Genomic DNA, 57,106 nt, shown 5'->3' on the forward strand with positions numbered 1-57,106 from the left:
CCCGCACCAGGAACGGCGTCCAGCCGCGGGCGCGCAGGGTGGACAGGGAACAGTAGGTGATCGGATTCCGTTCCTCGGGCATGGCCATCGTCGCCTCCTGACGGGAGACGGAAACGCGTCGCCGAATGGCTTCCCGCGCCGGGTGCACCCCATTCGCGCCCCGGCGGAATCCCCGGCACCCGCCCAGGGTCCCCCCGGGCGCGTCCTCAGAAGAGCGGGCTCGGCAGCACGCCTTCCAGGGCCAGCAGCTCCCGCTTGGTCTCCAGACCGCCCCCGAAGCCGCCTATGCCCCCATCGGCCGCCACCACCCGGTGGCAGGGCACCACCACCGGCAGCGGATTCGCCCCCATCGCCGCGCCCACCGCGCGGGCCGCGTCCGGATCGCCGACGCGCTCGGCCAGCTCCCCGTACCCCACCACGCTCCCGTAGGGCACCGACGCCGCCAGCTCCCGCAGCACCTGCTCGGTGAAGCCCGACGCCAGCGACCAGTCCAGCGGCGTCCGGAACGCCCTCAGCTCCCCGGCGAAGTAGGCGTCCAGCTCGGCCGACGCCCGGACCAGCACCGGATCCCCCTCCGCACGCACCGGAGCCGTGACCAGGGCCGCCGCCAGCCCGGCCACGGCCCGCCGTATCGTCCGCTCGTCCGCGTGGAACACGACATTGACCAGGCCCGCGTCCGTGGCGGCGAGCAGCAGCGGGCCGACCGGCGAGCGCCGGACGGCCCACGCGCACCGCGTGTCACCGTTCATGCGCGGAAGCCTAGGAGACGCCACTGACGATCCCCGCGGCCGGCGGCCGCCTCACTCCTCCAGGGCGTCACGCACCACGTCGGGGAAGTTGGTGATGATGCCGTCCACGCCCAGCTCCGCCACGGCCACCGCGGTCGGGCCGTCGTTCACCGTCCACGCGTACACCTCCACCGGCTCGCCGTGCGGGCCCTCCACCGCCTGGAGGTCGGCCACGTAGTCGGCCGTCAGGTCGCGGTACCGGGGGTTGATCTGGTCGGCGAACTCCGCGTACTCGGGCACGTCCGCCACCGCGGGCGTGCCCAGGAAGCCGGTCTCCACGCGCGGTGCCAGCTCGTGCACCCTCCGCACCGAGGCCGCGTCGAAGCTCTGGATCACCAGCCGCCGGCCGGGGTGCCGCTCACCCAGCCAGCCCGCCGCCCGGAGCTCATCGAGGATGTCCGCCTCGATGCCCGGGTAGCTCGCCGGGGACTTGATCTCCAGCAGCAGCCGCTGGCCGTTGTCCGCCAGCCGGTCCGCGAAGTCGGTCAGCGTCGGCACCGGCTCGCCGGCGAACTCCTCGCCGAACCAGCTCCCCGCGTCCAGCCGCGCCATCTCCGCCGCGGTGAAGTCCGCCACGCGCCACGGGGCCCGGTCCGGGAACAGCACCTCCGCGTTCGTCGTGCGCTCCAGCGTGGTGTCGTGCATGAGGACCAGCTCGCCGTCCGCGGTCCGCTGCACGTCCGTCTCCACCCAGGTGGTGCCCAGCGCGTCGGCGGCGTCCGCGGCGGCCAGCGTGTTCTCGGGCGCGTATCCGGAGGCGCCGCGGTGCGCGACGACCAGCGGCTCGTCCCGGTGCGGCGCGGGCCGCGCCGCCGGGGCCGCGACGGCCGGGGCGGGCGCCGCCACCACGGCCGGCACCGGCTCGCGCGGCGCTGCGGGCTCCAGGGAGGCCGCCGGTCCGGTGGCCGGGACGGAAACGAGCACGGCGAGGCTGAACAGCCGGCCGGCCCAGTCGACTGCGGACGGGAAAGGCATGGGGGGCTCCTCGTATCCCGGCGACCCAAACGGGTGCAGGCTGCCCGGCGGGCGGAAACGAGCGGGGAGGAGAACGGTGACCGTGAGTTGAACAGCGGACGGCGGTCGGTCGCGGGGAACTCGTTGTCAGTGGGGGGTCGTACCGTGGACCCCATGCGGCCCGTTTCAGAGATCGAACGCACGATGGCGCCCTTCGAGGTCGTCAGCCCCTACCGTCCCAGTGGAGACCAGCCCGCGGCCATCGCGGAGCTGGAGCGACGCGTCTCCGGGGGCGAGAAGGACGTCGTGCTGCTCGGCGCCACCGGCACCGGCAAGTCGGCGACCACGGCCTGGATGATCGAGCGCCTCCAGCGCCCGACGCTGGTCATCGCGCCGAACAAGACTCTGGCCGCCCAGCTCGCCAACGAGTTCCGCGAGCTCCTGCCGAACAACGCCGTGGAGTACTTCGTCTCCTACTACGACTACTACCAGCCGGAGGCGTACGTCCCGCAGACGGACACCTACATCGAGAAGGACTCCTCGATCAACGAGGAGGTCGAGCGGCTGCGCCACAGCGCGACGAACTCGCTGCTGACCCGGCGCGACGTGATCGTGGTCGCCTCCGTCTCCTGCATCTACGGCCTGGGCACGCCGCAGGAGTACGTGGACCGGATGGTGCCGCTGCGCGTCGGCCAGGAGATCGACCGCGACGCCCTGCTGCGTCGCTTCGTGGACATCCAGTACACGCGCAACGACATCGCGTTCACCCGCGGCACGTTCCGGGTGCGCGGCGACACGATCGAGATCTTCCCGGTCTACGAGGAGCTGGCCGTCCGCATCGAGATGTTCGGCGACGAGATCGAGGCCCTCTCGACGCTGCACCCGCTGACCGGCGAGGTCATCTCGGACGACGATCACCTGTACGTGTTCCCGGCGTCGCACTACGTGGCGGGCGCGGAGCGCATGGAGCGGGCCATCGCCGGCATCGAGAAGGAGCTGGGCGAGCGGCTGGCCGTGCTGGAGCAGCAGGGCAAGCTGCTGGAGGCCCAGCGGCTGCGGATGCGCACCACGTACGACATCGAGATGATGCGCCAGATCGGCACCTGCTCCGGCATCGAGAACTACTCGCTGCACGTGGACGGCCGCGAGTCCGGCTCCCCGCCGTACACGCTGCTGGACTACTTCCCGGAGGACTTCCTCCTGGTCATCGACGAGTCGCACAACACCGTTCCGCAGATCGGCGCGATGTACGAGGGCGACGCCTCGCGCAAGCGCACCCTCGTCGACCACGGCTTCCGGCTGCCCTCCGCCATGGACAACCGGCCGCTGAAGTGGGAGGAGTTCCTGGAGCGCGTCGGGCAGACGGTGTACCTCTCGGCGACCCCGGGCCCCTACGAGCTGTCGCGCGGCGACGGCGTCGTGGAGCAGATCATCCGGCCCACCGGCCTGATCGACCCCGAGGTGGTGGTCAAGCCCACCGAGGGGCAGATCGACGACCTCGTGCACGAGATCAGGCTGCGGACCGAGAAGGACGAGCGGGTCCTGGTCACCACGCTGACCAAGAAGATGGCCGAGGACCTCACCGACTACTTCCTGGAGCTGGGCATCCGCGTGCGGTATCTGCACAGCGACGTCGACACCCTGCGCCGGGTGGAGCTGCTGCGCGAGCTGCGCGCCGGGGAGTTCGACGTGCTCGTCGGGATCAACCTGCTGCGGGAGGGCCTGGACCTGCCCGAGGTCTCCCTGGTGGCGATCCTGGACGCGGACAAGGAGGGGTTCCTGCGCTCGGGGACGTCCCTGATCCAGACCATCGGCCGCGCCGCGCGGAACGTCTCCGGCCAGGTCCACATGTACGCGGACCGGATCACCGCGGCGATGGAGCGCGCCATCGAGGAGACCAACCGCCGCCGGGCCAAGCAGATCGCCTACAACGAGGCCAACGGCATCGACCCCCAGCCGCTGCGCAAGAAGATCAACGACATCGTGGCGACCATCGCGCGCGAGGAGATCGACACCAAGGAGCTGCTGGGCACCGGTTACCGCCAGGGCGCGGAGCGCAAGGCCCCCGTTCCCTCGGTGCCGGCCGGCGGCGCGAAGAAGGAGAAGAAGGAGCTCACCGACCGGCCCGCCGCCGAGCTCGCCGAGACGATCGAGCAGCTCACGGAGCGCATGCGCGCCGCCGCGGCGGAGCTCCAGTTCGAGATCGCCGCGCGGCTGCGCGACGAGGTGTCCGATCTGAAGAAGGAACTGCGCCAGATGCGGGAGGTGGGTCTGCGCTGACGCGCCCCGCTGCATAGGGTGAGGCCCACCGCAGTGGGGATGCAGAGGGGAGCCGGCGCATGGCCGTCAATCTGGTCAGGGGACAGACGATCGGCCTGGGCGGGCCGGACGGCGCCGGGCCGAGCACGATCCGCATGGGCCTGGGATGGAAGTCGGTGCGGCACGGGTTCCTCGGCACGCTGCTGAGGGGCGGCCGGGACCTGGACCTGGACGCCTCGGCGCTGCTCTTCGCGGGCGACCACGCCGAGGACGTCGTCTACTTCCGGAAGCTGACCAGTGACGACGGCTCCGTCGTGCACTCCGGGGACAGCCTCACCGGCAGCCGCGGGCAGGAGGACGACGAGGCGATCGTGGTCGACCTGCGGCGCGTGCCGCCGCGGATCGACCAGGTGGTCTTCACGGTCAGCTCCTTCATGGGCCAGCGGTTCAGCGACGTGCGGAACGCGTTCTGCCGGCTGGTCGACGAGAGCACCGGCGTCGAGCTGGCGCGGTACACGCTGGCCGGCGGCGGCGACTCCACCGCGCAGATCATGGCGAAGGTGCGGCGCCAGGACGCCGGCTGGCAGATGACCGCCATCGGCGCCCCGGCCACGGGCCGCACCTTCCAGGACCTGCTGTCGGCGATCCGGCCGCATCTGTGAGCGTCAGCGGGTGACGCGCACCGTCACCCGCTGACGTTCCCCGCTGACCGTGACCTTCACGGTGACCTCGCCCGGCCGCAGCCCGGTGAGCTCGCCCGTCACGGGGTCGAGCGCGGCGACATCGCGGCGGCCGGCGTCCGCCGGGTTCCCGATGTGCAGGGCGGCCGAGCCCGACCAGTCCACGCTCACCGGGGACGCCAGCGGCACCTCGCGCGAGCCGCCGCCCGGGGTGTCCTGCGTCAGGAACGCCCCGGCCGGCGCCGTCTCGCCGGCCGCCAGCGTCTCCGGCAGGCCCAGCGTCAGACCGTGCACATGGGGCCTGGTCTGCACCGAGACCCAGTCCGGGAGCACCTGGTGCGGGTTGTGCCGCGCCCGTGCCCGTTCGGCCGGGGAGACCTCGTCCACGCCCACCAGGGCCCAGCCGCCGAAGCCGCCGCGCGCCGCCGGCGCGGACGGCGACTTCCCGGCGTTCCCGCTGATGAAGTACGGCACGCCCTCCGCGTGGTACGAGTCAAAGATCCCGACGTGGGCGCCCAGGTACGTCACGCCCTTGCCGGTCTCGCGCCGGAAGTCGGCCAGCCAGTCCTCCAGCAGCGCCGCCTCCCGCCGGTCGCCGAGCTGGCTCGCGGGCTGCGCCGTGGTGTCCCGGGGCGGCACGTGCCCCATCACCACCACCGAGCCGATCGAACGGTCCCGCGCCGCGTCGTCGAGCTGCGCGCGCAGCTCCTGGATCTGCTCGTAGCCGCCGCCGCGCAGCGTCAGCGAGGAGGTGTCCAGGGTGATGAACCGAGTGCCCCGGTGATCGAACGTGAGCTGGCCGGGACCGAACTCCGCCTCGAACTGATCGAGCGAGCCGCCCATCACCTCGTGGTTGCCCGGCACGTAGTACCAGGGCAGGTCGTCGCCCAGCTCCTCCTCGATCATCTCCCGGGCGAACTCCAGGTCGGCCGGTGAACCCTCGTCCACCCAGTCGCCGTTGATCACCACGAAGTCGGGGTTCGCGGCCCGCGCCTCCCGCAGGGTGCGGCGGGCCGCCGCCACGATCCCGCTGTCCGGGGCGCGCGCGACGAACTGGGCGTCGGAGACCACGGCGAAACGCCAGTCCCGGCCGGCGGTCTCCGCCGCGGTGCCGATCAGCGGGTCGCGGTGCCCGGCCGCCGGCGGCAGCTCCACCTCGGGCGGGGTCTGCGCCCACAGCTCGTCGATGACGATCTCGTCGGCGTAGGACTGGTCGGGCCGGGTCTCCGCGATGTAGAAGCGGCGCACCGACAGCGGGTGGGCGACGCCCTCGGGCACGTCGAAGGTGACCTGGCGCCAGCCCTCCCAGGTGATGTGGTCGCCGCGCAGCACCTGGCTGGTGCCATTGGCGTCCGTGAGGTGGAGCGAGGGCCAGGCGCCGCGGCCGTCGCCGTTGATCCACATCGTGAAGCTCTGCGGCTGCCCGGCGACCGGTATGTCGGCCGATGGGGTGACGTAGGCGGCCCGGGTGGCGGTGCTGCGGCTGAAGTCGTAGGCGAGCCGCAGGCCGCCGCCCCGGTGGCCCGCGGGTTCGGGGGCGAGGGAGCCGCCGGCGCGGGCGTGGCTGAACGTCCACTCGCCGGCGTTCTCGAAGTCGGCGGTCACGGTGTCCTCCAGGCCGATGGTGACGGCCAGCACCGTGCTGACACCGCCGACCGTGACCGTCACGCGCCCGGACGCCGAGGGGGCGCCGGAGGCGGCGGTGACGCGGAACCCGCCGCCGGCCACGTCCGGTTCGATGGTGAACAGCGAGGTGTCGTAGTCGAGCCGCGCGTCGGCCGGTTCGATGGGCGCGGAGTTCCCGGCGGCGTCCCGGCCGATGACGCCGAAGGTGCCCTCGGCGCCCGGGTCGCCGAGCCCCACCCGCAGGCTGGTCGGGGCGATCCGGTCCAGCTCGCCGAGGACGGTCAGCTCCAGCGAGCCCTCGGCGCCGTGCCGGCCGGCCGTGATCTCCGTGGTGCCCGGCCGCCCGGCGCGGAACACGCCGTCCCCGCCGACCCGGCCCACATCGGTGCGCGAGGAGCGCCAGCGCGGCGCCGGCCCCTCGGCCGGGCCGTAGGTCTCGTCGTGGGCCGTCGCCGTCAACTGGCGGGTCAGGCCGGGGAACACGCGCTCGGGGTGGCCGCCGGGCACGGTGTCCGCGGTGGGCGCCGTCGCGGGGTCGGCGGCCGTGGTGACGCGGTAGCCCGTCACCTCGCCGCTGCCGACGGGGGCGGTGATGGCCAGGCCGTTGGGCACCTCGCGCTCCTGCCCGTCCGACGGGCTGTTGAGCACGTGCGGCGCGGCGGCCCCCGGGTCGCGGGCGAGCAGGGTGGTCGAGCCGCCGCCGTCGAGGTTGAGCGCGTTGTACGCGCCGAGACCGGTCATCATCACGGCCAGCTCGGTCAGGGTGACGCCCCCGGAGTGCGCCTGCCGGCCGTCCACGGTCAGCACGTACATGTCCTGCCCGTCGCGCGAGAAGCCCACGGCGGTGCGCGGGGCGGTGGCGTTGTTCGGCAGGCCCTCCCAGTTCCGCGGCTCGCCGTCGACCACCAGCAGCCCGCGCCCGCCGACCGCCGTGGTGGGCAGCGGGCCGCCGTCCCCGGTGCGCGGCGCGTACTCCGTGGTGACGCGGTCGCCGGCGGCCAGCGACGCGAGCGTGTGAGCCCCGGCCTCGCGGCCGAGCAGCACGAACGCGTCGTCGGGGACCGGCTCGCCGCCCGGCTTGTCGGCGACGGACGTCACCTCCCCGTCCTCGACCACGACCTCGGTGACGTCGATGGCGCCCTCGACGGTCAGCGCGCGGTCGGCCTCGCCCCAGGCGGGGGTGTAGAGGCCGATGCCGCCCAGGGGCACGTCGGCGGCGTTGAAGGAGTCGAGCTCCGCCTCGCCGCCGGGGAGGGTGAGCGTTCCCTCGAAGTACAGGTCCAGAATGCGGCCGGCGCTCGACGGGCCGATGCCGACGGCCTGGGTGGCGCTGCCGGTGGCCGAGTGGACGAGCTCGCCGCCGGCGACGCCTGGACCCAGCGGCGCCGAGGAGGCGTTGATGTCGAAGAAGTCGCCGTTGAGGGCGGCCACGGTGGTGCGGCCCTCGCCCGGGTCGTGCGCGGCGACGAGCTCGCTGACGGGCGCGGCGTCGGACACGGTCGGGGGCGCGAGGTGATCGACGCGCAGATCGCTGGTGAGGTCGAGGCTCAGCGCCTGGGCGCTCAGCCACTTGTCGGATTCGAGCCGCTGAAACGTCGTCAGCTCGGCGCCGGGGGCGATCGTCAGCTCGGTGCGCGACAGCTCCATGCCGTCGCGGTCGGCCACTCCGGTGGGAACGGCCCGGGTGACCGCCGGCACCGGGGCGGCCGGCGTCCCGGCCGCCCCGGGCGGCGCCAGACCGACCGTGGATACGGCCGCGGCCCCCATCGCGACCAGCGAACGTGCGCACAATCTCTTGCGCGCGGCGATTCCTGACACGGGAACTCCCTTGAAACGCGTGCCCTCTCATGCGCGTTGAGCGCATCCAGCGGCACAGCGTTCCAAGGGAGTGCGGTCCACACCAGTGGGCGGCCGGGAACTCTGAGGAAACATCTCCCCGGACCGCCTCAGCTCTTGACGGCCCTGCGCCTGCCCCCGGCCTTGCGCGCGGCGGCCTGCCGCGGCGCCGGGGCATCGCTCAGGGCGTCGCCGAGCATGTCCCGCAGGAACTTCCCGGTGTGGCTGGCCGGGACCGAGGCGACCTGCTCCGGCGTGCCCTCGGCGATGACCGAACCACCGCCGCTGCCACCCTCCGGACCCATGTCCACGACCCAGTCGGCGGTCTTGATGACATCCAGGTTGTGCTCGATGACGATCACCGTGTTGCCCTTGTCGACCAGATCGGACAGCACGGAGATCAGCTTGCGGATGTCTTCGAAGTGCAGCCCGGTCGTGGGCTCGTCCAGGACGTACACGGTGCTGCCGGTGGAGCGCCGCTGCAACTCCGAGGCCAGCTTGACCCGCTGGGCCTCGCCACCGGAGAGCGTCGGCGCGGACTGGCCGAGCCGTACATAGCCCAGGCCCACGTCGTTGAGCGTGCGCAGGTGCCGGGCGATGGCCGGGACCGCCTCGAAGAAGTCCAGCGCCTCCTCGATGGGCATGTCCAGCACCTCGGCGATGGACTTGCCCTTGTAATGCACCTCCAGCGTCTCCCGGTTGTACCGGGCGCCGTGGCAGACCTCGCAGGGCACGTACACGTCGGGCAGGAAGTTCATCTCGATCTTGATGGTGCCGTCGCCCGAGCAGTTCTCACAGCGGCCGCCCTTGACGTTGAACGAGAAGCGGCCCGGCAGATAGCCGCGGACCTTCGCTTCCATCGTCTCCGCGAAGAGCTTGCGGATGTGGTCGAAGACGCCGGTGTAGGTGGCCGGGTTCGACCGGGGGGTGCGGCCGATCGGCGACTGGTCGACGTGCACGACCTTGTCCACGAGGTCGTCGCCGGTGACCCGGGTGTGCCGGCCCGGCACGGCCCGGGCGCCGTTGAGCTCGCGCGCCAGGTGCGTGTAGAGGATGTCGTTGACCAGGGTGGACTTGCCCGAGCCCGACACCCCGGTGACCGCGGTCAGCACGCCGATCGGGAAGCTGACGTCGACATCCCGCAGGTTGTGCTCGCGGGCGCCGTGCACCGTCAACTGCCGGTCGGGGTCGACGGGCCGCCGCTTCTCCGGCGTCGGGATCGTCCGCGCGCCCGACAGGTACTGGCCGGTGAGGGACGCCTCGTTGGTCAGCAGCTCGGCCAGCGGCCCGCTGTGCACCACCTTGCCGCCGTGCTCGCCCGCGCCCGGGCCGATGTCCACCACCCAGTCCGAGGTCCGGATGGTGTCCTCGTCGTGCTCGACGACGATCAGCGTGTTCCCCAGGTCGCGCAGCCGGACCAGGGTCTCGATCAGCCGGTGGTTGTCGCGCTGGTGCAGGCCGATCGACGGCTCGTCCAGCACGTACAGCACGCCGACCAGGCCCGAGCCGATCTGCGTGGCCAGCCGGATGCGCTGCGCCTCGCCGCCGGACAGGGTGCCGGCCGCGCGGTCCAGCGACAGATAGTCCAGGCCGACGTCGACGAGGAACCGCAGCCGCTCGTTGACCTCCTTGAGGACCCGCTCGGCGATCGTCTTCTCGCGGTCGGTGAGCGTCATGCCGCTCAGGAACTCGGCGCACTCGCTGATCGACATGCCGGCGATCTCGGCGATCGACCGCCCCTGCACGGTCACCGCCAGGATCAGCGGCTTGAGCCGGGTGCCGTGGCACGCCGGGCAGGGCGCCTCCCGCATATAGCCCTCGAAGCGCTCCCGGCTGGAGTCGGTCTCGGCCTCCGCGTGCCGGCGCCGGATGAACGGCAGAACGCCCTCGAACGCGGTGGTGTAGGCCCGCTCCTGGCCGTGCCGGTTCTCGTAGCGGACCTCGATCTTGGTCTTGTGGCCGTGCAGCAGGGCCTTCTTGGCGCGCTGCGGCAGCCCCTCCCACGGGATGTCCGTCCGGAAGTTGAGCGCGTCGCCCAGGGCGCCGATCAGCAGGTTGAAATACCCCTTCGTGTGGCCGTGCGACCAGGGGTGGACGGCGCCCTCCTCCAGCGTCTTCTCCGGATCGGGGATGATCAGCTCCGGATCGACCTCCATCCGGGTGCCGATGCCGGTGCACTCCGGGCAGGCGCCGAAGGGGGAGTTGAACGAGAAGGAGCGCGGCTCCAGCTCCTCGAACGACAGGTCGTCGTACGGGCAGTACAGGTGCTCGGAGAACATCCGCTCGCGCTGCGGGTCGTCCTCGGGCAGGTCCACGAAGTCCAGGACGACCATGCCGCCGGAGAGCCCGAGCGCGGTCTCCACCGAGTCGGTCAGCCGCCGCTTGGCGCTGTCCTTGACCGTCAGCCGGTCCACCACCACCTCGATGGTGTGCTTCTCCTGCTTCTTCAGCTTCGGCGGGTCCGAGAGCTGGACCGTCGCGCCGTCCACCCGGGCCCGGCTGTAGCCCTTGGTCTGGAGGTCGGCGAAGAGGTCGGCGAACTCGCCCTTGCGCTCGCGCACCAGCGGCGACAGCACCTGGAAGCGGCTGCCCTCCTCCAGGCTCAGCACCTTGTCCACGATGGCCTGCGGCGACTGCCGCGCGATGGGCCGGCCGCACTCCGGGCAGTGCGGCTTCCCGATCCGGGCGAAGAGCAGCCGCAGATAGTCGTAGACCTCGGTGATGGTGCCGACCGTCGAGCGCGGATTCCGCGAGGTGGACTTCTGATCGATGGAGACCGCGGGGGACAGCCCCTCTATGAAGTCGACATCCGGCTTGTCCATCTGCCCGAGGAACTGCCGCGCGTATGCGGACAGCGACTCCACGTAACGGCGCTGGCCCTCGGCGAAGATCGTGTCGAAGGCGAGCGAGGACTTGCCCGACCCCGACAGCCCGGTGAACACGATGAGCGAGTCGCGGGGCAGGTCGAGCGAGACATTCCGGAGATTGTGCTCGCGAGCGCCACGAACGATGAGTCGGTCGGCCACGCCGGATGGCACCTTTCTTGTGAAACTCTGGGGGACCCGCCGGATGCGGGCCACCCCGTCCAAGAGTATGGGCGGCATCTGACAAAGTCCCCGCGATGCCCCGGGCCCTGCGGTCCGCAGCCTATAGCACTGGCGTTCGATTCCCGGCGCTTTTCCGTCATCTTCACTCGATGGAGGCACAGGCGTTAGCGTGTGATCATGACCGGACCCGCAGCGGACCTCGCCACGCTCCAGGACGCCACGGACCGCCTCCTCGCCTCCCTCGACGACCTGGACGACGCCGGCGTCGCCCAGCCCTCCCGGCTTCCCGGCTGGAGCCGCGGCCACGTCCTCGCCCACCTCGCGCGGAACGCCGACGCCCTCGTGAACGTACTGCGGGGCCGGCTCATGTATCCCAGCGAGGCCGCCCGCGACGCCGACATCGAGCGCGACGCCCACCGGCCCGCGGACGTCCACCGCGCCGACCTGCGCGACAGCGCCGACCGCCTGGCCGCCACCGCCGCCGCGCTGACCGACGAGCAGTGGCGGGCCACCGTCACCCTGCGCAACGGAGTCACCGACCGCGCCACCACCATCCCGTTCCGCCGCTGGGTCGAGATCGAGTTGCACCACATCGACCTCGACATCGGCCGCACCGTCGCCGATCTCCCCGGCGCCTTCCTCGACCGGGCGCTGGAGTACCTCACCGAGCGCTTCGCCGGCCACCCCGGCGTGGTCCCTCTCGAACTGCGCGCCGAGGACGGCCGCCACTGGCGCACCGGGCGTCCCGAGGGCGAACCCCAGGTCATCACCGGCACCCCCGCCGCCCTCGTCGGCTGGCTGAGCGGACGCACCTCGGGCAGCGGCCTCGCGACCGGCGATTCCCTGCCCGGGCTGCCGGCCCTCTGACACACTGACCGCCATGTCCTACACCGGAAATGTCACGGTCGGCGGCCGGGCGGACGCACACGAACTGGCCAAGCTGATCATCTCCAAGGTCGCCGTCGGCCCCATGGAGAACAACGCCTATCTGCTGCGCTGCCGCTCCACCGGCGAACAGCTCCTCATCGACGCCGCCGACGAGCCCGGCACCCTCCTCGCCCTGGTGGGACGCGACGGCATCACGGGCGTGGTGACCACCCACCGGCACGCCGACCACTGGCGGGCGCTGGCCGAGGTCGTCGGCGCCACCGGCGCCCGCACCTACGCCGGCCGCCACGACGCCGAGGCGATCCCCGTGGCCACCGACGTGCCGGTCGGGGACGGCGACGAGATCGCCGTCGGCACCTGCCGGCTCACCGCCCGGCACCTCACCGGACACACCCCCGGCTCGATCGTCCTCATCTACGACGACCCCGACGGACACCCCCATCTCTTCTCCGGCGACTGCCTGTTCCCCGGCGGCGTCGGCAAGACGCACGGCCCCGAGGACTTCGCCCGGCTGCTGCACGACGTGGAGACCAAGATCTTCGCCGCGCTCCCCGACGAGACCTGGGTCTACCCCGGCCACGGCGCCGACACGACCCTCGGCGCCGAGCGTCCGTACCTGGCCGAATGGCGCGCACGCGGCTGGTGACGCCCGTTACTGACTGTCAGTCCCCGGCAGTAGGGTGGCGTTCATGGCCGACCCCTCCAGCTACCGCCCGAAGCCGGGCGAGATCCCCGACTCCCCGGGGGTCTACCGCTTCCGTGACGAGCATCGCCGGGTGATCTACGTCGGGAAGGCGAAGAGCCTGCGCCAGCGCCTGTCCTCCTACTTCCAGGACGTGTCGGGCCTGCACCCCCGGACGGCGACGATGGTCACCACGGCGGCCTCCGTGGAGTGGACCGTGGTCGGCACCGAGGTCGAGGCGCTTCAGTTGGAGTACTCCTGGATCAAGGAGTACGACCCCCGGTTCAACGTGAAGTACCGCGACGACAAGAGCTATCCGTCGCTCGCCGTCACCATGAACGAGGAGTTCCCCCGCGCCCAGGTCATGCGCGGACCCAAGCGCAAGGGCGTGCGGTACTTCGGGCCCTACGCGCACGCCTGGGCCATCCGCGAGACCGTCGACCTGCTGCTGCGCGTCTTCCCCGTGCGCACCTGCTCCGCCGGGGTCTTCAAGCGGGCCGCCGCCGTCGGCCGCCCCTGCCTCCTCGGGTACATCGACAAGTGCTCCGCCCCCTGCACCGGCCGCGTCACCCCGGAGGAACACCGCGCCCTCGCCGAGGAGTTCTGCGACTTCATGGCCGGCCGCACCGGCACCTATCTGCGCCGTCTGGAGCAGCGGATGCACGAGGCGGCCGAGGAGCTGGAGTACGAGCGGGCCGGCCGGCTGCGCGACGACATCGAGGCGCTCAAGCGCGCCTTGGAGAAGAACGCGGTCGTCCTCGCCGACGCCACCGACGCCGACCTGTTCGCCCTCGCCGAGGACGAACTGGAGGCCGCCGTCCAGATCTTCCACGTCCGCGGCGGCCGGGTGCGCGGCCAGCGCGGCTGGGTCACCGACAAGGTCGAGCAGGTCACCACCGCCGGCCTCGTGGAGAGCGCGCTCCAGCAGCTCTACGGCGAGGAGCGCGGCGAGAGCGTACCCCGCGAGGTGCTGGTCCCCGTCCTGCCCGAGCCGGCCGAGCCCATCGGCGACTGGCTCACCGAGCGCCGCGGCTCCCGGGTCAGCCTGCGCGTCCCGCAGCGCGGCGACAAGAAGGACCTGATGATCACCGTCCAGCGGAACGCGCAGCAGGCGCTCGCCCTGCACAAGACCAAGCGCGCCTCCGACCTCACCACGCGCTCGCGCGCGCTGGAGGAGATCGCGGACGCCCTCGCGCTGGATTCCGCGCCCCTGCGCATCGAGTGCTTCGACATCTCCCACCTCCAGGGCGAGGACGTGGTCGCGTCCATGGTCGTCTTCGAGGACGGCCTCGCCCGGAAGAGCGAATACCGCCGCTTCCAGATCAAGAGCTTCGCCGGACAGGACGATGTCCGCGCCATGCATGAGGTGATCTCCCGGCGCTTCCGCCGCTATCTGCGGGAGCGGGAGAAGACCGGCGAGTGGGCCGTGGAGGAACCGGACGACGACGCCCCGGCGTCCTCCCGGACGGACGACGGCCGCCCCAAGCGCTTCGCCTACCCGCCGCAGCTCGTCGTGGTGGACGGCGGACAGCCCCAGGTGGCCGCCGCCCGCCGGGCCATGGACGAGCTGGGCATCGACGACGTCGCCGTGTGCGGACTGGCCAAGCGCCTCGAAGAGGTCTGGCTGCCCGGCGAGGACGATCCGGTGATCCTGCCCCGCAGCAGCGAGGGCCTGTACCTCCTGCAGCGGGTCCGTGACGAGGCCCACCGGTTCGCCATCCGCTATCAGCGCGGCAAACGGTCACAATCGATAAGGAGGGGTCCCCTCGATGCCGTGCCCGGCCTCGGGGAGACCCGCAAGAAGGCCCTGCTCAAGCACTTCGGCTCGGTCAAGCGGCTCCGCGCGGCCACCGTCGAGGAGATCTGCGAGGTCCCGGGCATCGGCCGCACGACCGCCGAAACGGTCGCCGCGGCCCTCGCCGGGGACAGCCAGGCCACCCCGGCGGTCAACACGGCCACCGGCGAGATCGTCGAGTCCTGAGCGGGGAGCCGGCCAGACAAAGACGCTGCACACCACGAACAAGACACGCGGGGGACCTGCATCATGACCGAAGAGACCAGAGACGAGGAGCAGCCGGTCACGCCCGGCGGCGACGAGACCCTGACCAACCCGGAGCTCGTCATCATCTCCGGGATGTCGGGCGCCGGCCGCAGCACCGCGGCCAAGTGCCTGGAGGACCTCGGCTGGTTCGTCGTGGACAACCTGCCGCCCGCCCTCATCCCCACCATGGTCGACCTCGGCGCGCGCTCCCAGGGGAACGTCGCCCGCATCGCCGTCGTCGTCGACGTCCGCGGCCGGAGCTTCTTCGACAGCCTCCGCGAGTCGCTGACCGACCTCGCCGCCAAGGGCGTCACCCGGCGCGTCGTCTTCCTCGAGGCCTCGGACAACGCCCTCGTCCAGCGGTTCGAATCGGTCCGCCGGCCGCACCCGCTCCAGGGCGACGGGCGCATCGTCGACGGCATCGCCGCCGAGCGGGACCTGCTGCGCGAGCTGCGCGGCGACGCCGACCTGGTGATCGACACCTCCAACCTCAACGTCCACGAGCTGCGTGCCAAGATGGACGCCCAGTTCACCAGCGGCGACGAGCCGGAGCTGCGCGCGACGGTGATGTCGTTCGGCTACAAGTACGGCCTGCCGGTGGACGCCGACCACGTCGTCGACTGCCGCTTCCTGCCCAACCCGCACTGGGTGCCCGAGCTGCGGCCCTACACCGGCACCAGTGAGGAGGTCGCGGGCTATGTGTTCAACCAGCCCGGCGCCAAGGAGTTCCTCGACCGCTACGCCGAGTTGCTCCACCTCGTCGCCACCGGCTACCGGCGCGAGGGGAAGCGGTACGTGACCATCGCCGTGGGCTGCACCGGCGGCAAGCACCGCAGCGTCGCCATGTCCGAGCGGCTGGCCCGGCGGCTTGCCGCCGAGGGCATCGAAACGGTCGTCGTGCACCGGGACATGGGGCGCGAATAGTGCCGAGAAAGGGCATCCGGCAGCGCCGGACGGCACAGGCCCGGCAGTTGGGCCGCGACGCCGTCCGGCCGCCGCGGCGCGGCCGGCGCGGCACCCAGCCCAAGGTCGTCGCGCTGGGCGGCGGCATGGGGCTGTCCGCCTCGCTGACCGCGCTCCGCCGGATCACCGGCGACCTCACCGCCGTCGTCACCGTGGCCGACGACGGCGGCTCCAGCGGCCGGCTGCGCGACGAGCTCGGCGTGCTGCCCCCCGGCGACCTGCGCAAGGCCCTGGCCGCCCTGTGCGGCGACGACGAGTGGGGCCGCACCTGGTCCGAGGTCGTCCAGCACCGCTTCAAGAGCGAGGGCGCGCTGCACGACCACGCCGTGGGGAACCTGCTCATCGTCGCCCTCTGGGAGCAGCTCGGCGACCACGTCCGCGCCCTGGACCTGGTCGGCAAGCTGCTGGGCGCGCACGGCCGGGTGCTGCCCATGTCCGCCGTGCCGCTGGAGCTGGAGGCCCTCGTCCGCGGACACGACCCCACCCTGCCGGACGAGCTCAGCCGCGTCCGCGGCCAGGTCGCCGTCGCCCTCACCCCCGGCGAGGTGCGCCAGGTCGTGCTGGTTCCGCACGACCCGCCGGCCGTGCCCGAGGCCGTCGAGGCCGTCCTCGACGCCGACTGGGTGGTCCTCGGCCCCGGCTCCTGGTTCTCCTCCGTCATCCCCCATCTGCTCGTCCCCGACCTGCTCGAGGCCCTCACCACCACCCGGGCCCGCCGCGTCCTCTCGCTCAACCTCGCACCGCAGCCCGGCGAAACTGATGGCTTTTCACCGCAGCGTCATGTGGAGGTTTTGGTACAACACGCCCCTAAACTCGCCTTTGACGTGGTGCTGGCAGACCGGGCCGCCGTGCCGGACCAGGAGAGTCTGCGCCAGGCCGCCGAGCGGCTGGGAGCCGAAGTCGAGCTGGCGCCGGTGGCCGCGCCGGAGGGCTCCCCCTCCGGGGGCGGCTCCCCCCGGCACGATCCGGAGCTGCTGGCCGCCGCGTACGACCGTATTTTTCGGATGCATGGAAGGATCGGCCCATGGCGATGACGGCTGCGGTGAAGGACGAGATCTCCCGGCTTCCCGTCACCCGCACCTGCTGCCGCAAGTCGGAGGTGTCGTCCATCCTGCGCTTCGCGGGCGGCCTGCACCTGGTGAGCGGGCGGATCGTGATCGAGGCGGAGCTCGACACGGGGATCGCCGCACGGCGCCTGCGCCGGGACATCCTAGAGATCTTCGGCCACTCCTCGGACCTGGTGGTCATGGCCCCCGGCGGTCTGCGCCGCGGCAGCCGCTACGTGGTCCGCGTGGTCGCCGGCGGTGACCAGCTCGCCCGGCAGACCGGCCTGGTGGACGGCCGGGGCCGCCCGATCCGCGGCCTGCCGCCGCAGGTCGTCTCCGGCGCCACGTGCGACGCCGAGGCCGCCTGGCGCGGCGCGTTCCTCGCACACGGCTCGCTCACCGAGCCCGGCCGCTCCTCCTCGCTGGAGGTGACCTGCCCCGGTCCCGAGGCCGCCCTCGCGCTCGTCGGCGCCGCCCGCCGTCTCCAGATCGCCGCCAAGGCCCGGGAGGTCCGCAGCGTGGACCGCGTCGTCGTGCGCGACGGCGACGCCATCGGCGCGCTGCTCACCCGCCTCGGCGCGCACGAGTCCGTGCTGGCCTGGGAGGAGCGCCGGATGCGGCGCGAGGTGCGCGCCACCGCCAACCGCCTGGCCAATTTCGACGACGCGAACCTCCGCCGTTCCGCCCGCGCCGCCGTGGCCGCCGGCGCCCGGGTCCAGCGGGCGCTGGAGATCCTGGGCGACGAGGTCCCCGACCACCTGGCCGCCGCCGGCCGGCTGCGCATGGAGCACAAGCAGGCCTCGCTGGAGGAGCTGGGCGCCCTGGCCGACCCGCCGTTGACGAAGGACGCCGTGGCCGGCCGCATCCGCCGCCTGCTGGCCATGGCCGACAAGAGGGCGCAGGACCTGGGCATTCCGGGCACCGAGGCGAGCCTCACGGAGGAGATGGTCGGCTGACGCGGACGCGCCCCGGCGCGCGCCCGGGCCGCTGTTTCCAGGCCCGAACACGCCTGGCCGATGTCACCCGGGAGACCTGGGCGCGGTAGGGTCGGAAACGGTCGGGGACATCCCAATACAGCATCGCCGGTGTTCGTTTCACCGGCGTACCAACGAGGAGATCGGTTCGTGACGATCCGCGTAGGAATCAACGGCTTTGGCCGTATCGGTCGCAACTACTTCCGCGCGCTCCTTGAACAGGGAGCGGATGTCCAGATCGTCGGTGTCAACGACCTGACCGACAACGCCACCCTGGTGCATCTGCTGAAGTACGACAGCATCCTCGGCCGCCTCAAGGAAGAGGTCACCCACACCGAGGACACCATCACGGTCGGCAACCACACCTTCAAGACGCTGGCCGAGCGTGACCCGGCCGCGCTGCCCTGGGGTGAGCTCGGCGCCGACATCGTGATCGAGTCCACCGGCATCTTCACCAAGCGCGACGACGCCGCGAAGCACCTCGCCGCCGGCGCCAAGAAGGTCCTGATCTCCGCGCCCGCGAAGAACGAGGACATCACCGTCGTCATGGGCGTCAACCAGGACCAGTACGACCCGGCCGCCCACCACGTCATCTCCAACGCCTCCTGCACCACCAACTGTGTGGCGCCGATGGCCAAGGTCCTCGACGAGAGCTTCGGCATCGTCAAGGGTCTGATGACGACCGTTCACGCGTACACCAACGACCAGCGCATCCTGGACTTCCCGCACAAGGACCTCCGCCGCGCCCGGGCCGCCGCGCTGAACATCATCCCGACCACCACCGGTGCCGCCAAGGCCACCGCCCTGGTCCTCCCGCAGCTCAAGGGCAAGCTGGACGGCATCGCCATGCGCGTGCCGGTCCCCACCGGCTCGGTCACCGACCTGGTCGTCGAGCTGAACCGCGAGGTCACCAAGGACGAGGTCAACGCCGCCTTCCGCGCCGCCGCGGACAGCGAGCTCAAGGGCATCCTCGAGTACACCGAGGACCAGATCGTGTCCTCGGACATCGTCAACTGGCCGGCCTCCTGCACCTTCGACTCGTCGCTGACGATGGCTCAGGGCAAGCAGGTCAAGATCGTCGGCTGGTACGACAACGAGTGGGGCTACTCCAACCGCCTCGCCGACCTGACCCGTTACGTCGGCGAGCGGCTCTGACCGTTCCACCACGCAGGGCTCGCAGGGCGCCTCGCCGCGCGCTGCGGGCCCTCGCGCCATACGGCAGAGACGCCCCCTAGGAGTCCAGACAGCATGAAGACGATCGATGATCTCCAGGTCGCCGGGCGGCGGGTCTTCGTCCGTGCCGACCTGAACGTTCCGCTCGCCGACGGGACCATCACCGACGACGGCCGCATCCGGGCCGCCGTGCCGACCATCAAGCGGCTCATCGAGGCCGGCGCCCAAGTGGTCGTCGCCTCGCACCTGGGCCGCCCCAAGGGCGCCCCCGACCCGCAGTTCTCGCTGGCCCCCGTCGCCCACCGCCTGGGCGAACTGCTCGGCATCTCCGTCGAGTTCGCCTCCGACACCGTGGGCGAGAGCGCGCAGGCCATCGTGGCGGCGCTCGCCGACGGCGAGGTCGCCCTCCTGGAGAACCTGCGCTTCAACGCGGGGGAGACCAGCAAGGACGACGCCGAGCGCGGCGAGTTCGCCGACCGGCTCGCCGGGTTCGTCGACGCCTACGTCGGCGACGGCTTCGGCGCGGTGCACCGCAAGCACGCCTCCGTGTACGATCTCCCGGCCCGGCTCCCGCACGCCGCGGGCGGCCTGATCGCCACCGAGGTCGGCGTGCTCAAGCAGCTCACCGAGAACGTCAGCCGCCCCTACGCCGTCGTCCTCGGCGGCGCGAAGGTCTCCGACAAGCTCGGCGTGATCGACCACCTGCTCACCAAGGCCGACCGGCTGCTGATCGGCGGCGGCATGGCCTACACGTTCCTCAAGGCGCAGGGTCACGAGGTCGGGGACTCGCTCCTCCAGGAGGACCAGGTCCCGGCCGTCCAGGAGTATCTGCGCCGCGCGGAGGAGCTCGGCGTCGAGTTCGTCCTCCCGGTCGACGTGGTCGCCGCGAAGGCGTTCCCGGACCTGAAGACCAAGGCCCCGGCCGACCCGGTCGTGCTGGCCGCCGACGCCATCCCGGCCGGGCTCCAGGGCCTGGACATCGGCCCGGAGACCAGGAAGCTGTACGCGTCCCAGCTCGCCGACGCGGCCACCGTCTTCTGGAACGGCCCGATGGGCGTTTTCGAGCACCCCGACTTCGAGGGCGGCACCCGCGCGGTGGCCCAGGCGCTGGTGGACAGCCACGCCTTCACCGTCGTCGGCGGCGGCGACTCGGCGGCGGCCGTGCGCATCCTCGGTTTCGAGGAGTCGGCATTCGGCCACATCTCGACCGGCGGCGGAGCGAGCCTCGAATACCTCGAGGGCAAGACGCTCCCCGGCCTCGCGGCACTGGAGGACTGACACCATGGCTTCGCGCATCCCGCTCATGGCGGGCAACTGGAAGATGAACCTCAACCACCTCGAGGCCATCGCCCACGTCCAGAAGCTGGCCTTCGGCCTCTCGGAGAAGGACTTCGCCGAGGTCGAGGTCGCCGTGCTGCCGCCGTTCACCGACCTGCGTTCCGTGCAGACCCTGGTGGACGGGGACAAGCTGAAGATCAAGTACGGCGCGCAGGACATCTCCGCGCAGGACTCCGGCGCGTACACGGGCGAGATCTCCGGCCCGATGCTGGCCAAGCTCAACTGCACCTACGCCGTCGTGGGGCACTCCGAGCGCCGCCAGTACCACGGCGAGAACGAGGACATCTGCAACGCCAAGGTCAAGGCCGCCTTCAAGCACGGGCTCACCCCGATCCTGTGCATCGGCGAGCCGCTGGAGGTCCGCAAGGCGGGCACCCACGTCGAGCACACGCTGGCGCAGCTCGACGGCGGCCTGAAGGACGTTCCCGCGGAGCAGGCCGCCACCATCGTGATCGCCTATGAGCCCGTGTGGGCCATCGGCACCGGCGAGGTCGCCACCCCCGAGGACGCCCAGGAGGTCTGCGCGGCGATCCGCGCCCGCCTCGCCGAGCTGTACGACGGTGAGCTGGCCGACAAGGTCCGCATTCAGTACGGCGGCTCGGTCAAGTCGGGGAACGTCGCGGCGATCATGGCCCAGCCCGATGTGGACGGCGCCCTGGTCGGCGGCGCGTCGCTCGACGCCGAGGAGTTCGTCAAGATCGTGCGGTTCCGTGATCAGTAGCGACCATCCGGTGTGCTAGCGGTACCCTGTCCGGGGGCCGGCCCGCGTCGGCCCCCGGTACACGTCCATCCGTCCTTGAGAGAGTTGGTCCAGTCGTGGAAACGGCGTTCCAGATCGCCCTGATCGTCTTCAGTGCCTTGTTGGGGCTGCTCGTGCTGATGCACAAGGGCAAGGGCGGCGGCCTCTCCGACATGTTCGGCGGCGGCATGCAGTCCTCGGTCGGCGGCTCGTCGGTCGCCGAGCGCAACCTGGACCGGATCACCGTGGTCGTGGGCGTCATCTGGTTCGCGATCATCGTGGTGCTCGGTCTGCTGATGAAGTCCTAGCCAAGTCCCAAGCCAAGTAACTCCTAGCACTGGACGTGCGTTGAGCCTTGCATAGACTGAGGACTTCGCAGGATGTCAGGCAGGAGTAACGACCGTGGCAGGTGGCAACGCGATCCGGGGCAGCCGGGTCGGGGCGGGGCCCATGGGTGAAGCCGAACGCGGCGAGTCCGCCCCTCGGCTGAGGGTCTCCTTCTGGTGCGCGAACGGGCACGAGACACAGCCCAGTTTCGCCAGCGACGCACAGATCCCGGAGACCTGGGACTGTCCGCGCTGCGGATTCCCGGCAGGCACAGAGCGCGACGCCCCGCCGGACCCCCCGCGCACCGAGCCCTACAAGACACATCTCGCGTACGTCCGCGAGCGCCGCAGCGACGCCGACGGCGAGGCGATCCTCGCCGAGGCCCTGGCCAAGCTGCGCGGCGAGATCTGAGGGGCACGGCCGCACTTCTCACCGGCCCGGGGCACGACCACTTGGTCGTGCCCCGGGCCGGTGTGCTGTGCGGCACTGTGTTTGAAGGGCAGTGGGTACATGGTGCGCGATCATGGGGCGGCCGGGCGGCTCGGTCCCACTGGGCCGACCTCCTGACCGACCGGGAGCGGCTCGACCGGTACTTCGACGAGGTGCCGCCGCTGGACGGCGCCGTGCTCCGGTCGACGCGGCTGGAGCGGGAGGGGCCGACGCTCCTGCTGCGGCTGGACCTGCCCCGGTTCCCGGACCGGCCGGAGGTTCGTCGCCAACGCCTCGCTCACCGTGGGACATCCCGCCGCCTACCGCGGCGACGGGGACGGCGGCTATCTGCACGCCGGCCGGGGGTGGACCGGATCCGGCTCGGGACCCGGCTGCCGGACACCACGGATCAGGCGTACCACGGGCGGTTGTGAGGGCATGGTGGACGAAACGCTCGGCGTCATGCCCGTGGGCATCGACGAGCGGGGGCGGTCCGTGACCGTCAGCGTCCGGCGAGGGGATCTGGAGGAGCACACCGGCTACCCGGCGGTCGCCGGGCTGAGCGTGGACGGATGGGGGCATCTGCCGCCGTGCTGCTGGGAGAGCGCCGAACTGCCCGGTGGGCGCGTGGCGGTGACCCTGACGGGGCCGGGGGGGGCGTGGTGCGGTTCGAGGCGGACGCAGGGGGCGTGCGACGGGAGCGGGGCGAGCGGCGGGCCGGAGCGCCCTGAGTCGATCGACTAGCGTGGGGGCGAACGGGGGACAGGTCGCGTGGATGGATGAGCTGAGGGCGAGATGAACGAAGCTGGCCGGGCCAGGCTCGATCGGATGGGCGAGTGGAGTGCGCTGGGGAAGCACCGCGAGGAGTTGGGGGAGGTGCATCTGCGGGAGCTGTTCGAGCGGGATCCGGGGCGGGCCGAGCGGTACGTGCTCCGGGTGGGAGATCTCCATATCGACTTTTCCAAGCAGTTGGTGACGGACGACACGCTGCGGCTGCTGCACGACCTCGCCCGGGCGACGGGCGTCGCCGAGCTGCGGGACGCCATGTTCGCCGGGGAGCGGATCAACGTCACCGAGGGGCGGGCCGTGCTGCACACCGCGCTGCGGGCCCCGGCCGACGCGGTGATCGAGGTGGACGGCGAGAACGTCGTGCCCGCCGTGCACGCCGTGCTGGACAAGATGGCGGACTTCGCCGGGCGCGTGCGGTCCGGTGAGTGGACCGGCCACACCGGATGCCGGATCAGGACCGTGGTGAACATCGGCATCGGCGGCTCCGACCTCGGGCCCGCCATGGCGTACGAGGTGCTGCGGCCTTACACCGCGCGCGAGTTGGACTTCCGTTTCGTGTCCAACGTCGACGGCGCCGACCTGCACGAGGCCGTGCGCGACCTCGACCCGGCCGAGACGCTGTTCATCGTCGCGTCCAAGACGTTCACCACCATCGAGACCATCACCAACGCCACCTCGGCGCGGCAGTGGCTGCTCGACGGCCTCGGCGGCGACGAGACGGCCGTCGCCCGGCACTTCGTCGCCGTGTCCACGAACGCCGAGAAGGTCGCGGCGTTCGGCATCGACACGGCCAACATGTTCGAGTTCTGGGACTGGGTCGGCGGGCGGTACTCGTACGACTCGGCCATCGGCCTGTCGCTGATGATCGCCATCGGCGCCGAGCGGTTCCGCGAGATGCTGGACGGATTCCGGCTCGTCGACGAGCACTTCAGGACCGCGCCCCCCGAGGAGAACGCGCCGCTGCTGCTGGGCCTGCTGGGCGTCTGGTACGGCGGCTTCTTCGGCGCCCAGTCGCACGCCGTCCTGCCCTACAGCCACTACCTGTCGCGGTTCACCGCGTACCTCCAGCAGCTCGACATGGAGTCCAATGGCAAGGCCGTGGACCGCCAGGGCCAGCCCGTGGCCTGGGGGACCGGGCCCGTGGTCTGGGGCACGCCGGGCACGAACGGGCAGCACGCCTATTACCAGTTGCTGCACCAGGGGACCAAGGTCATCCCGGCCGATCTGATCGGCTTCGCCCGGCCGGTGGCCGAGCTCGGCGACGAACTGAAGGCGCAGCACGACCTGCTGATGGCCAATCTGTTCGCGCAGGGGCAGGCGCTGGCGTTCGGCAAGACCGCCGACGAGGTGCGGGCCGAGGGCGTCGCCGAGGAGCTGGTGCCGCACCGCACCTTCCCGGGGAACCGGCCCACGACCACCATCCTGGCCGGCGAGCTGACGCCCGCCGTCCTGGGACAGCTCGTCGCCCTGTACGAGCACAAGGTGTTCGTCCAGGGCGCGGTGTGGGACATCGACTCGTTCGACCAGTGGGGCGTCGAGCTGGGCAAGGTCCTCGCCAAGCGCGTGGAGCCCGCCCTGGTCGAGGGCGCCGAGGTGCCCGGCCTGGACGCCTCGACGGCCGCGCTGGTCGCGAAGTACCGGGAGCTGCGAGGGCGCTGAGCGCCCGCGGCGCCCTCAGGCCGTCGTCGCCGGGAGCTCCGGGAGTTCGGCGGCGGCGGCCTGGTCCAGCAGCCACAGCGTCCGGGTGCCGAACGCGCCCGACGCCGGGGCCTCGACCGCGTCGGAGGCGGCCAGCGCCGTGGCCGCCGCCCGCGCCTTGTCCGCGCCCGCCGCCAGCAGCCACACCTGGCGGGCGGAGCGGATCGCGGGCAGGGTCAGCGAGATACGGGTGGGCGGTGGCTTGGGCGCCTCGCGCACCGCGACCACCGTCCGGTCGGTCACCCGCACGGCCGGGTGGCCGGGGAAGAGCGACGCGACATGGGTGTCCGGCCCCACGCCCAGCAGCAGCACGTCGAACGGGCCCGGCGCGTCGGCCAGTTCCGCCGCGTACGCCTCCGCCGCCGCCTCGGGGTCGTCGCCCGGTGGGCCGTCCGAGGCCGGCATCGGACGCACCCGGGCCGGGTCCAGCGGAAGGGCGTCCAGCAGCGCCTGGCACGCCTGGGTGTAGTTGCGGTCGGGGTGGCCGGCCGGCAGGAACCGCTCGTCGCCCCACCACAGGTCCACATGGCCCCAGTCCACGGCGTCCCGGGCCGGGGAGCCGGCGAGAGCGGCCAGCAGGCCGTTCCCGTTCCGGCCCCCGGTCAGCACCACCGACGCCGAGCCGCCGGCGGCCTGGGCGTCCACGATCGCCGTGATCAGCCTGGCCGCCGCGGCCTGCGCCATCAGCTCCGGGTCGCGGTGGACGAGGAGCGACAGGTTCGGCGGGAGCGTCATGACGCCTTCCCCGGCTGCTTGCCGCCGGCCCGCTCCGCCGTGGCGGCACCCTTCTTCGCCGCCTTCGCCGGGGCCTTGGGCGGCGCCGTCGGGGCCGCCGCCGGCGGCGGCGAGTGGAGCCGCCGCAAGCCGTGCCGGACGGCCTGCGCGTACGCCTCGTCCGGATCCAGCCGCCGCAGCTCCTCCGCGATCAGCTCCGCCGTGCTGCGCCGGTGCAGCGCCACATGGCGGTCCGGCTGGCCCGGCACCGCCAGCGTGGCCAGCGAACCGTCCGGCCGGTCCAGGCAGATGACGCCGTCCTCGGTGGACAGCCGCACCGCCGTGATGCCCGGCCCCTGCGACACGACGCGCTCCACCGGCACCGCCAGCCGCTCGGCCAGCCACAGCGCCAGCAGCTCCGTGCTGGGGTTGTACTCCTCGCCCTCCACCTCGGCGGACGAGATCTTCGAGTGCTTCTGGTCGAGCGCCGCCGCCAGCACGCTGCGCCACGGAGTGATCCGCGTCCACGCCAGGTCCGTGTCGCCGGGCGCGTACACCTCGGCGCGGGTGCCCAGCGCGCTCACCGGATCCTCGTTGGCCGCCGCGTCGGTGATGCGGCGCTGCGCCAGCGTGCCCAGCAGGTCCTCCGCGGGGCTGCCCGGCGCGTCCTCCGGCCACCACACCACCACCGGCGCGTCCGGCAGCAGCAGCGGCAGGACGACGCTGTAGGCGTGCGCCGCCAGCTCGCCGTGCAGCCGCAGCAGCACCGTCTCGCCGTTGCCGACGTCGCCGCCCACCCGGACCTCGGCGTCCAGCCGCGCCCCGGCCCGATCGCGCGGCGAGCGGCCGGGCCGCTTGATGACCACCAGGATCCGGGAGGGGTGCTCCTTGGACGCCTCGCTGGCGGCCTTGAGCGCGTCGTAATGGTTTCCCTCGTCGGTGACGATGACGAGGGTCAGCACCATCCCGACGGCCGAGCCGACCGCCCGGCGCGCCTGCACCAGAGCCGCGTTGATCTGGCTGGACGTCGTGTCCGTCAGGTCGATATTCATGGCCGCCGCCAGCTCCGTCCGTCGCGTCCGAGCATGTCATCCGCCGCCCTGGGACCCCAGGTGCCGGCCGTGTACGGCTCGGGCTTGCCGTGCCGGGCCCAGAACTCCTCGACCGGGTCGAGGATTTCCCAGGAGCGCTCGACCTCCTGGTGCCGGGGGAAGAGGTTGGCGTCGCCGAGCAGCACGTCCAGCAGCAGCCGCTCGTACGCCTCCGGGCTGGACTCCGTGAAGGACTCACCGTAGGCGAAGTCCATCGTCACGTCCCGGATCTCCATCTGCGTGCCGGGCACCTTGGAGCCGAACCGGACCGTGATGCCCTCGTCCGGCTGCACCCGGATCACCAGGGCGTTGCGCCCCAGCTCCTGGGTGTCGGTGGCGTCGAACGGGGAGTACGGCGCCCGCTGGAAGACCACCGCGATCTCCGTGACGCGCCGCCCCAGCCGCTTGCCGGTGCGCAGGTAGAACGGGACGCCCGCCCAGCGGCGGTTGTCGATCTCCAGCCGCATGGCCGCGTACGTGTCGGTGACGGAGGCCGGGTCGATGCCGTCCTCCTCCAGGTACCCGGCCACCTTCTGGCCGCCCTGCCAGCCCGCCGTGTACTGCCCGCGCACCGTGTGCCGGGCCAGGTCCTCCGGCAGCTTGACGGCCTGGAGCACCTTCAGCTTCTCCGTGACCAGCGCGTCCGCGTCGAAGGAGGCGGGCTCCTCCATCGCGGTCAGGGCCAGCAGTTGGAGCAGGTGGTTCTGGATGACGTCCCGGGCCGAGCCGATGCCGTCGTAGTACCCTGCCCGGCCGCCGATCCCGATGTCCTCGGCCATCGTGATCTGCACGTGGTCGACGTAGGACCGGTTCCAGATGGGCTCGAACATCGTGTTGGCGAACCGCAGCGCCAGGATGTTCTGAACGGTCTCCTTGCCCAGGTAGTGGTCGATGCGGAAGACCTCGTTGGGCGAGAAGACCTCGTGCACGACCTGGTTGAGCTCCTGGGCGGAGGCCAGGTCGTGGCCGAACGGCTTCTCGATGACCGCGCGCCGCCAGGAGTCGGTCGGCGCGTTGGACAGCCCGTGCTTCTTGAGCTGCCGCACCACCGTGGGGAAGAACTTCGGCGGCACGGACAGGTAGAAGGCGAAGTTGCCCCCGGTGCCGCGTTCCTTGTCGAGCTGCTCGATGGTGGAACGCAGCGTGGTGAACGCCTCGTCGTCGTCGAAGACACCGGGGACGAAACGCATCCCCTCGGCGAGCTGGCGCCACACCTCCTCGCGGAACGGGGTGCGCGAGTACTGCTTGACCGACTCGTGCACGATCTCGCAGAAGTCCTCGTGGGCCCAGTCGCGGCGGGCGAAGCCCACCAGGGAGAACCCCGGCGGCAGCAGCCCCCGGTTGGCGAGGTCGTACACGGCGGGCATGAGCTTCTTGCGGGACAGGTCCCCGGTGACGCCGAAGATGACCAGGCCCGACGGCCCCGCGATGCGCGGGAGCCGTCGGTCCTGCGACGAGCGCAGGGGGTTGTCGTGGTTCGCGCTGCCGCTCACCGGAGTCTCAGTCCTCCCCGCCCGCCAGGCGCTCCAACTCGGCCTTGGTCGAGTCGAGAAGCCCCGTCCAGGCGGTCTCGAACTTCTCCACGCCCTCGTCCTCCAGCAACTGGACGACGTCGTCGTAGGAGACGCCGACCTTGTCCAGCGCGTCGAGGTCGGCGCGGGCCTGCTCGTAGGTGCCCTGGACGGTGTTGCCGGTGATCTTCCCGTGGTCCTCGGTGGCCTGGAGCGTGGCGCCCGGCATGGTGTTGACGGTGCCGGGGGCGACCAGCTCGGTCACGTACAGGGTGTCGGGGTACGCCGGGTCCTTCACGCCGGTCGAGGCCCACAGCGGACGCTGCGGGTTCGCCCCGGCGCGGGACAGGGCGGCCCACCGGTCGGCGCCCACGACCTCCTCGTACGCCTGGTAGGCGAGGCGGGCGTTGGCGACGGCGGCCTTGCCGCGCAGCGCGGTGGCCTCCGGGGTGCCGATGGCGTCCAGCCGCTTGTCGATCTCGGTGTCCACCCGGGAGACGAAGAACGACGCCACCGAGTAAATCGTCGACAGGTCAAGGCCCTTGGCCTGCGCCTGCTCCAGGCCCGCCTGGTAGGCGTCCATCACCTCGCGGTAGCGCTGGAGCGAGAAGATCAGCGTGACGTTGACGCTGATGCCCCGCGCGATGGTCTCGGTGATGGCCGGGAGCCCGGCGCGGGTGGCGGGGATCTTGATGAACGTGTTGGGCCGGTCCACCAGCCAGGCCAACTGCTTGGCCTCCGCGATGGTGGCCCGCGTGTTGTGGGCCAGGCGCGGGTCCACCTCGATGGACACCCGGCCGTCGAGGCCGCCGGTGGCCTCGTACACCGGGCGCAGCACGTCGGCCGCGTCCCGGACGTCGGCGGTGGTGATCATGCGCACCGCCTCCTCGACCGTGACACGGCGGGCGGCCAGGTCCGCCACCTGCTCCTCGTAACCCTCCCCGGCGGAGATCGCCTTCTGGAAGATCGAGGGGTTGGTGGTGACACCCACGACGTGCTGCTGGTCGAGCAGTTCACCGAGGCGGCCGGACGTGATCATCGAACGGGACAGATCGTCCAGCCAGATCGCGACACCCTCCTGGGAGAGGCGCTTGAGTGCGTCGGTCATGGAATTCGCATCTCCTGCTGTCTTGTGTGTCGGTGTCAGCGCTCGGCGGCCGTCAGGGATTCCCGCGCGGCCTGGGCCACGGCTTCCGGGGTGATGCCGAACTCGCGGTAAAGCGTCTTGTAGTCGGCCGAGGCACCGAAGTGCTCCAGCGACACGATCCGGCCCGCCGAGCCGACGTAGGCGTGCCAGGTCAGACCGATGCCGGCCTCGACGGCGACGCGCGCCTTCACCTCGGGCAGCAGAACGCGGTCGCGGTACGCCTGGTCCTGCTGCTCGAACCACTCCACGCAGGGCATGGACACGACGCGGGTCGGCACGCCCTCGGCCTGGAGCTCGTCACGGGCGGCCAGCGCGAGATGCAGCTCGGAGCCGGTGGCCAGGAGGATGGCGCGCGGGGTGCCGCCCTCGGCCTCGGTGTGCACGTAACCGCCCCTGGCCGCGTCCTCGTTGGGCTCGTAGGTGGGAACGTTCTGCCGGGTGAGCGCCAGCGCGTGCGGGGCGTCGTCGCGCCGCAGGATCTCGCGCCAGGCGATGGTGGTCTCGTTCGCGTCGGCCGGGCGGACCACGTTCAGCCCGGGGATGGCGCGCAGGGACGCGAGGTGCTCGACCGGCTGGTGGGTCGGGCCGTCCTCGCCCAGGCCGATGGAGTCGTGCGTCCACACGTAGGTGACCGGCAGCTTCATCAGCGCGGCCAGCCGCACGGCCGGGCGCATGTAGTCGGAGAAGACCAGGAACGTGCCGCCGTAGATACGGGTGTTGCCGTGCAGGGCGATGCCGTTCATGGCCGAGCCCATGGCGTGCTCGCGGATGCCGAAGTGCACGGTGCGGCCGTACGGGTCGGCCTCCGGCAGCGGGTTGCCCGCCGGGAGGAACGACGAAGAGGCGTCGATCGTGGTGTTGTTGGAGCCCGCAAGGTCGGCCGAGCCGCCCCACAGCTCCGGGATCACCGCGCCCAGCTCCGCCAGGACCTTGCCGGACGCCTTGCGGGTGGCCACGTCGGTGCCGGCGTCGAAGGAGGGCAGCGCCTTCTCCCAGCTCTCCGGCAGCTTCCCGGCCTTGATCCGGTCGAACTCGGCCGCCCGCTCCGGGTTGGCCGCGCGCCAGGCGGCGAGCCGCTTGTCCCATTCGGCGTGCGCGGTCTGGCCGCGCTCCACGGCGCCGCGCGCGTGCGCCAGCACGGCGTCCTCGACCTCGAAGCTGCGCTCGGGGTCGAAGCCCAGCACGCGCTTGGTCGCGGCGACCTCGTCGGGGCCGAGTGCCGTGCCGTGCGCCCCCTCGGTGTTCTGCGCGTGCGGGGCCGGCCAGGCGATGATCGAGCGGGCCGCGATGATGGAGGGCCGCTCGGTCTCCGCCTTGGCGGCCGTGAACGCGGCGTGCAGCGCCCGCGGGTCCAGGTCGCCGTTCTCCTTGGCCGCCACGCGCTGGACGTGCCAGCCGTAGGCCTCGAAGCGCGCCAGGACGTCCTCGGAGAACGCGGTGGCGGTGTCGCCCTCGATCGAGATGTGGTTGTCGTCGTACAGCAGCACCAGGTTGCCGAGCTTCTGGTGGCCGGCCAGCGACGCGGCCTCGGCGGCCACGCCCTCCTGGAGGCAGCCGTCGCCGGCGAACACCCAGATGGTGTGGTCGAACGGGGAGGTGCCGGGGGCCGCCTCCGGGTCGAACAGGCCGCGCTCGTAGCGGGCGGCCATCGCCATGCCCACCGCGTTGCCGATGCCCTGTCCCAGCGGGCCGGTCGTGGTCTCCACCCCGACGGTGTGCCCGTGCTCGGGGTGGCCCGGCGTGCGGGAACCCCAGGTGCGGAAGGACTTGAGGTCATCGAGCTCCAGGCCGTACCCGGCCAGGTAGAGCTGGGTGTACAGCGTGAGGCTGGTGTGGCCCACGGACAGCACGAAGCGGTCCCGGCCGGTCCAGTCGGGGTCGGACGGGTCGTGCCGCATCAGCTTCTGGAAGACCAGGTAGGCGGCGGGTGCCAGGCTCATGGCCGTGCCGGGGTGGCCGTTCCCGACCTTCTGCACGGCGTCCGCGGCCAGGACCCGGGCGGTGTCCACGGCCCGGTCGTCCAGATCCGTCCATTCGAGGTCTGAGGTGGTCGGCTTGGTGCTCACCCTGCGTCAGGGCTCCTCTCCGCATGTGTCATGCCGGTGACGGGGCTTCTCCGCCAGGCGGCGGAGCACGGCTCACCGGGCGGTGTCGAGCCTACCTCCGGCGGGGCGGGTGGCCGGGGGAGCCTCGGGTCTCCGTCAGGTCCCGGACCGGCCCGCCGGCCGATGATTCCAGGGTGCCCCAGCCAGGGCGTTCCGGCACGCCCGTCAACACGGGGGCCCCGGCGACAAGCCGCGCAAGCCGGGCGTCTAAAGTGGCGGGGTACGTGCGAGCTCCCACCAGCCGGTTCGCCGGCGGAGCCCGCGTTTCTGCCCGCAGCGCCAGTCGCTGATGTCGCACATCCAGGGGTGTCCGTGACGGCCGTCGATTCCCGTCCCGCGGCAGAGCTCGCTCAGGGCTCCGACCGCTGGACAGCGGGAGCCCGGGTCAAGGCGTTCATCGCGCTCACGAAACCGCGCATCATCGAACTGCTGCTGATCACCACGGTTCCGGTGATGTTCCTCGCCGAGCAGGGCGTGCCCGATCTGTGGCTGGTGCTCGCCACCTGCCTGGGCGGCTACCTGTCGGCGGGCGGCGCCAACGCGCTGAACATGTACATCGACCGCGACATCGACGCGCTGATGGACCGCACCCGCAACCGGCCGCTGGTGACCGGGATCGTCCGGCCGGGGGAGTGCCTGGCGTTCGGCCTGGCGCTGGCCGTGATCTCGACGCTGTGGTTCGGCCTCACGGTCAACTGGTTCTCCGCCGCGCTCTCGCTCGGCGCGCTGCTGTTCTACGTCGTGGTGTACACGATGTGGCTCAAGCGCCGCACCGCGCAGAACATCGTGTGGGGCGGCATCGCCGGCTGTCTGCCGGTGCTCATCGGCTGGTCCTCGGTGACGGGCTCGCTGTCCTGGGCCGCGGTCATCCTCTTCCTGGTGATGTTCTTCTGGACGCCGCCGCACTACTGGCCGCTGTCGATGAAGGTGAAGGACGACTACGCCCGCGTCGGCGTCCCGATGCTGCCGGTGATCGCGGCCAACACCGTGGTGGCGCGGCAGATCGTTCTCTATAGCTGGGTGATGGTGGCCGTCTCGCTGGCGCTGTGGCCGCTGGGCTATGTCGGGTGGTTCTACCCGCTGGTGGCGGCGCTGGCCGGCGGTTGGTGGCTGTGGGAGGCACACGCGCTGCTGAACCGCGCCCGGGCGGGTCTGCGGGGCGCGAGGCTCAAGGAGATGCGGCTGTTCCACTGGTCCATCACCTATGTCTCGCTGGTCTTCCTCGCGGTGGCCATCGACCCGTTCCTGCGCTGACGTTTCCCTGCGCGCGCCCGCTGTTCGCGCGCCTGCGCCCCCTGCCCGCTCCGATGGGTACCGACCACCGCCCCGCCACGGATAATTACCGGCCGGTAGTATGCGGGCATGGCTGATTCTGACGAACGCGAGACGAGGCGGCTGGTCCGCCGTGTCCGTTCCTTCGCCGCCGCCCACGGCGGGCGGGCGGAGGGGCAGATCTCCTACCTCGGCACGCGCGGCTACCGGCTGGTGCTGGTGGGCGCGGACGGCGGCTGGGGCGACCTCGTGTCCCGCAGCCGCGATGCCCTGACCCACGCGGCGGAACGATCCAACGTGCCGCTGCACGAGGCGTTCGACGGGGAACTGGCCGCCCGGGTGCGGACGGGGGCCTACGAGTGGAAGCGGATGGCCGGCATCCAGATCGGCGGAGCCGGCCGCGGGCACTGACAACACGGCACCGAACCACGGGGCGGGCCCCCGCGAGAGATGCTCGCGGGGGCCCGCCCGTTGTCTCGGAGGGGCGTCGTCAGACGGTCGTCGCGGTGGCCAGCGGCGCGGCGTCCTCCCGGTCGTCCCCGCTGGCCGCGGCCGGGACCTGGCCGCGCTCGCGGGTGGCCAGCAGGAACCGGAGCGTCGCGATCCAGACCAGCGACGAGCCCAGCAGGTGGATGCCGACCAGCACCTCGGGCTCGTCCAGCGCGTACTGCGTGTAGCCGATGACGCCCTGCGCCATCAGCACCACGAACAGGTCGCGGGCCCGGTCCCGCACCACCTGCGGGGCGTCCACCAGGCGCAGCACGATCCACAGCGCCACCGTGCCCAGCACGACCGCCCAGGCCAGCCCGGAGTGCACCCGGGTCACCCACTCCCAGTCGAACGGCATTCGCTCGATGTCGCTGTTGTCGCCCGCGTGCTTGCCGCTGCCGGTGACCGCGGTGCCGGCCACGAGCAGCGCGCCGACGAGCGCCGTGAGGCCCCACACCGCGCGCCGCACCGGCACCCCGACCAGCGGACGCGGCTCCGCGTCGCCCTCCCGGGCCCGCTGCCAGGTCACGGTCGCCGCCGTGATCAGCGCGGTGGCGGCCAGAAAGTGCGCGGCCACGATGTACGGGTTCAGCTCGGTCAGCACGGTGATGCCGCCGATGACGCCGTTGCTCATCACGACCCAGAACTGCGCCCAGCCCAGCCGGGTCAGCCCGCGGCGGTGCGGCTTGGCGGCCCGGGACGCGACGATCACCCAGCCGACGGCGGCGGAGACGACGTAGGCCATCATCCGGTTGGCGAACTCGATCAGGCCGTGGACGCCCATCTCGGAGGTGGCGACCAGGCTGTCGTCGCTGCACTTGGGCCAGGTGTCGCAGCCGAGCCCCGAGCCGGTGAGCCGGACCGCGCCGCCGGTGACGACGATGACCACGCTCATCACGAGGGCGGCGAGAGCCGCGCGCCGCACCGTTTCGGGCCGCGGTGTCCAGCGTTCGGCGATGAAGGCCAGGGGGTTTCGCACTGCTTTTGGCACCCGCTCATGCTATGCCCCCGCTTGTGCGCCGATTCACGAGGGGGCGGCCGGGGCTCCAACCCCCGGCGAAAACCGCTACTCCCAGCGAAAGCCCCTACTCCCAGCGAAAGAAGCGGGCCGCCGCGCCCAGACCGAGGACCGCCCAGACGGCCAGCACCCCGGCCTCGCCCCACGGCAGGCCGGCGCCGTCCCGCAGCACCTCGCGCAGCCCGGAGGAGAGGGCGCTGACCGGCAGCAGCTCCAGCACGGTCACCACCCCGTCGGGGAAGTCCTCCAGTGGAACGATCACCCCGCCGAAGAAGAGCAGCAGGACGAAGACGAGGTTCGCCGCCGCCAGCGTGGCCTCGGCGCGCAGCGTGCCGGCCATCAGCAGCCCCAGCCCGGCGCAGGCCGCGGTGCCCAGCAGCATCAGCAGGGCCACGGCCAGCGGGTTGCCGTGCGGGGACCAGCCCAGCGCCAGCGCTACGGCCGTCAGCAGCATCGTCTGGAGCGCCAGGGTGACCAGTACGGCGCAGGTCTTGCCGCACATCAGCGCCCAGCGCGGCAGCGGGGAGGCGCCGAGCCGCTTGAGGACGCCGTACCGGCGTTCGAAGCCGGTGGCGATGGCCTGCCCGGTGAACGCGGTGGACAGCACGGCCAGCGCCAGGATGCCCGGGGCCAGGAAGTCGACGCGCTCGCCGTCGCCCACGTCCACGATGTCCACCGTGCTGAACAGCACGAGCAGCAGCGTCGGGATCACCGCCGTCAGCAGCAACTGCTCGCCGTGGCGCAGCAGCATGCGGGTCTCCAGCGCGGCCTGGGCGGCGATCATCCGCGGCAGCGGCGCCGCCCCGGGGCGCGGGGTGTGCCGGCCGGCGCCCGGGGCCACCGTGTCGTTCGTCGGCTCGCTCACGACCGCAGCTCCTTGCCGGTCAGTTCCAGGAAGACGTCCTCCAGCGTGTGCCGCTGGGTGGTGATCCGGTCGGCGAGCACCCCGTGCTGGGCGCACCATGCGGTGACGGTGGCCAGCAGCCGGGGGTCGACGTCGCCGGTGATCCGGTAGCTGCCGGGGCTCGGCTCGCCCGCCTCGCTGCCCGCCGGCAGCGCCTGGCGCAGCGAGACCAGGTCCAGGCCCGGGCGGCCGGTGAAGCGCAGCACGTCCGCGTTGCCGCCGCGGCACAGCTCGGCGGGACTCCCGGCGGCGATCACCCGGCCCGCGTCCACGATGGCCACGTCGTCGGACAGCTCCTCGGCCTCCTCCATGTGGTGCGTGGTGAGCACGACGGTGACGCCGTCCCCGCGCAGCTCGCGGATCAGGTCCCAGGTGGCGTGCCGGGCCTGCGGGTCGAGGCCGGCGGTCGGCTCGTCGAGGAAGACCAGCTCGGGGCGGCCGACCACGGCCAGCGCCAGGGCCAGCCGCCGCCGCTGGCCGCCGGACAGCCGTCGGTAGGGGGTCCGGCCGCAGGCGCCGAGGCCGAGCCGTTCGACGAGGTCGTCCACGTCCAGCGGGTGCGCGTGCAGCCGGGCCATGTGGCGCAGCATCTCGACGGCCCGCACACCCGGGTAGACGCCGTCGTCCTGGAGCATCACGCCGATCCTGGGCCGCAGCGCGGCGGCGTCGGCGACCGGGTCCAGGCCGAGCACGCGGAGCCGGCCGGCGTCCGGCACGCGGTAGCCCTCGCAGGACTCGACGGCGGTGGTCTTGCCCGCGCCGTTCGGCCCGAGCACCGCGGTCACGGTCCCCTGGCCGACGGTGAGGTCGAGACCGTTCAGCGCGGTCGTGCGCCCGTACCGTTTGACCAGGCCGACTGCTTCGACGGCCGGCGCGCCCCCTGCGGTGTGCATGAGGGCGAGTCTAGAAAGCCCCGGCGGCGGCCGGTGACCGCGGGCTCCCGGGCCGCCCGGAGGTTAGGTATGCCTTACGTGATGTACTGCATTCGGGCTGGTCAAGACGTGGCTTGCTCGCGTCGCGAGAATTACGCAACAATGGCGTTGTGAAAAACGGCGGCGAGCGGAACGAGACGCCGGAGGCCCAGGACGCCCCCGGTGCTTCGCCCCTGGCCGCCGCGGCCGAGGAGCAGTCCGGCACGCGACGGCGGGTCGCCCGTTCCATTCTCGACCACGGTCCGTCCACCGCGGCCGAGCTCGCCGAGCGGCTGGGCCTGACCCAGGCCGCCGTGCGGCGCCACCTCGACGCCCTCGTCGCCGACGGGCTGGTGGAGCCCCGGGACAAGCGGGTCTACGGCTCGCGCGGCCGGGGCCGGCCGGCCAAGGTGTTCGCGATCACCGACTGCGGCCGGGACGCGTTCGACCAGGCGTACGACGAGCTGGCCGTCGAGGCGCTGCGCTGGATCGAGCGCAGCGCCGGCGGCGGTGAGCTGGGCGCCGCGGCGGTGATGGACTTCGCCCGGGCCAAGGCCGCCGCGCAGGCCGAGCAGTACCGCCCCTTCCTGGAGCGGGCCGCGCCGGGGGACCGGGCCCGGGCGCTGGCCGAGGCGCTGTCCCAGCACGGCTACGCGGCCGTGGCCCGGACGGTGCCCGCGCCGGCCGGGGAACAGTTGTGTCAGCATCACTGTCCGGTGGCGCACGCCGCCGCGCGGTTCCCCCAGTTGTGCGAGGCGGAGACCGAGGTCTTCTCCCGCCTGCTGGGCACCCATGTGCAGCGCCTGGCCACCATCGCCCATGGTGACGGCGTCTGCACGACGTTCGTTCCCCGGGCCGAGCACACGGCCGAGAGCACGCAGCACACCAAGACCACCGCACCACCACGCATCGCCGGGAGGAACCCCGCATGACGCTCCCCACGGAGACGGCCCACCCCGAGCTCGAGGGGCTGGGCAAGTACGAATACGGCTGGGCCGACTCCGACACGGCCGGTGCCGCCGCCAAGCGCGGCCTGTCCGAGGACGTCGTCCGTGACATCTCGGCCAAGAAGTCGGAGCCGGAGTGGATGCTCAGGCTGCGGCTGAAGGGGCTGAAGCTCTTCGGCAAGAAGCCCATGCCCAACTGGGGCTCCGACCTCAGCGGCATCGACTTCGACAACATCAAGTACTTCGTGCGGTCCACCGAGAAGCAGGCCCAGAGCTGGGACGACCTGCCCGAGGACATCAAGAGCACGTACGACAAGCTGGGCATCCCCGAGGCCGAGAAGCAGCGGCTGGTCGCGGGTGTCGCGGCGCAGTACGAGTCTGAGGTCGTCTACCACCAGATCCGCGAGGACCTGGAGCGGCAGGGCGTGATCTTCCTGGACACGGACACCGCGCTCAAGGAGCACCCGGAGCTGTTCCAGGAGCACTTCGGCACGGTCATCCCGGCCGGTGACAACAAGTTCGCCGCGCTGAACACGGCCGTGTGGTCCGGCGGATCGTTCATCTACGTGCCGCCGGGCGTGCACGTCGACATCCCGCTCCAGGCGTACTTCCGGATCAACACCGAGAACATGGGCCAGTTCGAGCGGACCCTGATCATCGTCGACGAGAACGCCTACGTGCACTACGTCGAGGGCTGCACCGCGCCGATCTACAAGTCGGACTCGCTGCACTCGGCGGTCGTGGAGATCATCGTCAAGAAGGGCGGCCGCTGCCGCTACACGACCATCCAGAACTGGTCGAACAACGTGTACAACCTGGTGACCAAGCGCGCCGTCGCCTACGAGGGCGCCACCATGGAGTGGGTCGACGGCAACATCGGCTCCAAGGTCACCATGAAGTACCCGGCGGTCTACCTGATGGGCGAGCACGCCAAGGGCGAGACGCTGTCCATCGCCTTCGCCGGCGAGGGACAGCACCAGGACGCCGGCGCCAAGATGGTGCACATGGCCCCCCGCACCTCCTCGAACATCGTCTCCAAGTCGGTGGCCCGGGGCGGCGGGCGGACCTCCTACCGCGGTCTGATCGAGATCGGCGAGGGCGCCGAGGGCTCCAAGTCGAACGTCCTGTGCGACGCCCTGCTGGTGGACACCATCTCCCGCTCGGACACCTACCCGTATGTGGACGTCCGCGAGGACGACGTGACGATGGGCCACGAGGCGACCGTCTCCAAGGTCAGCGACGACCAGCTCTTCTACCTGATGAGCCGCGGGCTGTCCGAGGACGAGGCGATGGCCATGATCGTGCGCGGCTTCGTCGAGCCGATCGCCAAGGAGCTGCCCATGGAGTACGCCCTGGAGCTCAACCGGCTGATCGAGCTCCAGATGGAGGGCGCGGTCGGCTGACGGGCCGGCCGGCTCGTCCGGACGCAGACGTTGATTTCATCGGATCAAGAGAGTGAGCACGACGACACCCATGGCTGAGGCCCAGAGCATCCCGGCCGGCTCCAGCGCGGGAGGAGCGGTCGCGGTGGCCGCCGAATCCACCGTGGCCACCCGGATGAGCGCGCCGCCGTCCTTCGACGTGGCGGACTTCCCGGTGCCCCACGGCCGCGAGGAGGAGTGGCGCTTCACTCCCCTGGAGCGGCTGAAGGGGCTGCACGACGGCACCGCCGTCGCAGGCGGCTCCGCCAAGATCGAGGTGACCGCCCCCGACGGCGTGACCATCGAGTCCGTCGACCGGACCGACCCGCGCATCGGCCGGGCGGGCAAGCCCGCGGACCGGGTCGCCGCGCAGGCGTTCAGCGCCTTCGAGAAGGCCACGGTCGTCTCGGTGCCCGCCGAGGCCGTGCTGACCGAGCCGGTCCGGGTGAGCCTGCACGGCGAGGGCGGGGTCACCTTCGGGCACACGGTCTTCGAGATCGGGGCGTTCGCCGAGGTCGTCCTCGTTCTGGACCACACCGGCGACACCGTCCGGGCGGCGAACGTGGAGTTCCAGGTCGGCGACGGCGCCAAGCTCACCGTGGTCTCCGTGCAGGACTGGGACGACACGGCCGTGCACTGCACCCAGCACAACGTGCTGGTCGGCCGTGACGCCACCGTGAAGTCCGTCGTCGTCACCTTCGGCGGCGACGTGGTCCGGATCCACCCGCGGGTCTCCTACGCGGGCCCCGGCGGCGAGGCCGAGCTGTACGGGCTGTACTTCACGGACAACGGGCAGCACCAGGAGCACCGGCTCCTGGTGGACCACACCGCCGCCAACTGCCGCAGCAACGTGGCCTACAAGGGCGCGCTCCAGGGCAAGGACGCGCACGCGGTGTGGATCGGCGACGTGCTGATCCGGTCCGCGGCCACCGGCACCGACACGTACGAGCTCAACCGCAACCTGGTCCTCACCGACGGGGCGCGGGTGGACTCGGTCCCCAACCTGGAGATCGAGACCGGCGAGATCGTCGGCGCCGGCCACGCCTCGGCCACCGGCCGGTTCGAGGACGAGCAGCTTTTCTACCTGATGGCCCGGGGCATCCCGGCCGAGGAGGCGCGCCGCCTGGTCGTGCGCGGCTTCTTCGCCGAGCTGGTCCAGCAGATCGGCGTGCCCGACGTCGAGGAGCGGCTGATCGCCAAGCTGGAGGCCGAGCTCGCGGAGTCGATCGGATGACCGGCGCCGAGAGCTTCGTCAGGGTCTGCGCGCTCGGGGACCTGGAGGAGGACGTCCCCCGGCGCGTGGAGCTCGGCGGTGTCCCGGTGGCCGTCGTGCGCACCGAGGGCGAGGTGTTCGCGGTCAACGACATCTGCTCGCACGCGAACGTCTCGCTGTCCGAGGGCGAGGTGGCGGACTGCCAGATCGAGTGCTGGCTGCACGGCTCCAGCTTCGACCTGCGCACCGGCAAGCCGTCCGGGCTGCCCGCGACCCGCCCCATCCCCGTTTACCCCGTCAAGATCGAAGGAGACGGCCCCGGCGCCGCCGTGCTCGTCTCCGTCACCCAGGAGTCCTGAGGCAACCCCATGGCAACGCTTGAGATCCACGACCTGCACGTCTCCGTCGACGGCGAAGGCGGCCCCAAAGAGATCCTGCGCGGGGTCGACCTGACCGTGAAGCAGGGCGAGACGCACGCCATCATGGGCCCCAACGGCTCCGGCAAGTCCACCCTCGCCTACTCGCTGGCAGGGCACCCCAAGTACACCGTCACCGGCGGCACCGTCACGCTGGACGGCGAGGACGTCCTGGAGATGTCCGTCGACGAGCGGGCGCGGGCCGGCGTCTTCCTGGCCATGCAGTACCCGGTCGAGGTGCCGGGTGTCTCCGTGTCCAACTTCCTGCGCACCTCCGCCACCGCCATCCGCGGTGAGGCGCCCCGGCTGCGGACCTGGGTGAAGGAGGTCAAGGAGGCCATGGAGCGCCTGGAGATGGACCCCGCCTTCGCCGACCGCAATGTGAACGAGGGCTTCTCCGGCGGCGAGAAGAAGCGCCACGAGATCCTTCAGCTCGAGCTGCTGCGGCCGAAGATCGCGATCCTGGACGAGACCGACTCGGGCCTGGACATCGACGCGCTGCGGATCGTCTCCGAGGGCGTCAACCGTGTCCGCGAGACGGGCGAGGTCGGCACCCTGCTGATCACTCACTACACGCGCATCCTGCGCTACATCAAGCCCGACCACGTGCACGTCTTCGCCGGCGGCCGGGTCGTGGAGTCCGGTGGCCCGGAGCTGGCCGACAAGCTGGAGGCCGAGGGCTACGAGCAGTACACAAAGGGGGGCGTCTCGTGACGCAAACGCACGCGGGTCTGCTCGACACCGAGACGATCCGCAAGGACTTCCCCGCGCTGGACCGCACGGTCCACGGCGGGAAGCCGCTGGTCTACCTGGACAACGCGGCCAGCTCGCAGAAGCCGCGCCAGGTGCTCGACGCGCTCAACGACTACTACGAGCGCCACCACGCCAACGTGCACCGCGGCGTTCATGTGCTGGCCGAGGAGGCCACCGCGCTGTACGAGGGCGCCCGTGACAAGGTGGCCGCGTTCATCAACGCGCCCAGCCGCGACGAGGTGGTCTTCACCAAGAACGCCTCGGAGTCGCTGAACCTCGTGGCCAACATGCTCGGCTGGGCCGACGAGCCCTACCGGGTGGACGCCGCCACCGAGATCGTCATCACGGAGATGGAGCACCACTCCAACATCGTGCCGTGGCAGCTCCTCGCGCAGCGCACGGGCGCGAAGCTGAAGTGGTTCGGCCTCACCGACGACGGCAGGCTCGACCTGTCGAACATCGAGGAGGTCATCACCGAGCGGACCAAGGTCGTCTCCTTCGTCCTCGTCTCCAATGTCCTGGGCACGTTCAACCCGGTCGAGGAGATCGTCCGCCGTGCCCAGCAGGTCGGCGCCCTCGTCGTGATCGACGCCTCGCAGGCCGCGCCGCACATGGCGCTGGACGTGCAGGCGCTCCAGGCGGACTTCGTGGCCTTCACCGGTCACAAGATGTGCGGCCCGACCGGCATCGGCGTGCTGTGGGGCCGGCAGGAGCTGCTGGAGGACCTGCCGCCGTTCCTGGGCGGCGGGGAGATGATCGAGACGGTCACGATGAGCTCCTCGACGTACGCCCCGGCGCCGCACAAGTTCGAGGCGGGCACCCCGCCGATCGCGCAGGCGGTGGGCCTGGGCGCCGCCGTGGACTACCTCTCGGCCATCGGCATGGACAAGATCGCGGCGCACGAGCACGCGATCACCCGGTACGCCCTGGGCCGGCTGGCCGAGGTGCCGGACCTGAGGATCATCGGGCCGGTGTCGGGGGAGGACCGCGGCGCGACGATCTCGTTCACGCTCGGCGACATCCACCCGCACGATGTGGGCCAGGTGCTCGACGAGCAGGGCATCGCGGTCCGCGTCGGCCACCACTGCGCCCGCCCGGTCTGCCTGCGCTACGGAATTCCTGCGACCACGCGGGCGTCGTTCTATCTGTACTCCACGCCGGCCGAGGTGGACGCCCTGGTCGCGGGGCTGGAGTACGTCCGTGGCTTCTTCGGATGAGGACGGTTTGAGGACGTGCAGCTCGAATCGATGTACCAGGACGTGATCCTGGATCACTACAAGCACCCGCACGGGCGCGGCCTGCGTGACGGCGACGCCGAGGTGCACCACGTGAACCCCACCTGCGGGGACGAGATCACGCTGCGGGTCCGCTACGAGGGGACGACGATCGCCGATGTCTCCTACGAGGGCCAGGGCTGTTCCATCAGCCAGGCCTCGGCGTCCGTGCTGAACGATCTGCTGGTGGGCAAGGAGCTGCCGGAGGCGCTCCGGGTCCAGGAGACGTTCCTCACGCTGATGCAGTCCCGTGGGCAGGTGACGCCGGACGACGCGATGGAGGACGTGCTCCAGGACGCGGTGGCGTTCGCCGGGGTCTCGAAGTACCCGGCGCGTGTGAAGTGCGCGCTGCTGAGCTGGATGGCATGGAAGGACGCCACCGCCCAGGTGCTGGGCGACGGCCCGCTGAAGGAGAAGCTGTGAGCGAGACGACGACCGCGCCGGCGAACGAGGAAGAGATCCGCGAGGCGATGATGGATGTCGTCGACCCCGAGCTGGGCATCGACGTCGTCAACCTTGGCTTGATCTACGGCATTCACGTCGACGACGACAACGTGGCCACCCTGGACATGACGCTGACCTCGGCGGCCTGTCCGCTGACCGATGTGATCGAGGACCAGGCCAGGTCGGCGACCGAGGGCCTGGTCAGCGAGCTGAAGATCAACTGGGTCTGGATGCCGCCGTGGGGCCCGGACAAGATCACCGACGACGGCCGCGACCAGTTGCGGGCCCTGGGCTTCAACGTCTGAGCGGCCGCGCGTTCGCACAGGCCGGGCGGCGGGCCGCGCGTTTGTGACGAGCCCGCCGCCGCGGGTCGTTCAGGCGTGGTCGACGAGTTGGGCGTGGCCCTTCGCACGGGCGCAGTGGGCGCAGCAGAAGAAGTGGCCGTCCTCGGTTTCCAGGCCGTGGCCCAGGATGCGGCACTGGCAGTTCTCGCAGATCGGCGCCATGCGCTGGGCGGCGCACTCGAAGCTGTCGAAGACGTGCACTTCGCCGGCCGCCCGCACTTCGAAGGCCATTCGGTAGTCGTTGCCGCAGACCTCGCACTCGGCCATGGTTCTCACTCCTGTGTGTTGAACGGAAAATTCGCCGCAAGGATGGCTGGAACGCCCTGCGGGTACCTCGCCGACGCGCAGGACAGTCACTCCACCGGCGCGGGAATCGTTGTGTACGGGCGTACGCAACGTTGTGTACGCTTGTCCGCATGACCTATGTGACGCTGGCCGCCGCGATCGCCTTCGAGATCGTCGGGACCGTGCTGATGAGGCAGAGCGACGGCTTCGCCAAGCTGTGGCCCAGCCTGGGCACCCTCGTCTGCTACCTCCTCGCCTTCACGCTGCTCGCGCAGACCCTGAAGTCGATGGAGGTCGGCACCGCCTACGCCATCTGGTCCGGTGCCGGCACCGCCGTCGTCGCCGCCATCGGCATGGTGTTCCTCAACGAGACCGCCTCCCTCGCCAAGTTCCTCGGCGTGGCGCTGGTGATCGCCGGCGTCACCGTGCTCAACCTCGGCGGGGCCCACTGATGGCCCGCCGCTACGACCCCGACCGGCGCGCCCGCATCGTCGACGCGGCCGTCACGGTCATCGGCGAGCGTGGCATCGCCGGGCTCAGCCACCGGGCCGTGGCCGCCGCCGCCGACGTGCCGCTGGGCTCCACCACCTACCACTTCGCGGACCGCGACGAGCTGCTGCTCGCCGCCGTCGAGCGGATCAACGACGCCTGGCTGACCCGGTTCGCCGAGTGGCTTCGTTCCGTGGACACCGGCCGTCCGCTCGCCCGCGAGCTGGGCCGGTACGTCACCGAGTGCCTGGGGCCCGAGCGCGCCGCCACCGAGCTGGCCTACGAGCTGTACTTCGCCGGGCTGCGGCAGCCCTTGGTCCGGCCGGTCGCCGCCGACTGCCTGGACCGGATGACCGCGCTGCTGCGCCCGTTCGTGCCCGACGAGCACACCGCCCGGGCGCTCGTCGCGGCGGCCGACGGGCTGCTGATCCAGCTCCTGCTCACCGGCCGGCCCTGCGCGGCGGAGGAGGCCGAGGCGCTGTTCGCCCGACTGCTCCCCGGGACCGGTTCGCCCCCGGACGCGGCCACCCGTTAGCGTCTGGCACATGACCGACACAGCCCTGCCCCGCACCACCGGCGCCGCCGCCGCCGGGCTCGCCACCATCGCCGCCGACGGCACCGTGCTCGACACCTGGTTCCCCGCCCCCGAGCTGGCCGAGGAGCCGGGCACCGCCGGCACCGCGCGGCTGACCGCCGAGGAGGCCGCCAAGCTGCTGGGCGACGACGCGCCCCGCGCGCTCGGCCCCGACGACCGGCGCGGGGTCGAGGTCGTGGCGGTGCGCACGGTCATCTCCGACCTCCAGGCGAAGCCGCTCGACGCCCACGACGTCTATCTGCGGCTCCACCTGCTAAGCCACCGGCTGGTGCACCCGCACGGGCTGAGCCTGGAGGGCCAGTTCGGCCTGCTGGCGAACGTCGCCTGGACCAACGCCGGGCCGGTCCCCGTCGACGGTGTCGAGCGGGCCCGGCTCGCGGTCCGGGCCGCCGGCGGGCACCTCACCGTCACCAGTGTCGACAAGTTCCCCCGGATGACCGACTACGTGACCCCGCCCGGCGTCCGCATCGGCGACGCGGACCGCGTCCGGCTCGGCGCCCACCTGGCCACCGGCACCACCGTCATGCACGAGGGCTTCGTCAACTTCAACGCCGGCACGCTCGGCGTCTCCATGGTCGAGGGCCGCATCAGCGCGGGCGTCGTCGTCGGCGACGGCTCGGACATCGGCGGCGGCGCGTCCATCATGGGCACGCTCTCCGGCGGCGGGAAGCAGATCGTCTCCATCGGCTCGCGCTGCCTGCTGGGCGCCCAGGCCGGCATCGGCATCTCCCTCGGCGACGACTGCGTCGTGGAGGCCGGGCTGTATGTCACCGCGGGCACCCGGGTCACGCTGCCCGACGGCCAGGTGGTCAAGGCGCTCCAGCTCTCCGGCGCCAGCAACCTCCTCTTCCGCCGCAACTCCACCACCGGCACCGTCGAGGTGCTTCAGCGCACCGGCACCTGGGGCGGCCTCAACGAGGCGCTGCACAGCCACAATTGACGCCGACGGCGGCAACCGCCCACGGGCGGGGGCGCCTTCGGCAGCCGGTAGCCTTGCCGCCGTGAGAGATGTCGCGGCGGGAATCCGGTACTTGGCGCAGGGCCAGCGGTGGGTGTTCACGCACCGGCGGTGGCTGGCGATCGGGCTGGTGCCCGCGCTGATCGCGCTGGTGCTCTACGCGGCCGCCCTGGTCCTGCTCGCCCTCTACGCCGGCGACATCGCGTCCTGGGCCACGCCGTTCGCCGACGACTGGGACGAGACCTGGCGGTCGCTGCTGCGGACCACGTTCGCGCTGTTGCTCTTCGCCTTCGGCCTGCTGCTGGCGGTAATCACGTTCACCGCCGTCACGCTGCTGATCGGCGACCCGTTCTACGAGGCGCTGGCCGAGGCGGTGGAGCGCACCGAGGGCGGCGGGCCCGCCAGCCCCGGGCGGCCGTTGTGGGCGGAGCTGTGGACCTCGCTGCGCGACAGCGTCCAGGTGCTGCTGCGGGTGCTCGCGTTCACGGTGCCGCTCTTCGTCCTCGGCTTCGTCCCGCTGCTCGGCCAGACCGTCGTCCCCGCCCTCGGCTTCGCCGTCTCAGGGTTCTTCCTGACCGTCGAGCTGTCCTCGGTCGCCATGACGCGGCGCGGGATCCCGGTCTCCGAGCGCATGCGGCTGCTGCGCGGCCGGCTCGGCCTCGCGCTGGGCTTCGGGGTGCCGCTCGTCCTGCTGTTCCTGCTGCCGCTGGTCGCCGTCGTGCTGATGCCGGGCGCGGTCGCCGGTGCCACCCTGCTCGCCCGCGACCTGGCCGGCCGTCCGCTCCCGGTGGAGTGAGGGCAGCAGGACCGGCGCGAACAGCACGGCGCCCAGCACGAAGAAGCAGTCCACCACGGTCCCCGACCACGTCGCCCACGCCGTGGTGACGTGTTCCCGGTCGCCGTCGAACATCCCGTGGGGCAGCGCGCCCGTGTGGATCAGCACCTGGTCCACCGCCCCGGCCACGCCCCGCACCGGCAGCAGCGGAACGCCCACCCGGCGCGCCAGGGCGGCGAGCGGGCGCGGCAGCAGCGGGCGTTTCAGCGAGAGGTCCCGCAGCAAGAGGAGAGCCAGCCCGCACAGCACGATCACGACCGCGTCCCCGTCTCCCCCGCGCGGGGGAGACGGCGTCGTCCGCCGTCAGGGCGCGTCGCGCCAGACCGTCGCGTCGATCGCGAGGTAGTCGCTGGGGCCGTCGGCGGTGGGCAGGCCCGTGATCGTGATCAGCCCGATGTGGCCCGCCGCGGTGCGGACACAGATCTGAGAGCCCTCGGCTAGGTGCGTCAGCGCGATCCGGTCGGTGAACCGGGTCTCGGCGCGGCAGGTGGCCAGCGAGCCGTTCCCCGTGCCGTCGAGCAGAACGAGCGTGTTGCCCTCGGCCGTGCGGACCAAGCCGTCGTAGTAACGGAAGTCGACCTCGGTCCGGTTGTCGGCGTTCGACTGGATCGGGGTCAGCGGGTCGCTGCCGAAGAACACGTGGTAGCCGTACGGCAGATCGATCCCGGGGTACTGCGCGGCCTCCGGCTCCGGATCCGGCTCGGTGTCCGGGGGAGCCGACCCGGTCGCCGTCTCCTCCGGGGTGGGGGCGTCCAGGGTCTGCGTCGTGCTCTCGTCGGGCGACGGATCGTCCTCGGGCTCGGGCTCCGGTTCCGGCTCTCCGGTGGCCGCCGGCTCACTCGTCGCGGTGCCGTCCCCGGCCGGGGGCGGCGACCCGGCGTCCGGCGTTTCGTCGTCGCCGCCGAGCGCCACCACGACGAGGCCCGCGGCCAGCAGCAGCGCGGCGGTCGCGCCGGCCGCCGCCACCACGACCCCGCGGCGCGGCCGGCGCCCGCCCCGGGCGTTGCCCGGGTCCGGCGCCGTCGGCGGCAGCGGCAGGGGCGCGCCCGGCCCGGGCAGCGCGGCGGCCAGCTCGGCCGGCAGCCACTGGCCCGGCGGGGGCGGCGGGGCGATCTCGTCCACGGCCGCGATGATGGCGGCGACCGCGGGCCGGGCGGCGGGGTCCTTCGCCAGGCAGTGCGCGATCAGATTCCGCAGCGGGTCCGGCAGCCGGGACAGATCGGGGTGCTCGTGCACGACGCGGTACAGCACCGCGTGCGAGGTGCCCTCGCCGAAGGCGGGCGCGCCGGAGGCCGCGAACGCGCCGAGCTGGCCCAGCGCGAACACGTCCGTCGCGGTGCCCACCCGCCCGCCGGCGGCCTGTTCGGGCGACATGAACGAGGGCGTTCCGACCACGACCCCGCTGTGCGTCAGCGTCGTGCCCTCCACCGCCCGCGCGATCCCGAAGTCGATGACGCGCGGACCGTCCACCGACAGCAGCACGTTGGACGGCTTCAGATCGCGGTGCACCAGGCCCGCGGCATGGATTACCTGAAGTGCCTCCGCGATCCCCGCGATCAGCCGCAGCACGGTCGGCGCCGGCAGCGGCCCGTGCCGCGTCACCGCCTCGGCCAGCGAGGGGCCCGCCACATAGGCGGTGGCCAGCCAGGGCTGCGGGCCCTCGGTGTCGCTGTCCAGCACCGGCGCCGTGTACAGGCCCTGAACGCGCTCGGCCGCCCGCACCTCGCGCTGGAAGCGGCGCCGGAAGTCGGGGTCCTCGCCGAACTCCGCCCGGATCACCTTGATTGCCACCGGCCGGCCGCCGGGCGTGTACGACAGGTAGACCCGGCCCATGCCGCCGGCCCCGAGCCGGGCCGCCAGCCGGTAACCCCCGATCACCGGCGGGTCGTCCGCCTCCAGCGGCTGGAAGACCCCGGACGTGACGGCACTGTTCATGACTGGTGCTCCCCCGAGCGCGTCGCTGTCAGCTTGCGGCGACCTTATCGGACCGCAGCACCTCCCCGAGCGTCTCGGCCAGCCGCGCGGTCAACTCCTCGCCGGCCTCCAGCAGCGGGCCCCGGACCGGCCCGCCCGGCAGGCCCGCCACCCGGAACAGCGCCTTGACCGCCACCGTGCCCGGCACCTCGTTCATCAGCGCGTCGACCAGCGGCAGCAGCGCGCGGTGGCGGCGCGCCGCCTCCCCGGTGTCACCCGCCGCGAACGCGTCGAGCACGGCCCGCACCTGCCGCCCGGCCACGTTGGCCGCCGTGCTGACACAGCCGGACGCGCCGATCGAGAGCAGCGGCAGGGTCACCTCGTCGCTGCCGCAGTAGTACGCGAGATCCGTCGCGTTCAGCACCAGGCCCGCCTTGAGCAGGTCGAATGAGCAGTCCTTGACCGCCACGATTCCGGGGTGCTCGGCCAGCCGCCGCAGCGAATCCACCGTCAGCGCCGTGCCGTTGCCCGTGCGCGCGGGGATGTCGTAGAGCATCACCGGCAGTTCACCGGCGTCCGCGACCGTCCGCAGATGGTGGACGATCGCCTCCTGGGTGGGCCGCGAGTAGTACGGCGTCACCACCAGCAGCCCGTCGGCGCCGGCCGCCCGCGCCGCGCGGGCCAGTTCCGCCGAGTGCCGGGTGTCGGCGGTGCCGACGCCCGCCACCACGGTGGCGCGGTCGCCGACCGCCTCGGCCACCGCCCGCACCAGCGCGGCCTTCTCCGCGTCGGTGGTGGTCGGCGACTCGCCGGTGGTGCCGCTCAGGACCAGGGCGTCGCAGCCGCCCCGGTCGACGAGATGGGTGGCCAGCCGCTGGGCGCCGGGCAGGTCGACGGCACCACCGTCCTTCGTGAACGGGGTGATCATGGCCGCGGCACAGCGGCCGAAGGGTCCTGAGGGCATGTCGTTCATGTCCGCAGTCTGGGACCCTCCGGCCCGCCGGTCCACTTAGATGCGCTGACCTGAATCGCTCAGCGGCGCTACCCGGTCAGGGGCGGAAGCGCAGCACCTGCGGGTCGTGGTCGCTGGCCTGGTCGGCGAACTCCGCGTTGATGTGGACGATGTCGTAGTCGTAACGGCGGATCCCCGGCGACACCAGCGTCTGGTCCAGCACCTGCGAGTTGCCCTGGAAGACATACGTGTAACGCTCGTCCCGCGGCAGCGAGTTCACCGCGCTCTCCAGCGCGCCGCGCGCCGTCAGCGCGCGCGTCGTCGCCGAGAACTCGAAGTCGTTGATGTCGCCCAGCACGACCACCTGCGCGTCGGCGCGCGCGTCCCGCAGGTCCCGCACGAACGCGTTGACCGCTCGCGCCTGCGCCACCCGCTGCTCCTCGGAGGAGCGCACCGGCGGCTGGTAACGCCCGTACAGGGGCTGGTCCCCGCCCTTGGACGTGAAGTGGTTGGCGACGACGAACACCGTCTCGCCGCGGAAGGTGAACTCGCCCACCAGCGGCTTGCGGCTGTCCAGCCACGCCGCGTCGGCCGGGTCGATCCGGCCGGGGGAGTGCGTCAGGTGCGTGCCGCCGCGCTCGCCGGCCACCTCGGTGGCGGTCGTGGCGTCCCCGGCGCCCCGGTCGTTGAACGACACCCTTTCCGGGTTGAACAGGAAGACGTTGCGGATGTTGCCGCCGGGCTGCCCGCCGTCCGCGCCGTCCTGCGGGTCGATGCCCCGCCACTCGTACCGCGGCCCGCCCGCCGCGACGATCGCGTCCGTGAACCGTCGCAGCGTCTCGTCGGCCGCGACAGTGCCGTCGTCGGTGGGGCCGCTGTTGTCCTGGATCTCCTCCAGGGCGAGGATGTCGGGCGAGGCCAGGTTCGTCACGACGGCCTCGGCCAGCCGGTCGAACTTCGCCTGCGCGTTGCCCGGGTGCAGGTTCTCCACGTTGTACGTGGCCACCGCCAGCTCGTCGTTCCGCTGCGCGCGGGTGACCTCCGGCTCCAGCCCGCCGGGGGCGACCTCGCCCAGCTCGCGGGCGACCAGGGTGTAGCCGCCGAACTCGTCGTAGTCCAGCGGGCCGGCGGTCGTGCCGGACAGCGTGTCGCCGACGTTCGCGACCGGGAACGGCTGCTGGGCGACCGGCACCAGTGACTCGATCTTCAGCCGGCCGGCGTTCTGCGCGTCGTAGGAGGCGTACCGCGTGCCGCCGCTCGCGGTGCGGTTGCGGCGCGGGTCCAGCGTCACCCACAGCTCGTAGTACTGAGTGCTCGGGCCGACCACGGGGGCCTCGTCGATCTCGACGTTCATGCCCTCCAGCGACTCGTACAGGTCCAGGGCGTAGCGGTCCGGGCGCAGTTCACGTCCCTCTATGCCGCCGTCCGCCGGGTCGCCCTCGGGGGCGTAACGGCGCGGCAGGGCGTCGGCGTCCAGGACGACGGGGGCGGGCAGTTCGTTGCCGGAGGACAGGACCGTGACCGTGGGGCGCGAGATCTGCGTGACGGACTGGCCGCCGACGTCCTGGCCGCCGTAGTAGTACTCGCCGACCTGCCCGGAGACCAGCACCTCGTCGCCGACCGCGACGCGGGGCGTGGAACTGGTGAAGACGAAGATGCCCTCGCTGGTCGCGGCCGAGCCGTCGGCCGCCGGGTCCTGGATCCAGAAGCCCCGCGAACCGTAGGGGCGCACACCGGTGACGATGCCCGGCACGTCCGTGACCTGCCGGCCGGCGTAGGGCGAGATCCGGGTGCCGCCTTGAATGTCGTGGATCCGGGGCGCGTCGAAGGTGCCCGGCTCGGCGGCCGACGACGGGGTCGCCAGCAGCGTGGCGCACAGCCCGGCGACGACGAGGGCGCCCAGCGCGGCGGTGCCGCGGTGCGGGCGGGGACGGGGTGCTGCGGTCAACGGACCCTCCGGGAACGGGAGACGACCTGTTCTCTGTTCTCTACGCGCGTAAAAGTTCCGTAGCGGGGCATGGCTTGTCAACGCCCGCCGGGGGTCCGGATCGCTACGTTCCGATGAACGGGACCACCCGCCGCCCGTGGCGTAAAGCACTGCCGGGGCGTCAGTCACCTTTGGGCGTACGGGAGTTCGCCCGCCGGTCGGCACCGGGCGCCGCACCGCCCGCCGCGCGCCGTGCCGCCGACTGATCTAGGCTGGTGGCCTGCCCAGCTCGCCGCGATGAGGAGCGATCGTGAACGCCGGTGACGACCGTCCCGCCATGCCGCCCGTGCGGCTCCCCGCCGATGCCGAGCTGGCCCGCGACGCGCTCGCGGCGCCGCTGTTCTCCCGCGCCGTCCGGCTCGCGCGCTGGACCACCCCCGGCACGCCGGTCGGGGCCGGTGGCGAGCTGCTGTCCGAGGAGCTGAAGGCGGCGGTGACCCACCTCGGGCTCGACGGGGCCGAGGACGGGGGCGCGTTCGCCGCCGACGCGTGGAACTTCGCGGTCGACACCGGCCTGGTGGAGATCACCGAGACGGACGGCGAGAGCGACGGCGACGCGACCGGACAGGCCCCGGCGGCGATCGGCACCGCCGCGCCCGGCGAGGATCTGGCGGTCCTGACCGACGGCGGCCCGGCGGACGTCCTGGAGATCTGGTCCGCCGGGGTGGACGCGGTCCTCGCCGACGCCGCGACCCCCACCTTCGAGGAACTGCTCGGCGATCTCGGGGGACTTGACGAGGCGATCAGCCCGGACGGCGAGATCGACCCGGACGCCATCGACCTCGACGCCCTGGCCTGGGACCAGGAGGAGGCGGCCGGTCAGCTCGACGCCGCGCTCGGCAGCCTCTACCTGTTCGCCGTCACCGACGAGGCGGGCCAGGCCGCGTCCATGGTGCCGCTGCCGATGGTCGCCGCCGCGTCGATCATCCCCGAGGACATGGACGAGCTGTCGGCCGAGGCGCTGGACGAGCTGTCCACGGCCGTGCTGCGGCTGGACGGGCAGTTCCGCGCGCTGGCCGGCACCGGCCTGCTGGAGTACCAGCCGGTGGACGACTCGGTGCTGGAGGAGGCGGAATCGGCGGATTCAGGGGACCACGAGGACGCCCTGGACCTGGACGACGAGGAGGACCTCGCCCGTTACGGGATGGCGCGGCTCACGCCGCTCGGTCTCTACGGCGTGCGGCGGCGCATGCTGGAGGCCGGGCTCGACGCCCCGGTGATCGGCGAGCTCGCCGACCGCGACGGTGAGGCGCTGCTCGCCGTCCTGCCGTACCGCCCGGAGGCCGCGGCGCGCGAGGAGGCCGAGCTGTGGCTCGCCGGCCGCGAGCCGCTGGCCGCCGCGCGCGATCTGCTGGCCGCCGCGCGGGGCACCGACCCGGCCGGGCCGGGCCGCCGCCTCGGCTGCCAGTTGGTGCTCTCCCTGCTCGGTGCGCCGGCGGAGGCCGCGCTGCGCGAGGTGCTGGACGACGCCGAGCTGGGCGGCCTGGCCCGGGTCTGGCTCGTCGAGCGCGGCGCGGACGACGTTCCCCCGCCCGGCGAGGAGATGATCTTCTGGCTGACGATCGACACGCTCGCCGCCCAGCTCGGCACGGTCGACGAGGCGGAGCACTCCCCGGAGCTGCGCGAGCTGGTGACCGATCTGGCGGGCCAGCACAGCGAGTTCTTCGAACGGGCCTGGCGCACGGACCACCCGGCGACGGCCGATGTGCTGGAGGCCGTGGGCCGGCTGCACCCGGACAAGCGGCTCGCCAAGCGGGCCCGCAAGGCAGCGTTCAAGTCCCGTTCCGGCACCTGAGGCTCGGCCGGTCTCCGGCCGGCGCCCCGGCGGCGGACAGTGTGGTTGACTGACCCTTTGAATCGAACAAGTGGTCGATAGTCGTGGGGGTTCCGCATGCCGTCCGCCGTCCGTCTCGATCCCGAGGTCGCCGCGTACTACACCGCCCAGAGCACGTTCTCCGACCCCGGCGCGCTCGCCTCCGCGTACGCCGGCCTGCCGACCGGGCCGGCCCGGCTCGCACGGATCGTCCGGGACCTGATGATCCACCGCGTCGAGGGCGACCTCTTCGGCCACCCCCCGGCGCCCGACCGGCTGCGCGACGACGCCGAGACCCGCTACCTCGACGACATCCTGCGGATCATCACCGAACGGAACGCCGCGCCGCTGACCACGCGCCGCGATCCGGCCGACCGATTCGTCGGCGTCTGCCGGGACTTCGCGCTGCTCCTGTGTTCCATCCTGCGGCACCAGGGCGTCCCCGCCCGCGTGCGGTCCGGCTTCGCCGACTACTGGGGCTCCGACGGCTTCCACTTCGACCACGTCGTCACCGAGTACTGGGACGCCGAACGCGGCTGGCTGCTGGCCGACGCGCAGCTCGCCGACCCGCTGGTGACGGACCGCTTCGCGGTGGACTTCGACCCGGTCGACGTGCCGCGCGACCGTTTCCAGGTCGCCGCCAAGGCCTGGAACGCGATCCGGTCCGGCGCCGCCGACCCCAAGAGGTTCGGGCTGCTGCTGCCGGAAGGGCCGCTGGTGGGGGAGTGGTTCGTGGCCGGCAACATCCGGCTGGACCTGGCGGCGCTCAACAAGACGGAGACCCTGCTGTGGGACGTCTGGGGCGTCGGCGCGGACAGCGACGGGGAGATGACGGATGCGATCCGCGACCTGTACGACGGCGCCGCCGACGTCACGGGCGACGACGTTCCGTTCGCGGCGGCCCGCGCGCTGTTCGAGGGCAACGAGGGCCTGCGGACGCCGAAGACGGTGCGGTGCCTGGCCCCCCACGGCCCGGCCGAGGTGACGCTGCGCTGAGCCGGGGCGATAATCGCTTGCTTCCGGCGCGGCCCCGCGGCGTACCGTGAGCCGGTGGACGACAACGCCTGGATCCCCGCGTACTTCGACCAGATGTCGAGCTGGGCCGAGCAGCGGCCGTGGCCGCGCAACGACGAACAGGCGGCCAGCGTCGAGCGGTTGACCGGCCCCGGCGCCAAGGACGTGCTGGAGCTGGGGTGCGGCGAAGGCATCACCGCCGTCGCGATGGCCGCGCTCGGGCACCGGGTCACCGCGGTCGACCTCAGCCCGGTGCGGATCGGCATCGCACGCCGCCGCGCCGAGGCCGCCGAGGGGCCCCAACCGACCTTCCTCCAGGGCGACTTCCTTACCGTTGCCCCGGACAGCGGCCCGTTCGACTGCGTCGTCTGCTTCAACTGCTTCGGCACCGGGACCGACGCCGAGCAGCGGCGGGTGCTGCGCCGCGTCGCGGACGAGTGGCTGCGGCCCGGCGGGCGCGCCGTCATCGATGTCTACGGGCCCTGGCGCTGGGCCGCGTCCGCCGGGAAGACGACCCGCGGCCGGCACGGCGTGGAGCTGGTGAACTACAACGACTTCGACCCGGTGAACGGCCGCTGGCTGGACCGCTGGTGGCCGGTCGGCGAGCCCGAGAAGGCGGTCACCCAGTACGGCCGCGCCTACACCCCGGCGGACTTCGCGCTCTTGGTCGACGGCACGGGGCTCACCGTGGAGCGCGCCGAACTCGACGGCGAGCCCCTGGACTTGGCGGCCGAGCACGACGCAGCGAGTCCGCTGTGGCAGGCGTGGGAGTACCGGGTGGTGCTGCGGCATGAACGGAGCGAGTGAGGGCGAGCGGCCCCTGGGCGAGGAGCCGGACTGTCTCTTCTGCGCGATCGCGCGCGGCGACGCCGAGGCCAGCGTCGTGTACGACGACGGAACGGTGCTCGCCTTCATGGACCTCCAGCCCGTGACCCCGGGCCACCTGCTGGTCGTGCCCCGGGCGCATGTGGCGGGCCTGACGGACCTGGACCCCGGCCTGGGCACGGAGATCTGGCGGGTGGGACACCAACTGGCCCTCGCCCTGCGCCGGTCCACGCTGCGCTGCGAGGGGATCAACGTGTTCCTGGCGGACGGCGAGGCCGCGTTCCAGGAGATCTTCCACCTCCACCTGCATGTCTTCCCCCGCTTCCGGGGCGACGACTTCCGCCTGGTTGCTGACTGGTACCCCCGGGAGCGCGCGGAACTGGACGCCACCGCGGCGGCCGTGCGGGCCGGAGTCGCCCCGGTGGACGGGGAGTTCAGCGGGCCCTGACGAGGTCCCCGGCGGCCCGGGCCGGCTCCCCGGTGGTCCGGCGGGGCTGGGCCGCCATGACGGCCGTCAGTGAGACGGCCATGCCCACGACGGCCGGCGGGCCCGGGGCCTCGCCGAACATCGCCCACGCCCACAGCGCGGTCACCGGCGGCGTCAGATAGATCAGCGCGCTGGTCCACGTCACCCCGTGGCGCCGCAGGCTGAGCCAGTACAGCCCGTAGCCGCCCACCGTGGACAGCAGCACGGTCCAGGCGACGGCCACCCAGAACGCGCCGTCCACCGGCGGTGCCGCGTGGCCGCCGGCCGTCGCGACCACGGCGAAGGCCGCCGCGCTCACCACGCAGTGCACCGGCAGCGCGTCGACGGGCGACAGCGGCGCGCGGGCGCGCCGTTCCAGGAAGCTGGCGGCCAGCAGCCCGGCCATGCCAGCGAACGGCAGCGCGTACGCGGCGGGCGGGGCGGCCCCGGCCGCCGACAGGTCGTCCCGGACGACGAGCGCCACCCCGGCCAGCCCGGCGCCGAGCGCCGCCCACTGCCGCCGGGTGACGGTCTCGCCCAGCAGCGGGCCGGCCAGCGCGGCGGCGGCGAGCGGCTGGAACGCCGCGATCAGCGCGGCGGTGCCGGCCGGGACTCCGGCCCCGACGGCCCAGACCACCGACCCGAGGTACACGCCCTGCGACAGCAGGCCGATCAGCGCCTGTTCGCCGACCGCCCGGCGCGCCGGCGCGGTCCGGCGCAGCAGCAGCCAGCCGCCGCCGAGCAGCACGGCCGCGGCGAGGAACCGCCACATGAGCAGCGTGTCGGCGCCCGCCCGGCGGGTGCCGAGCTCGGCGCCGACGAAACCGGAGCTCCACATGACCACCAGGGCGGGGGAGATCAGGGACGCGGGCATGCCGACTCACCTCCGGAGCCGAGTAAACAGATCTGTTTACTCGTCGGCTCGTTACAGTGAACTAAACAGATCGGTTTACCGCAAGCGGAGAGGAGCGGCCGTGCCCGCGCCGGACGACGAACTCACCCCCGCCGCGCGGCGGATCCTGGCCGCCGCGGCCGAGCTGTTCTACGGCCGGGGCATCACCGCCGTCGGCGTCGACCTGATCGCCAGGCACGCCGGGGTGACGAAGAAGACGCTGTATGACCGATTCGGTTCGAAGGACGAGCTGATCGCCCGCTACCTGCGGGAACGCGATCGCGAGTACCGCGACTGGCTGACCGGCCACCTCGACGGACCCGCGGCCGACGGGTCGCCCCGCGCGCGCGTGCTGGCCACGTTCGACGCGCTGGGCCGGTGGATGCGTGAGCGGAACCCGCGCGGCTGCGGCTTCGTGAACGCGGCGGCCGAGCTGCCCGACCCCGGCCACCCCGCGCGCGAGGTGATCGCCGGCCAGAAGCGCTGGCTGCGGGACGTGCTGCGCGCCGAGTGCGCATCGGCAGGCCTCGCCGGAACGGCGGCGGACGACCTGGCCGAGGAGCTGCTCGTGCTGCACGAGGGCGCGACGGTGCTCAACGGCCTGAACGCGACGACGAACCCGATCGCCGCCGCCCGGCGCCTCGCCGAAATCGCCCTGGACCGGGCCGGGGTCACGACGTGATCAGCCCCTGATCTCGTCGCACACCGAACTCCTTCCACGGCCGCCCGTTCACCCGCGCGGCTTCGGTGCGGCGGTGGGAATCAGTCCGTTTCGGCCGGCGTCCAGGCGGCGACCAGGTCCAGCAGGCCCGGAAAGCGCGCGTTCAAGTCGTCGACGCGCACCTGGCTGCGGCGTTCCAGCCCGTACTGGCGCTGCCGCGTCACCCCCGCCTCGCGCAGCGCGCGGAAGTGGTGCGTGAGCGACGACTTGGGGCGGTCCAGTTCGAACCAGCCGCAGGGGTGGTCGAACTCGGTGCGCTCCAGCAGGAGTTTGCGCACGATGCGCAGCCGCAGCGGGTCGCTCAGCGCGCCCAGCACCGTTTCGAGCCGCAGATCGGCCACGGCCGGCTCGGGCAGGGGCTCCGGCAGTGGGTCGGGCGGGGCGATCGGGGACATGCGGACGGCTCCTCCTCACCGCGCCGGCGTCAGTACGAGTCTCATCGTACTGCATGCTGGGTTCGAGAAATCTCGTACTGGAGAGCCGTCTCGGGAAAGGCACCCTCATGCCCGGAAGCGCCACCGTCCCGGACACCCGGGCCGCCGCGATCCCCACCCGGTGGGTGTGGCTCGCGGCCTGGCCGGTGACCGCCGTCTTCGTCCTGTCCAACGCCGCGACGCCGCTGTACGTCCTGTGGCAGCGGGACATCGACTTCTCGCGCGGCACGCTCACCGTGATCTTCGCGTTCTACATCGTGGGGCTGCTGGGCTCGCTGCTCGTCTCCGGCGTCGCCTCCGACCGCGTCGGCCGCAAGCCGGTGCTCCTGCCCGCGCTCGCCCTGGCGGTGGCCGCCTGCCTGATCTTCGCGACCGCCACCTCGGTCGCCACCCTGACCGTGGCGCGCCTGTTCACCGGGATCGCCGTCGGCGCCGTCGTCTCGGCCGGGTGGGGGCACCTCCCGCTTGCGGGGGAGGCGGCGGTCACGGACGTGGCCGGACCGGAGCGCCGCTGGCTGGCGGCCCTGCTGGCCTCCTGCGCGATGGTCTTCGGCGCGGGCCTGGGCCCGTTCCTCGCCGGCGCCCTCTCCGAGACGCTGCCGCACCCCACCGTCACTGTCTTCCTCGTGGAGACGGCGCTGCTGGCCACCGCGATCCTCACCCTGGCCCGCATGC

General features: G+C 72.2%; 53 protein-coding genes and 1 pseudogene (2 of these 54 only partly in view). 35 read left to right on the forward strand and 19 right to left on the reverse strand.

Annotated elements, in window-relative coordinates:
• From RM590_RS19225 to RM590_RS19235, 3 genes are all read right to left on the reverse strand, one after another.
• Positions 1-88, reverse strand: partial view of a hypothetical protein gene (locus tag RM590_RS19225; RefSeq protein ID WP_311705858.1) — the start only. Its footprint begins 545 nt before the window's first position; the window shows 88 of its 633 coding nt (coding positions 1-88); it begins with the start codon at positions 86-88; its stop codon lies off the left edge, out of view.
• A gap of 118 nt (positions 89-206) precedes the next feature.
• The gene (locus tag RM590_RS19230) at positions 207-749 is read right to left on the reverse strand and encodes a methylated-DNA--[protein]-cysteine S-methyltransferase (RefSeq protein ID WP_311705859.1); all 543 of its coding nucleotides are present in this window, start codon (positions 747-749) and stop codon (positions 207-209) included.
• A 51-nt stretch (positions 750-800) separates the two neighbouring features.
• Entirely contained in the window at positions 801-1,763 is a 963-nt protein-coding gene (locus tag RM590_RS19235) for a glycerophosphodiester phosphodiesterase (protein WP_311705860.1), read from the reverse strand.
• A gap of 153 nt (positions 1,764-1,916) precedes the next feature.
• Between RM590_RS19235 and uvrB the strand changes: the two genes are divergently transcribed.
• Positions 1,917-4,022, forward strand: a complete 2,106-nt coding sequence (gene uvrB / locus RM590_RS19240) for an excinuclease ABC subunit UvrB (protein ID WP_311705861.1) — start codon at positions 1,917-1,919, stop codon at positions 4,020-4,022.
• A gap of 59 nt (positions 4,023-4,081) precedes the next feature.
• Positions 4,082-4,663 (forward strand): TerD family protein, encoded by a 582-nt coding sequence (locus tag RM590_RS19245; protein WP_311705862.1) that lies wholly within the window; start codon positions 4,082-4,084, stop codon positions 4,661-4,663.
• Positions 4,664-4,666: 3 nt separating this feature from the next.
• Here the strand turns inward: RM590_RS19245 and RM590_RS19250 are convergent, their stop codons facing one another.
• Positions 4,667-8,074: a phosphodiester glycosidase family protein gene (locus RM590_RS19250; RefSeq protein ID WP_394813908.1), complete on the reverse strand. Its 3,408-nt coding sequence runs from the start codon at positions 8,072-8,074 to the stop codon at positions 4,667-4,669.
• A 179-nt stretch (positions 8,075-8,253) separates the two neighbouring features.
• Positions 8,254-11,169, reverse strand: a complete 2,916-nt coding sequence (gene uvrA / locus RM590_RS19255) for an excinuclease ABC subunit UvrA (RefSeq protein WP_311705863.1) — start codon at positions 11,167-11,169, stop codon at positions 8,254-8,256.
• A 198-nt stretch (positions 11,170-11,367) separates the two neighbouring features.
• On the opposite strand from uvrA, the gene RM590_RS19260 reads away from it, so the two are divergent.
• The 13 genes from RM590_RS19260 to pgi all read left to right on the forward strand — a co-directional run bounded on the left by RM590_RS19260 (position 11,368) and on the right by pgi (position 24,238).
• Positions 11,368-12,057 carry a maleylpyruvate isomerase family mycothiol-dependent enzyme gene (locus RM590_RS19260; protein ID WP_311705864.1) on the forward strand — a complete coding sequence of 230 codons (690 nt, stop codon included), beginning with the start codon at positions 11,368-11,370 and terminating at the stop codon, positions 12,055-12,057.
• 13 nt (positions 12,058-12,070) lie between these two features.
• A complete protein-coding gene (locus RM590_RS19265; protein WP_311705865.1) occupies positions 12,071-12,724 on the forward strand; it encodes an MBL fold metallo-hydrolase in 654 nt (217 codons plus the stop codon).
• A gap of 43 nt (positions 12,725-12,767) precedes the next feature.
• Complete coding sequence (uvrC, locus tag RM590_RS19270) at positions 12,768-14,741, forward strand: excinuclease ABC subunit UvrC (protein WP_311705866.1); 1,974 nt, start codon at positions 12,768-12,770, stop codon at positions 14,739-14,741.
• 63 nt (positions 14,742-14,804) lie between these two features.
• The gene (gene rapZ, locus RM590_RS19275) at positions 14,805-15,725 is read left to right on the forward strand and encodes an RNase adapter RapZ (RefSeq protein ID WP_311705867.1); all 921 of its coding nucleotides are present in this window, start codon (positions 14,805-14,807) and stop codon (positions 15,723-15,725) included.
• Positions 15,726-15,739: 14 nt separating this feature from the next.
• Positions 15,740-16,798 carry a gluconeogenesis factor YvcK family protein gene (locus RM590_RS19280; protein ID WP_394813909.1) on the forward strand — a complete coding sequence of 353 codons (1,059 nt, stop codon included), beginning with the start codon at positions 15,740-15,742 and terminating at the stop codon, positions 16,796-16,798.
• Entirely contained in the window at positions 16,789-17,766 is a 978-nt protein-coding gene (whiA, locus tag RM590_RS19285; RefSeq protein ID WP_311705868.1) for a DNA-binding protein WhiA, read from the forward strand. Before RM590_RS19280 ends, whiA begins: the two co-directional genes overlap by 10 nt.
• Positions 17,767-17,934: 168 nt before the next feature.
• Complete coding sequence (gap, locus tag RM590_RS19290; protein WP_311705869.1) at positions 17,935-18,939, forward strand: type I glyceraldehyde-3-phosphate dehydrogenase; 1,005 nt, start codon at positions 17,935-17,937, stop codon at positions 18,937-18,939.
• A gap of 93 nt (positions 18,940-19,032) precedes the next feature.
• Positions 19,033-20,235, forward strand: coding sequence for a phosphoglycerate kinase (locus RM590_RS19295; RefSeq protein ID WP_311705870.1), 1,203 nt, complete (start codon positions 19,033-19,035; stop codon positions 20,233-20,235).
• Between the two features lie 4 nt (positions 20,236-20,239).
• Positions 20,240-21,016: a triose-phosphate isomerase gene (tpiA, locus tag RM590_RS19300; protein WP_311705871.1), complete on the forward strand. Its 777-nt coding sequence runs from the start codon at positions 20,240-20,242 to the stop codon at positions 21,014-21,016.
• A 95-nt stretch (positions 21,017-21,111) separates the two neighbouring features.
• Positions 21,112-21,342, forward strand: a complete 231-nt coding sequence (secG, locus tag RM590_RS19305; RefSeq protein WP_311705872.1) for a preprotein translocase subunit SecG — start codon at positions 21,112-21,114, stop codon at positions 21,340-21,342.
• Between the two features lie 94 nt (positions 21,343-21,436).
• On the forward strand, positions 21,437-21,772 hold the full coding sequence (locus RM590_RS19310; protein ID WP_311629654.1) for an RNA polymerase-binding protein RbpA: 336 nt from the start codon (positions 21,437-21,439) through the stop codon (positions 21,770-21,772).
• A 321-nt stretch (positions 21,773-22,093) separates the two neighbouring features.
• A complete protein-coding gene (locus RM590_RS19315; RefSeq protein WP_311705873.1) occupies positions 22,094-22,534 on the forward strand; it encodes a hypothetical protein in 441 nt (146 codons plus the stop codon).
• 51 nt (positions 22,535-22,585) lie between these two features.
• Positions 22,586-24,238 carry a glucose-6-phosphate isomerase gene (gene pgi / locus RM590_RS19320; RefSeq protein ID WP_311705874.1) on the forward strand — a complete coding sequence of 551 codons (1,653 nt, stop codon included), beginning with the start codon at positions 22,586-22,588 and terminating at the stop codon, positions 24,236-24,238.
• A gap of 15 nt (positions 24,239-24,253) precedes the next feature.
• Here the strand turns inward: pgi and pgl are convergent, their stop codons facing one another.
• From pgl to tkt, 5 genes are read right to left on the reverse strand one after another with little or no spacing between them, the layout of a single operon-like run.
• Complete coding sequence (gene pgl / locus RM590_RS19325) at positions 24,254-25,012, reverse strand: 6-phosphogluconolactonase (protein WP_311705875.1); 759 nt, start codon at positions 25,010-25,012, stop codon at positions 24,254-24,256.
• The gene (opcA, locus tag RM590_RS19330; protein ID WP_311705876.1) at positions 25,009-26,043 is read right to left on the reverse strand and encodes a glucose-6-phosphate dehydrogenase assembly protein OpcA; all 1,035 of its coding nucleotides are present in this window, start codon (positions 26,041-26,043) and stop codon (positions 25,009-25,011) included. Before opcA ends, pgl begins: the two co-directional genes overlap by 4 nt.
• Positions 26,040-27,575: a glucose-6-phosphate dehydrogenase gene (gene zwf / locus RM590_RS19335; RefSeq protein ID WP_311705877.1), complete on the reverse strand. Its 1,536-nt coding sequence runs from the start codon at positions 27,573-27,575 to the stop codon at positions 26,040-26,042. The genes opcA and zwf overlap by 4 nt, the downstream gene beginning before the upstream one ends.
• A 7-nt stretch (positions 27,576-27,582) precedes the next feature.
• Positions 27,583-28,701 carry a transaldolase gene (tal, locus tag RM590_RS19340; protein WP_311705878.1) on the reverse strand — a complete coding sequence of 373 codons (1,119 nt, stop codon included), beginning with the start codon at positions 28,699-28,701 and terminating at the stop codon, positions 27,583-27,585.
• 35 nt (positions 28,702-28,736) lie between these two features.
• Positions 28,737-30,806, reverse strand: a complete 2,070-nt coding sequence (tkt, locus tag RM590_RS19345) for a transketolase (RefSeq protein ID WP_311705879.1) — start codon at positions 30,804-30,806, stop codon at positions 28,737-28,739.
• A 345-nt stretch (positions 30,807-31,151) separates the two neighbouring features.
• Here tkt and RM590_RS19350 point away from each other — a divergent pair, with 345 nt between their 5' ends.
• Both RM590_RS19350 and RM590_RS19355 read left to right on the forward strand, forming a co-directional pair.
• Positions 31,152-32,099: a heme o synthase gene (locus RM590_RS19350; RefSeq protein WP_311705880.1), complete on the forward strand. Its 948-nt coding sequence runs from the start codon at positions 31,152-31,154 to the stop codon at positions 32,097-32,099.
• A gap of 108 nt (positions 32,100-32,207) precedes the next feature.
• Complete coding sequence (locus RM590_RS19355; RefSeq protein WP_311705881.1) at positions 32,208-32,528, forward strand: hypothetical protein; 321 nt, start codon at positions 32,208-32,210, stop codon at positions 32,526-32,528.
• Positions 32,529-32,607: 79 nt separating this feature from the next.
• On the opposite strand, the gene RM590_RS19360 is transcribed toward RM590_RS19355, so the two are convergent.
• The 3 genes from RM590_RS19360 to RM590_RS19370 all read right to left on the reverse strand — a co-directional run bounded on the left by RM590_RS19360 (position 32,608) and on the right by RM590_RS19370 (position 35,421).
• Positions 32,608-33,597 (reverse strand): COX15/CtaA family protein, encoded by a 990-nt coding sequence (locus RM590_RS19360; RefSeq protein ID WP_311705882.1) that lies wholly within the window; start codon positions 33,595-33,597, stop codon positions 32,608-32,610.
• Positions 33,598-33,691: 94 nt separating this feature from the next.
• The gene (locus RM590_RS19365; RefSeq protein WP_311706027.1) at positions 33,692-34,408 is read right to left on the reverse strand and encodes an ABC transporter permease; all 717 of its coding nucleotides are present in this window, start codon (positions 34,406-34,408) and stop codon (positions 33,692-33,694) included.
• Positions 34,409-34,485: 77 nt separating this feature from the next.
• The gene (locus RM590_RS19370; protein WP_311705883.1) at positions 34,486-35,421 is read right to left on the reverse strand and encodes an ABC transporter ATP-binding protein; all 936 of its coding nucleotides are present in this window, start codon (positions 35,419-35,421) and stop codon (positions 34,486-34,488) included.
• Positions 35,422-35,570: 149 nt separating this feature from the next.
• Here RM590_RS19370 and RM590_RS19375 point away from each other — a divergent pair, with 149 nt between their 5' ends.
• The 8 genes from RM590_RS19375 to RM590_RS19410 all read left to right on the forward strand — a co-directional run bounded on the left by RM590_RS19375 (position 35,571) and on the right by RM590_RS19410 (position 42,212).
• Entirely contained in the window at positions 35,571-36,371 is an 801-nt protein-coding gene (locus RM590_RS19375) for a helix-turn-helix transcriptional regulator (protein WP_394813903.1), read from the forward strand.
• The gene (gene sufB, locus RM590_RS19380) at positions 36,368-37,789 is read left to right on the forward strand and encodes a Fe-S cluster assembly protein SufB (RefSeq protein ID WP_311705884.1); all 1,422 of its coding nucleotides are present in this window, start codon (positions 36,368-36,370) and stop codon (positions 37,787-37,789) included. The genes RM590_RS19375 and sufB overlap by 4 nt, the downstream gene beginning before the upstream one ends.
• Positions 37,790-37,859: 70 nt before the next feature.
• Positions 37,860-39,041 (forward strand): Fe-S cluster assembly protein SufD, encoded by a 1,182-nt coding sequence (sufD, locus tag RM590_RS19385; RefSeq protein WP_311705885.1) that lies wholly within the window; start codon positions 37,860-37,862, stop codon positions 39,039-39,041.
• Positions 39,038-39,379, forward strand: coding sequence for a non-heme iron oxygenase ferredoxin subunit (locus RM590_RS19390; protein WP_311705886.1), 342 nt, complete (start codon positions 39,038-39,040; stop codon positions 39,377-39,379). The genes sufD and RM590_RS19390 overlap by 4 nt, the downstream gene beginning before the upstream one ends.
• Positions 39,380-39,388: 9 nt before the next feature.
• Positions 39,389-40,150, forward strand: coding sequence for a Fe-S cluster assembly ATPase SufC (gene sufC, locus RM590_RS19395; protein WP_311705887.1), 762 nt, complete (start codon positions 39,389-39,391; stop codon positions 40,148-40,150).
• Positions 40,147-41,406: a cysteine desulfurase gene (locus RM590_RS19400; RefSeq protein ID WP_311705888.1), complete on the forward strand. Its 1,260-nt coding sequence runs from the start codon at positions 40,147-40,149 to the stop codon at positions 41,404-41,406. The genes sufC and RM590_RS19400 overlap by 4 nt, the downstream gene beginning before the upstream one ends.
• 15 nt (positions 41,407-41,421) lie before the next feature.
• A complete protein-coding gene (sufU, locus tag RM590_RS19405; RefSeq protein WP_311705889.1) occupies positions 41,422-41,886 on the forward strand; it encodes a Fe-S cluster assembly sulfur transfer protein SufU in 465 nt (154 codons plus the stop codon).
• Positions 41,883-42,212, forward strand: coding sequence for a metal-sulfur cluster assembly factor (locus RM590_RS19410; RefSeq protein ID WP_311705890.1), 330 nt, complete (start codon positions 41,883-41,885; stop codon positions 42,210-42,212). Before sufU ends, RM590_RS19410 begins: the two co-directional genes overlap by 4 nt.
• Before the next feature lie 69 nt (positions 42,213-42,281).
• On the opposite strand, the gene RM590_RS19415 is transcribed toward RM590_RS19410, so the two are convergent.
• Positions 42,282-42,518, reverse strand: coding sequence for a hypothetical protein (locus tag RM590_RS19415; RefSeq protein ID WP_311705891.1), 237 nt, complete (start codon positions 42,516-42,518; stop codon positions 42,282-42,284).
• A 149-nt stretch (positions 42,519-42,667) separates the two neighbouring features.
• Here RM590_RS19415 and RM590_RS19420 point away from each other — a divergent pair, with 149 nt between their 5' ends.
• The 4 genes from RM590_RS19420 to RM590_RS19435 all read left to right on the forward strand — a co-directional run bounded on the left by RM590_RS19420 (position 42,668) and on the right by RM590_RS19435 (position 45,374).
• Positions 42,668-42,988, forward strand: coding sequence for a DMT family transporter (locus RM590_RS19420; RefSeq protein ID WP_311705892.1), 321 nt, complete (start codon positions 42,668-42,670; stop codon positions 42,986-42,988).
• A complete protein-coding gene (locus RM590_RS19425; protein WP_311705893.1) occupies positions 42,988-43,560 on the forward strand; it encodes a TetR/AcrR family transcriptional regulator in 573 nt (190 codons plus the stop codon). Before RM590_RS19420 ends, RM590_RS19425 begins: the two co-directional genes overlap by 1 nt.
• Before the next feature lie 10 nt (positions 43,561-43,570).
• Positions 43,571-44,560, forward strand: a complete 990-nt coding sequence (gene dapD, locus RM590_RS19430; RefSeq protein ID WP_311705894.1) for a 2,3,4,5-tetrahydropyridine-2,6-dicarboxylate N-succinyltransferase — start codon at positions 43,571-43,573, stop codon at positions 44,558-44,560.
• Positions 44,561-44,621: 61 nt separating this feature from the next.
• Positions 44,622-45,374, forward strand: coding sequence for an EI24 domain-containing protein (locus RM590_RS19435; RefSeq protein ID WP_311705895.1), 753 nt, complete (start codon positions 44,622-44,624; stop codon positions 45,372-45,374).
• A gap of 342 nt (positions 45,375-45,716) precedes the next feature.
• On the opposite strand, the gene RM590_RS19440 is transcribed toward RM590_RS19435, so the two are convergent.
• From RM590_RS19440 to RM590_RS19450, 3 genes are all read right to left on the reverse strand, one after another.
• Positions 45,717-47,348: a serine/threonine-protein kinase gene (locus tag RM590_RS19440; protein ID WP_311705896.1), complete on the reverse strand. Its 1,632-nt coding sequence runs from the start codon at positions 47,346-47,348 to the stop codon at positions 45,717-45,719.
• A 28-nt stretch (positions 47,349-47,376) separates the two neighbouring features.
• On the reverse strand, positions 47,377-48,300 hold the full coding sequence (gene dapA / locus RM590_RS19445) for a 4-hydroxy-tetrahydrodipicolinate synthase (RefSeq protein ID WP_394813904.1): 924 nt from the start codon (positions 48,298-48,300) through the stop codon (positions 47,377-47,379).
• A gap of 76 nt (positions 48,301-48,376) precedes the next feature.
• Complete coding sequence (locus tag RM590_RS19450; protein WP_311705897.1) at positions 48,377-50,227, reverse strand: endonuclease/exonuclease/phosphatase family protein; 1,851 nt, start codon at positions 50,225-50,227, stop codon at positions 48,377-48,379.
• A 316-nt stretch (positions 50,228-50,543) separates the two neighbouring features.
• Here RM590_RS19450 and RM590_RS19455 point away from each other — a divergent pair, with 316 nt between their 5' ends.
• From RM590_RS19455 to RM590_RS19470, 4 genes are all read left to right on the forward strand, one after another.
• Complete coding sequence (locus RM590_RS19455) at positions 50,544-52,061, forward strand: hypothetical protein (protein WP_311706030.1); 1,518 nt, start codon at positions 50,544-50,546, stop codon at positions 52,059-52,061.
• Positions 52,062-52,157: 96 nt separating this feature from the next.
• Positions 52,158-53,075 (forward strand): transglutaminase-like domain-containing protein, encoded by a 918-nt coding sequence (locus tag RM590_RS19460; protein ID WP_311705898.1) that lies wholly within the window; start codon positions 52,158-52,160, stop codon positions 53,073-53,075.
• 54 nt (positions 53,076-53,129) lie between these two features.
• Positions 53,130-53,900 carry a class I SAM-dependent methyltransferase gene (locus RM590_RS19465; protein WP_311705899.1) on the forward strand — a complete coding sequence of 257 codons (771 nt, stop codon included), beginning with the start codon at positions 53,130-53,132 and terminating at the stop codon, positions 53,898-53,900.
• Entirely contained in the window at positions 53,884-54,366 is a 483-nt protein-coding gene (locus RM590_RS19470) for an HIT family protein (protein WP_311705900.1), read from the forward strand. The genes RM590_RS19465 and RM590_RS19470 overlap by 17 nt, the downstream gene beginning before the upstream one ends.
• Here RM590_RS19470 and RM590_RS19475 read toward each other — a convergent pair.
• The gene (locus RM590_RS19475; RefSeq protein WP_311705901.1) at positions 54,353-55,258 is read right to left on the reverse strand and encodes a DMT family transporter; all 906 of its coding nucleotides are present in this window, start codon (positions 55,256-55,258) and stop codon (positions 54,353-54,355) included. The genes RM590_RS19470 and RM590_RS19475 overlap by 14 nt on opposite strands.
• A gap of 100 nt (positions 55,259-55,358) precedes the next feature.
• Between RM590_RS19475 and RM590_RS19480 the strand changes: the two genes are divergently transcribed.
• Complete coding sequence (locus RM590_RS19480; RefSeq protein WP_311705902.1) at positions 55,359-55,958, forward strand: TetR/AcrR family transcriptional regulator; 600 nt, start codon at positions 55,359-55,361, stop codon at positions 55,956-55,958.
• A gap of 80 nt (positions 55,959-56,038) precedes the next feature.
• Here the strand turns inward: RM590_RS19480 and RM590_RS19485 are convergent, their stop codons facing one another.
• Positions 56,039-56,392 (reverse strand): ArsR/SmtB family transcription factor, encoded by a 354-nt coding sequence (locus RM590_RS19485; protein ID WP_311705903.1) that lies wholly within the window; start codon positions 56,390-56,392, stop codon positions 56,039-56,041.
• A 107-nt stretch (positions 56,393-56,499) separates the two neighbouring features.
• Between RM590_RS19485 and RM590_RS19490 the strand changes: the two are divergent.
• Positions 56,500-57,106: pseudogene (locus RM590_RS19490) on the forward strand (MFS transporter) (it continues 624 nt past the right edge of the window).

It is taken from the genome of Streptomyces litchfieldiae (assembly GCF_031845365.1).
GTDB lineage: Bacteria > Actinomycetota > Actinomycetes > Streptomycetales > Streptomycetaceae > Streptomyces > Streptomyces litchfieldiae.

Coding starts and splice junctions, on each gene's coding strand:
- RM590_RS19260 (WP_311705864.1), top strand. CDS start 11,368: ATGACCGGACCCGCAGCGGACCTCGCCACGCTCCAGGACGCCACGGAC.
- dapD (WP_311705894.1), top strand. CDS start 43,571: ATGACCGACACAGCCCTGCCCCGCACCACCGGCGCCGCCGCCGCCGGG.
- RM590_RS19425 (WP_311705893.1), top strand. CDS start 42,988: ATGGCCCGCCGCTACGACCCCGACCGGCGCGCCCGCATCGTCGACGCG.
- RM590_RS19420 (WP_311705892.1), top strand. CDS start 42,668: ATGACCTATGTGACGCTGGCCGCCGCGATCGCCTTCGAGATCGTCGGG.
- pgi (WP_311705874.1), top strand. CDS start 22,586: ATGAACGAAGCTGGCCGGGCCAGGCTCGATCGGATGGGCGAGTGGAGT.
- dapA (WP_394813904.1), bottom strand. CDS start 48,300: ATGAACGACATGCCCTCAGGACCCTTCGGCCGCTGTGCCGCGGCCATG.
- RM590_RS19485 (WP_311705903.1), bottom strand. CDS start 56,392: ATGTCCCCGATCGCCCCGCCCGACCCACTGCCGGAGCCCCTGCCCGAG.
- RM590_RS19265 (WP_311705865.1), top strand. CDS start 12,071: ATGTCCTACACCGGAAATGTCACGGTCGGCGGCCGGGCGGACGCACAC.
- RM590_RS19460 (WP_311705898.1), top strand. CDS start 52,158: ATGCCGTCCGCCGTCCGTCTCGATCCCGAGGTCGCCGCGTACTACACC.
- sufC (WP_311705887.1), top strand. CDS start 39,389: ATGGCAACGCTTGAGATCCACGACCTGCACGTCTCCGTCGACGGCGAA.
- RM590_RS19235 (WP_311705860.1), bottom strand. CDS start 1,763: ATGCCTTTCCCGTCCGCAGTCGACTGGGCCGGCCGGCTGTTCAGCCTC.
- RM590_RS19365 (WP_311706027.1), bottom strand. CDS start 34,408: ATGATCGCCGCCCAGGCCGCGCTGGAGACCCGCATGCTGCTGCGCCAC.
- RM590_RS19370 (WP_311705883.1), bottom strand. CDS start 35,421: ATGCACACCGCAGGGGGCGCGCCGGCCGTCGAAGCAGTCGGCCTGGTC.
- RM590_RS19230 (WP_311705859.1), bottom strand. CDS start 749: ATGAACGGTGACACGCGGTGCGCGTGGGCCGTCCGGCGCTCGCCGGTC.
- rapZ (WP_311705867.1), top strand. CDS start 14,805: ATGACCGAAGAGACCAGAGACGAGGAGCAGCCGGTCACGCCCGGCGGC.
- uvrB (WP_311705861.1), top strand. CDS start 1,917: ATGCGGCCCGTTTCAGAGATCGAACGCACGATGGCGCCCTTCGAGGTC.
- opcA (WP_311705876.1), bottom strand. CDS start 26,043: ATGAATATCGACCTGACGGACACGACGTCCAGCCAGATCAACGCGGCT.
- RM590_RS19475 (WP_311705901.1), bottom strand. CDS start 55,258: ATGCCCGCGTCCCTGATCTCCCCCGCCCTGGTGGTCATGTGGAGCTCC.
- whiA (WP_311705868.1), top strand. CDS start 16,789: ATGGCGATGACGGCTGCGGTGAAGGACGAGATCTCCCGGCTTCCCGTC.
- pgl (WP_311705875.1), bottom strand. CDS start 25,012: ATGACGCTCCCGCCGAACCTGTCGCTCCTCGTCCACCGCGACCCGGAG.
- sufD (WP_311705885.1), top strand. CDS start 37,860: ATGGCTGAGGCCCAGAGCATCCCGGCCGGCTCCAGCGCGGGAGGAGCG.
- uvrC (WP_311705866.1), top strand. CDS start 12,768: ATGGCCGACCCCTCCAGCTACCGCCCGAAGCCGGGCGAGATCCCCGAC.
- RM590_RS19470 (WP_311705900.1), top strand. CDS start 53,884: ATGAACGGAGCGAGTGAGGGCGAGCGGCCCCTGGGCGAGGAGCCGGAC.
- RM590_RS19415 (WP_311705891.1), bottom strand. CDS start 42,518: ATGGCCGAGTGCGAGGTCTGCGGCAACGACTACCGAATGGCCTTCGAA.
- sufB (WP_311705884.1), top strand. CDS start 36,368: ATGACGCTCCCCACGGAGACGGCCCACCCCGAGCTCGAGGGGCTGGGC.
- RM590_RS19355 (WP_311705881.1), top strand. CDS start 32,208: ATGGCTGATTCTGACGAACGCGAGACGAGGCGGCTGGTCCGCCGTGTC.
- RM590_RS19390 (WP_311705886.1), top strand. CDS start 39,038: ATGACCGGCGCCGAGAGCTTCGTCAGGGTCTGCGCGCTCGGGGACCTG.
- RM590_RS19455 (WP_311706030.1), top strand. CDS start 50,544: ATGCCGCCCGTGCGGCTCCCCGCCGATGCCGAGCTGGCCCGCGACGCG.
- RM590_RS19245 (WP_311705862.1), top strand. CDS start 4,082: ATGGCCGTCAATCTGGTCAGGGGACAGACGATCGGCCTGGGCGGGCCG.
- RM590_RS19295 (WP_311705870.1), top strand. CDS start 19,033: ATGAAGACGATCGATGATCTCCAGGTCGCCGGGCGGCGGGTCTTCGTC.
- tpiA (WP_311705871.1), top strand. CDS start 20,240: ATGGCTTCGCGCATCCCGCTCATGGCGGGCAACTGGAAGATGAACCTC.
- tal (WP_311705878.1), bottom strand. CDS start 28,701: ATGACCGACGCACTCAAGCGCCTCTCCCAGGAGGGTGTCGCGATCTGG.
- RM590_RS19440 (WP_311705896.1), bottom strand. CDS start 47,348: ATGAACAGTGCCGTCACGTCCGGGGTCTTCCAGCCGCTGGAGGCGGAC.
- RM590_RS19250 (WP_394813908.1), bottom strand. CDS start 8,074: ATGGGGGCCGCGGCCGTATCCACGGTCGGTCTGGCGCCGCCCGGGGCG.